The sequence below is a fragment of the Arsenicicoccus sp. UBA7492 genome (assembly GCF_002479615.1).
In the GTDB taxonomy this organism is placed as follows: Bacteria; Actinomycetota; Actinomycetes; order Actinomycetales; family Dermatophilaceae; genus Arsenicicoccus; species Arsenicicoccus bolidensis.
Genome location: NZ_DLOE01000059.1, coordinates 12,941 through 68,742, shown reverse-complemented (window position 1 = coordinate 68,742; position 55,802 = coordinate 12,941). Strand labels below are relative to the sequence as shown.

General features: G+C 71.7%; 51 protein-coding genes and 3 tRNA genes (1 of these 54 cut by a window edge). 32 read left to right on the top strand and 22 right to left on the bottom strand.

Annotation, left to right across the window (positions count from 1 at the left end):
* From B4E97_RS17745 to B4E97_RS17730, 4 genes are all read left to right on the top strand, one after another.
* Positions 1–825: the 3' portion of a hypothetical protein gene (locus B4E97_RS17745; protein WP_286961040.1), read on the top strand. The gene continues 231 nt to the left of window position 1, outside the view; only the last 825 of its 1,056 coding nucleotides appear in the window; the start codon falls outside the window, past its left edge; it ends in the stop codon at positions 823–825.
* Between the two features lie 205 nt (positions 826–1,030).
* On the top strand, positions 1,031–2,173 hold the full coding sequence (locus B4E97_RS17740; RefSeq protein ID WP_019285313.1) for a thiamine pyrophosphate-dependent dehydrogenase E1 component subunit alpha: 1,143 nt from the start codon (positions 1,031–1,033) through the stop codon (positions 2,171–2,173).
* A gap of 3 nt (positions 2,174–2,176) precedes the next feature.
* Positions 2,177–3,157: an alpha-ketoacid dehydrogenase subunit beta gene (locus tag B4E97_RS17735; RefSeq protein ID WP_019285312.1), complete on the top strand. Its 981-nt coding sequence runs from the start codon at positions 2,177–2,179 to the stop codon at positions 3,155–3,157.
* Positions 3,158–3,178: 21 nt separating this feature from the next.
* Positions 3,179–4,663 carry a dihydrolipoamide acetyltransferase family protein gene (locus B4E97_RS17730; protein ID WP_286957448.1) on the top strand — a complete coding sequence of 495 codons (1,485 nt, stop codon included), beginning with the start codon at positions 3,179–3,181 and terminating at the stop codon, positions 4,661–4,663.
* Between the two features lie 366 nt (positions 4,664–5,029).
* Here the strand turns inward: B4E97_RS17730 and purU are convergent, their stop codons facing one another.
* The 5 genes from purU to B4E97_RS17705 form a co-directional block, all read right to left on the bottom strand.
* On the bottom strand, positions 5,030–5,896 hold the full coding sequence (gene purU / locus B4E97_RS17725) for a formyltetrahydrofolate deformylase (protein ID WP_286961037.1): 867 nt from the start codon (positions 5,894–5,896) through the stop codon (positions 5,030–5,032).
* Positions 5,897–6,011: 115 nt separating this feature from the next.
* Positions 6,012–6,713 carry a class I SAM-dependent methyltransferase gene (locus B4E97_RS17720; RefSeq protein ID WP_286957452.1) on the bottom strand — a complete coding sequence of 234 codons (702 nt, stop codon included), beginning with the start codon at positions 6,711–6,713 and terminating at the stop codon, positions 6,012–6,014.
* A 110-nt stretch (positions 6,714–6,823) separates the two neighbouring features.
* On the bottom strand, positions 6,824–8,707 hold the full coding sequence (locus B4E97_RS17715; RefSeq protein WP_286961036.1) for an MDR family MFS transporter: 1,884 nt from the start codon (positions 8,705–8,707) through the stop codon (positions 6,824–6,826).
* On the bottom strand, positions 8,707–9,120 hold the full coding sequence (locus B4E97_RS17710; RefSeq protein WP_286961034.1) for a MarR family winged helix-turn-helix transcriptional regulator: 414 nt from the start codon (positions 9,118–9,120) through the stop codon (positions 8,707–8,709). The genes B4E97_RS17715 and B4E97_RS17710 overlap by 1 nt, the downstream gene beginning before the upstream one ends.
* Positions 9,121–9,349: 229 nt before the next feature.
* A complete protein-coding gene (locus B4E97_RS17705; protein ID WP_029210121.1) occupies positions 9,350–10,252 on the bottom strand; it encodes a maleylpyruvate isomerase N-terminal domain-containing protein in 903 nt (300 codons plus the stop codon).
* 60 nt (positions 10,253–10,312) lie between these two features.
* On the opposite strand from B4E97_RS17705, the gene B4E97_RS17700 reads away from it, so the two are divergent.
* From B4E97_RS17700 to ppk2, 4 genes are all read left to right on the top strand, one after another.
* Complete coding sequence (locus tag B4E97_RS17700; protein WP_286961033.1) at positions 10,313–12,340, top strand: cytochrome c oxidase assembly protein; 2,028 nt, start codon at positions 10,313–10,315, stop codon at positions 12,338–12,340.
* 61 nt (positions 12,341–12,401) lie between these two features.
* Complete coding sequence (locus B4E97_RS17695) at positions 12,402–14,267, top strand: NHL domain-containing thioredoxin family protein (protein ID WP_286961031.1); 1,866 nt, start codon at positions 12,402–12,404, stop codon at positions 14,265–14,267.
* A gap of 111 nt (positions 14,268–14,378) precedes the next feature.
* Positions 14,379–14,606 carry a DUF6458 family protein gene (locus B4E97_RS17690; RefSeq protein ID WP_029210118.1) on the top strand — a complete coding sequence of 76 codons (228 nt, stop codon included), beginning with the start codon at positions 14,379–14,381 and terminating at the stop codon, positions 14,604–14,606.
* 19 nt (positions 14,607–14,625) lie between these two features.
* Positions 14,626–15,558, top strand: a complete 933-nt coding sequence (ppk2, locus tag B4E97_RS17685) for a polyphosphate kinase 2 (RefSeq protein ID WP_286961030.1) — start codon at positions 14,626–14,628, stop codon at positions 15,556–15,558.
* A gap of 160 nt (positions 15,559–15,718) precedes the next feature.
* On the opposite strand, the gene B4E97_RS17680 is transcribed toward ppk2, so the two are convergent.
* From B4E97_RS17680 to B4E97_RS17665, 4 genes are all read right to left on the bottom strand, one after another.
* Entirely contained in the window at positions 15,719–16,474 is a 756-nt protein-coding gene (locus B4E97_RS17680; protein ID WP_286961029.1) for a DUF3618 domain-containing protein, read from the bottom strand.
* Positions 16,471–16,986, bottom strand: coding sequence for a phage holin family protein (locus B4E97_RS17675; RefSeq protein ID WP_286961028.1), 516 nt, complete (start codon positions 16,984–16,986; stop codon positions 16,471–16,473). The genes B4E97_RS17680 and B4E97_RS17675 overlap by 4 nt, the downstream gene beginning before the upstream one ends.
* A complete protein-coding gene (locus tag B4E97_RS17670) occupies positions 16,983–17,744 on the bottom strand; it encodes a hypothetical protein (protein WP_286961026.1) in 762 nt (253 codons plus the stop codon). Before B4E97_RS17670 ends, B4E97_RS17675 begins: the two co-directional genes overlap by 4 nt.
* 189 nt (positions 17,745–17,933) lie before the next feature.
* The gene (locus B4E97_RS17665; RefSeq protein WP_286961025.1) at positions 17,934–18,518 is read right to left on the bottom strand and encodes an HAD family hydrolase; all 585 of its coding nucleotides are present in this window, start codon (positions 18,516–18,518) and stop codon (positions 17,934–17,936) included.
* Positions 18,519–18,692: 174 nt separating this feature from the next.
* On the opposite strand from B4E97_RS17665, the gene B4E97_RS17660 reads away from it, so the two are divergent.
* The 4 genes from B4E97_RS17660 to B4E97_RS17645 are packed head-to-tail and all read left to right on the top strand — an operon-like array spanning position 18,693 to position 22,232.
* On the top strand, positions 18,693–19,844 hold the full coding sequence (locus tag B4E97_RS17660) for an ABC transporter ATP-binding protein (protein ID WP_286961024.1): 1,152 nt from the start codon (positions 18,693–18,695) through the stop codon (positions 19,842–19,844).
* Positions 19,841–20,488, top strand: coding sequence for an ABC transporter permease (locus B4E97_RS17655; protein WP_019285295.1), 648 nt, complete (start codon positions 19,841–19,843; stop codon positions 20,486–20,488). Before B4E97_RS17660 ends, B4E97_RS17655 begins: the two co-directional genes overlap by 4 nt.
* Positions 20,485–21,282, top strand: a complete 798-nt coding sequence (locus tag B4E97_RS17650; protein ID WP_019285294.1) for an ABC transporter permease — start codon at positions 20,485–20,487, stop codon at positions 21,280–21,282. Before B4E97_RS17655 ends, B4E97_RS17650 begins: the two co-directional genes overlap by 4 nt.
* Positions 21,283–21,302: 20 nt before the next feature.
* Positions 21,303–22,232 (top strand): ABC transporter substrate-binding protein, encoded by a 930-nt coding sequence (locus B4E97_RS17645; RefSeq protein WP_286961023.1) that lies wholly within the window; start codon positions 21,303–21,305, stop codon positions 22,230–22,232.
* A gap of 27 nt (positions 22,233–22,259) precedes the next feature.
* Here the strand turns inward: B4E97_RS17645 and B4E97_RS17640 are convergent, their stop codons facing one another.
* On the bottom strand, positions 22,260–22,793 hold the full coding sequence (locus B4E97_RS17640; RefSeq protein ID WP_286957499.1) for a DUF2231 domain-containing protein: 534 nt from the start codon (positions 22,791–22,793) through the stop codon (positions 22,260–22,262).
* 484 nt (positions 22,794–23,277) lie between these two features.
* On the opposite strand from B4E97_RS17640, the gene B4E97_RS17635 reads away from it, so the two are divergent.
* From B4E97_RS17635 to B4E97_RS17610, 6 genes are read left to right on the top strand one after another with little or no spacing between them, the layout of a single operon-like run.
* A complete protein-coding gene (locus B4E97_RS17635) occupies positions 23,278–24,963 on the top strand; it encodes a nitrite/sulfite reductase (RefSeq protein ID WP_286961021.1) in 1,686 nt (561 codons plus the stop codon).
* The gene (locus tag B4E97_RS17630) at positions 24,960–25,148 is read left to right on the top strand and encodes a hypothetical protein (protein ID WP_019285290.1); all 189 of its coding nucleotides are present in this window, start codon (positions 24,960–24,962) and stop codon (positions 25,146–25,148) included. Before B4E97_RS17635 ends, B4E97_RS17630 begins: the two co-directional genes overlap by 4 nt.
* Positions 25,145–25,852, top strand: coding sequence for a phosphoadenylyl-sulfate reductase (locus B4E97_RS17625; RefSeq protein WP_019285289.1), 708 nt, complete (start codon positions 25,145–25,147; stop codon positions 25,850–25,852). Before B4E97_RS17630 ends, B4E97_RS17625 begins: the two co-directional genes overlap by 4 nt.
* A complete protein-coding gene (gene cysC, locus B4E97_RS17620) occupies positions 25,849–26,382 on the top strand; it encodes an adenylyl-sulfate kinase (RefSeq protein ID WP_019285288.1) in 534 nt (177 codons plus the stop codon). The genes B4E97_RS17625 and cysC overlap by 4 nt, the downstream gene beginning before the upstream one ends.
* Positions 26,379–27,299, top strand: coding sequence for a sulfate adenylyltransferase subunit CysD (gene cysD / locus B4E97_RS17615; protein WP_239261616.1), 921 nt, complete (start codon positions 26,379–26,381; stop codon positions 27,297–27,299). Before cysC ends, cysD begins: the two co-directional genes overlap by 4 nt.
* Positions 27,299–28,633, top strand: coding sequence for a sulfate adenylyltransferase subunit 1 (locus B4E97_RS17610; protein ID WP_239261614.1), 1,335 nt, complete (start codon positions 27,299–27,301; stop codon positions 28,631–28,633). The genes cysD and B4E97_RS17610 overlap by 1 nt, the downstream gene beginning before the upstream one ends.
* A gap of 219 nt (positions 28,634–28,852) precedes the next feature.
* On the opposite strand, the gene B4E97_RS17605 is transcribed toward B4E97_RS17610, so the two are convergent.
* The 3 genes from B4E97_RS17605 to B4E97_RS17595 all read right to left on the bottom strand — a co-directional run bounded on the left by B4E97_RS17605 (position 28,853) and on the right by B4E97_RS17595 (position 33,612).
* A complete protein-coding gene (locus B4E97_RS17605; RefSeq protein ID WP_029210105.1) occupies positions 28,853–30,718 on the bottom strand; it encodes an acyl-CoA dehydrogenase in 1,866 nt (621 codons plus the stop codon).
* Positions 30,719–30,872: 154 nt separating this feature from the next.
* Positions 30,873–33,362 carry a putative bifunctional diguanylate cyclase/phosphodiesterase gene (locus tag B4E97_RS17600; RefSeq protein ID WP_286961018.1) on the bottom strand — a complete coding sequence of 830 codons (2,490 nt, stop codon included), beginning with the start codon at positions 33,360–33,362 and terminating at the stop codon, positions 30,873–30,875.
* Positions 33,363–33,538: 176 nt separating this feature from the next.
* Positions 33,539–33,612 (bottom strand) — tRNA-Gly (locus B4E97_RS17595).
* A 138-nt stretch (positions 33,613–33,750) separates the two neighbouring features.
* Between B4E97_RS17595 and dcd the strand changes: the two genes are divergently transcribed.
* A complete protein-coding gene (gene dcd, locus B4E97_RS17590) occupies positions 33,751–34,329 on the top strand; it encodes a dCTP deaminase (RefSeq protein WP_239261610.1) in 579 nt (192 codons plus the stop codon).
* A 46-nt stretch (positions 34,330–34,375) separates the two neighbouring features.
* Here dcd and B4E97_RS17585 read toward each other — a convergent pair whose 3' ends face one another.
* Positions 34,376–34,786: a universal stress protein gene (locus B4E97_RS17585; RefSeq protein WP_019285281.1), complete on the bottom strand. Its 411-nt coding sequence runs from the start codon at positions 34,784–34,786 to the stop codon at positions 34,376–34,378.
* Positions 34,787–35,026: 240 nt separating this feature from the next.
* Positions 35,027–38,350, bottom strand: coding sequence for a (Fe-S)-binding protein (locus B4E97_RS17580; RefSeq protein ID WP_286961017.1), 3,324 nt, complete (start codon positions 38,348–38,350; stop codon positions 35,027–35,029).
* 246 nt (positions 38,351–38,596) lie between these two features.
* On the opposite strand from B4E97_RS17580, the gene cysK reads away from it, so the two are divergent.
* Positions 38,597–39,532, top strand: a complete 936-nt coding sequence (gene cysK / locus B4E97_RS17575) for a cysteine synthase A (protein ID WP_286961015.1) — start codon at positions 38,597–38,599, stop codon at positions 39,530–39,532.
* 56 nt (positions 39,533–39,588) lie between these two features.
* The gene (epsC, locus tag B4E97_RS17570) at positions 39,589–40,248 is read left to right on the top strand and encodes a serine O-acetyltransferase EpsC (protein ID WP_286961013.1); all 660 of its coding nucleotides are present in this window, start codon (positions 39,589–39,591) and stop codon (positions 40,246–40,248) included.
* Between the two features lie 124 nt (positions 40,249–40,372).
* Here the strand turns inward: epsC and B4E97_RS17565 are convergent, their stop codons facing one another.
* Complete coding sequence (locus B4E97_RS17565; RefSeq protein WP_286961011.1) at positions 40,373–40,750, bottom strand: YtxH domain-containing protein; 378 nt, start codon at positions 40,748–40,750, stop codon at positions 40,373–40,375.
* Between the two features lie 55 nt (positions 40,751–40,805).
* Positions 40,806–41,186 carry a hypothetical protein gene (locus B4E97_RS17560; protein WP_286961010.1) on the bottom strand — a complete coding sequence of 127 codons (381 nt, stop codon included), beginning with the start codon at positions 41,184–41,186 and terminating at the stop codon, positions 40,806–40,808.
* Positions 41,187–41,322: 136 nt separating this feature from the next.
* On the opposite strand from B4E97_RS17560, the gene B4E97_RS17555 reads away from it, so the two are divergent.
* The 5 genes from B4E97_RS17555 to B4E97_RS17535 all read left to right on the top strand — a co-directional run bounded on the left by B4E97_RS17555 (position 41,323) and on the right by B4E97_RS17535 (position 45,357).
* Positions 41,323–41,415, top strand: a tRNA-Ser gene (locus tag B4E97_RS17555).
* A gap of 282 nt (positions 41,416–41,697) precedes the next feature.
* Positions 41,698–41,901: a cold-shock protein gene (locus B4E97_RS17550; protein ID WP_019285274.1), complete on the top strand. Its 204-nt coding sequence runs from the start codon at positions 41,698–41,700 to the stop codon at positions 41,899–41,901.
* 185 nt (positions 41,902–42,086) lie between these two features.
* Positions 42,087–43,802 carry an LCP family protein gene (locus tag B4E97_RS17545; RefSeq protein WP_286961008.1) on the top strand — a complete coding sequence of 572 codons (1,716 nt, stop codon included), beginning with the start codon at positions 42,087–42,089 and terminating at the stop codon, positions 43,800–43,802.
* 65 nt (positions 43,803–43,867) lie between these two features.
* A tRNA-Ser gene (locus B4E97_RS17540) sits at positions 43,868–43,958 on the top strand.
* Between the two features lie 175 nt (positions 43,959–44,133).
* Positions 44,134–45,357 (top strand): acyl-CoA dehydrogenase family protein, encoded by a 1,224-nt coding sequence (locus B4E97_RS17535; RefSeq protein WP_239261601.1) that lies wholly within the window; start codon positions 44,134–44,136, stop codon positions 45,355–45,357.
* On the opposite strand, the gene B4E97_RS17530 is transcribed toward B4E97_RS17535, so the two are convergent.
* From B4E97_RS17530 to B4E97_RS17515, 4 genes are all read right to left on the bottom strand, one after another.
* Complete coding sequence (locus tag B4E97_RS17530) at positions 45,354–45,869, bottom strand: GtrA family protein (RefSeq protein ID WP_286961007.1); 516 nt, start codon at positions 45,867–45,869, stop codon at positions 45,354–45,356. The two genes, B4E97_RS17535 and B4E97_RS17530, sit on opposite strands and share 4 nt — an antisense overlap.
* A gap of 59 nt (positions 45,870–45,928) precedes the next feature.
* Positions 45,929–47,998 carry an ArnT family glycosyltransferase gene (locus tag B4E97_RS17525; protein ID WP_286961006.1) on the bottom strand — a complete coding sequence of 690 codons (2,070 nt, stop codon included), beginning with the start codon at positions 47,996–47,998 and terminating at the stop codon, positions 45,929–45,931.
* Positions 47,999–48,098: 100 nt separating this feature from the next.
* Positions 48,099–49,523 carry a sensor histidine kinase gene (locus tag B4E97_RS17520; protein WP_286961005.1) on the bottom strand — a complete coding sequence of 475 codons (1,425 nt, stop codon included), beginning with the start codon at positions 49,521–49,523 and terminating at the stop codon, positions 48,099–48,101.
* Between the two features lie 7 nt (positions 49,524–49,530).
* A complete protein-coding gene (locus tag B4E97_RS17515) occupies positions 49,531–50,271 on the bottom strand; it encodes a response regulator transcription factor (protein WP_286961004.1) in 741 nt (246 codons plus the stop codon).
* Between the two features lie 171 nt (positions 50,272–50,442).
* Between B4E97_RS17515 and B4E97_RS17510 the strand changes: the two genes are divergently transcribed.
* A complete protein-coding gene (locus B4E97_RS17510; RefSeq protein WP_286961001.1) occupies positions 50,443–50,823 on the top strand; it encodes a hypothetical protein in 381 nt (126 codons plus the stop codon).
* A 145-nt stretch (positions 50,824–50,968) separates the two neighbouring features.
* Here B4E97_RS17510 and B4E97_RS17505 read toward each other — a convergent pair whose 3' ends face one another.
* Entirely contained in the window at positions 50,969–51,145 is a 177-nt protein-coding gene (locus B4E97_RS17505; RefSeq protein WP_286961000.1) for a hypothetical protein, read from the bottom strand.
* Between the two features lie 70 nt (positions 51,146–51,215).
* Here B4E97_RS17505 and B4E97_RS17500 point away from each other — a divergent pair, with 70 nt between their 5' ends.
* The 5 genes from B4E97_RS17500 (at position 51,216) to B4E97_RS17480 (ending at position 55,734) form a co-directional block, all read left to right on the top strand.
* Positions 51,216–51,866 carry a hypothetical protein gene (locus tag B4E97_RS17500; protein WP_286960999.1) on the top strand — a complete coding sequence of 217 codons (651 nt, stop codon included), beginning with the start codon at positions 51,216–51,218 and terminating at the stop codon, positions 51,864–51,866.
* A gap of 189 nt (positions 51,867–52,055) precedes the next feature.
* Positions 52,056–52,697 carry an ABC transporter permease gene (locus B4E97_RS17495; RefSeq protein ID WP_239261587.1) on the top strand — a complete coding sequence of 214 codons (642 nt, stop codon included), beginning with the start codon at positions 52,056–52,058 and terminating at the stop codon, positions 52,695–52,697.
* Positions 52,697–53,863, top strand: coding sequence for an ABC transporter ATP-binding protein (locus B4E97_RS17490; RefSeq protein ID WP_286960997.1), 1,167 nt, complete (start codon positions 52,697–52,699; stop codon positions 53,861–53,863). Before B4E97_RS17495 ends, B4E97_RS17490 begins: the two co-directional genes overlap by 1 nt.
* 164 nt (positions 53,864–54,027) lie before the next feature.
* Positions 54,028–54,735, top strand: a complete 708-nt coding sequence (locus B4E97_RS17485; protein WP_286961075.1) for an ABC transporter permease — start codon at positions 54,028–54,030, stop codon at positions 54,733–54,735.
* 45 nt (positions 54,736–54,780) lie between these two features.
* Complete coding sequence (locus tag B4E97_RS17480; protein WP_349681196.1) at positions 54,781–55,734, top strand: glycine betaine ABC transporter substrate-binding protein; 954 nt, start codon at positions 54,781–54,783, stop codon at positions 55,732–55,734.
* The last annotated feature ends 68 nt before the right edge of the window (positions 55,735–55,802 follow it).

The window sequence follows — 55,802 nt, the reverse complement described above, 5'->3', positions numbered from 1 at the left end:
CGCGCGCTGGTCGTGCAGCAGGCCCAACGACCCGAGGCGCCGGTGGCTCCCTCGGACCCGCTCGACGGCATCGTCCTGCTGTCCGCAGCGCCGCGCGGCCAGGTGCTCGAGCAGACCGTCATCGAGCCTGCGCAGGAGCGCCTCGAGGCCCTGGCGGCCCTGCTGCCGCTGCTCGAGGTGGCCGAGCCGCTGACCGGCGTCGACGCCGACGAGGTGCTGGCGTCCATGGCCGACCTGGGGCCGGTCCCGGTCCCCGAGGCCGGCCCGGTCGTCGACGACGGCGCGAGCAACGCGTCCCCGCTCATCGCCCAGGCGCCGACGACGCCCGACCGCACGCCGCCTCCCACGCAGCCGCCGGGCGACGTCCCCGCCGAGCCCGACCCGGTCGGGGAGGACCCGATCATGCGTCGTATGACGGAGCCGGTGCCCGAGCCGTCGACGGGTAGCCCGCCGACCCCCACGGAGCCCGCGCCCGGGACCACGGACCCGACGACGACGCCCGGCTCCACGCCCACCGATCCCAGCACCACCCCCACCGGCCCCGGCCAGAGCCCCACGGGTCCCGGCTCGCCGACCCCCACACCCGGCACCCCCACCACGCCCGGGTCGATCGTCGGGCCCCTGCCGACGCCGACGCCGACGCCCACGACTGCGGTGCCGACGTCGCCCGCCCCGACCGCGTCGCCGCAGCCCGGCCCCAGCCCGAGCCGCACCGGCGGGGTCGGAGGCGAGGACTCGCCCACGGCGACGACCGCTCCGGCGGCGCCCCCGGCTGCGTCCCCGGCGAGCGCCCCGCGCGGCACCCCTGCTCGCAGCGCGCCCTGACCCGACTGGCGACAGGGACGGGGCGGGCAGGTACGCTGCCCTCGCCAGGCCCAAGCGTCCGACGGGACGTGTTGACCGCCACGAGCGACCGGCCCGACGTCGTCACCTCGACGAGGCCGGACCTGGGCGGTGACCCCGCCCGTCGTGGCCCCGAGCCGGACCGAGCAGCGACCCTGCCCGGCCCGAGGATCGAAGGAGATCACCCATGAGCGACAACGTCGTCGCCCGCCCAGGCGGCAGTGACGCCTACGGCGGGCCGGAGATGGTGCAGCTGCTCACCCCCGAGGGGGAGCGAGTCGACCACCCGGAGTACTCCCGCTATCTCGACGGGCTGACCGACGAGGACCTGCGCGGCTTCTACCGCGACATGTTCCTCATCCGCCGCGTCGACACCGAGGGCACGGCGCTGCAGCGTCAGGGCGAGCTGGGCCTGTGGGTCTCGCTGCTCGGCCAGGAGGCCGCCCAGATCGGGGTCGGCCGGGCGATGCGCAAACAGGACTACGCCTTCCCCGGCTATCGCGAGCACGGCGTCGGCTGGTGCCGCGGCGTCAAGCCCCTGCAGGTGATGTCGCAGTTCCGGGGCGTCGACCAGGGCGGGTGGGACCCCAATGAGGTGGGGATGCAGCTCTACACGATCGTCATCGGCAACCAGGTGCTCATGGGCACGGGCTACGCCATGGGGATCACGCTGGACGGCGACGTGGGCACGGGCGACCCCGACCGCGACGCCGCGGTCGTCGCGTTCTTCGGCGACGGGGCCACCGCGCAGGGCGACGTCAACGAGTCCTTCGTCTTCGCCGGCGTCAACAACGCCCCCATCGTGTTCTTCTGCCAGAACAACCAGTGGGCCATCTCCGAGCCCAACGAGCGCCAGACCCGCGGCCCGCTCTACCACCGCGCCAACGGCTTCGGGTTCCCGGGCATCCGCGTCGACGGCAACGACGTGCTGGCGTCGTACGCGGTCTCCAAGGCGATGCTCGACCGCGCCCGCGACGGCCAGGGCCCGTCGTTCATCGAGGCCTTCACCTACCGCATGTCCGCACACACGACCTCGGACGACCCGACGAAGTACCGCGTGGACGCCGAGGTCGAGGTGTGGAAGCACCGCGACCCCATCCAGCGGCTGCGGGCCTATCTCATCCGCTCCGGCAAGGCCGACCAGGCGTTCTTCGACGACCTGCAGCGCGAGGCCGACGCCCTGGCCGAGGAGATCCGCACGGGGACGATCGGCATGACCGAGCCCGACCCGCACGGCATGTTCGACCACGTCTACGTGGAGGACGACCACGCCCTGATCGAGCAGCAGCGCGCGGAGTTCGCTGCCTACGCCGCGAGCTTCGAGGACTGAACGATGACCAAGCTGACCATTGCCAAGGCCATCAACGCCGGCCTCCGCGCCGCCATGGAGCGCGACCCCAAGGTCGTCCTGTGCGGAGAGGACGTCGGCAAGCTCGGCGGCGTCTTCCGCATCACCGAGCACCTGCAGAAGGACTTCGGCGAGCACCGGGTCATGGACTCGGCCCTGGCCGAGTCCGGCATCATCGGGACGAGCGTCGGTATGGCGCTGCGGGGTTACCGCCCCGTCGCGGAGATCCAGTTCGACGGCTTCGTCTACCCGGCGTTCGACCAGATCGTGTCCCAGGTCTCCAAGATGCACTACCGCTCGCGCGGCAAGCTCCGGCTGCCCATGGTGATCCGCATCCCGATGGGTGGCGGCATCGGGGCGGTCGAGCACCACAGCGAGTCCAACGAGGCCTACTTCGCCCACACCGCGGGGCTGCGCACGGTCTTCGTGTCCAACCCCGAGGACGCCTACTGGGGGATCCAGCAGGCCATCGAGTCCGACGACCCGGTGATCTTCTACGAGCCCAAGCGGCGTTACCACGAGAAGGGCGAGGTCGACCTCGAGGCGCCGTCCGCGCCGCGAGGCCTCTACGGCGCCAACGTGATCGTGCCCGGCACCGACGTCACGGTCGTCTGCTACGGCCCCATGGTCAAGACCTGCATCCAGGCTGCCGCGGCGGCCGCCGAGGAGGGCACCTCGCTCGAGGTCATCGACCTGCGCTCGGTCAGCCCGCTCGACATCGACACCGTCTGCGCGTCGGTCGAGCGGACCGGTCGGCTGGTCGTCGTCCACGAGGCCGCGTCCTTCCTCGGTCTCGGCTCCGAGATCGCGGCCCAGGTGCAGGAGCGCTGCTTCTACCAGCTCGAGGCGCCGGTGCAGCGCGTCACGGGCTACTACCTGCCCTACCCGCCCTCGAAGTACGAGGAGCACTTCCTGCCCGACCTCGACCGCGTGCTCGACGGCGTCGACCGCGTCCTGGCCCACTGAGCCCGAGAGGAGCGAATTCACATGGCGATCAAGAAGTTCAACCTCCCGGACCCCGGTGAGGGTCTGCTCGAGGCCGAGATCGTGACGTGGAAGGTCAAGGAGGGCGACGAGGTCAAGGTCAACGACATCGTCGTCGAGATCGAGACCGCCAAGTCCCTGGTCGAGCTGCCGATCCCGTGGGCCGGCACCGTCGCCCAGATCATGGCGCCCGAGGGCGAGACGGTCGACGTGGGCACCCCGATCATCGCCATCGACGACGGCACCGGTGGCGGGGACGCCCCGGCCGAGCCCGACGACGCGTCCGCCGCGGCCACCCAGGCCCAGGTCGACGAGGCCATGGGGACGGGCACGTCCGCCGCCCCCAAGGAGGAGCGCGTCGCGGTCCTCGTCGGCTACGGCCCCAAGGTGACCGACGCCAAGCGCCGCCCCCGCAAGCACCAGCGCGGCCCGCTGCCCACCCCGAGCGAGACCAAGAACCCCGAGTCCTGGGGTGGTTTCGCGCAGGTCGCGGCGGCCACCGAGATGACGCACCCGACCGTCGTGGACCCGCACGGCGTCGCGGTCGAGGTCGCCGACGGCGCGGGATCCCGTCCCGGCAAGGCCCTCGCCAAGCCCCCGGTCCGCAAGTACGCCAAGGACAAGGGCGTGGACCTCACGGCCGTCACGGGCACGGGTGACGGCGGCGTGGTCACGCGCGCCGACGTCGACGCCTACCTCGCGGGAGGCGCGCAGCCCCAGGAGGCGGCGGGCGCTCCGGCATACGGCTCGAGGGGTCTGGCCGGCGACGCCGAGCGCGAGGTGCGCATCCCGATCAAGGGCGTGCGCAAGGTGACCGCGCAGGCCATGGTCGGGTCGGCGTTCACGGCGCCGCACGTGACCGAGTTCATCACCGTCGACGTCACCGAGATGATGGCGCTGGTCGACCGGCTCAAGAAGGACAAGGAGTTCAAGGACGTCCGCGTCTCGCCGCTCCTCGTCGTCGCCAAGGCCCTGATCGTCGCCAGCCGCCGCAACCCCGGCGTCAACGCGACCTGGGACGAGGCCAACCAGGAGATCGTGCACAAGAACTACGTCAACCTCGGGATCGCGGCCGCCACGCCGCGCGGTCTGATGGTGCCCAACATCAAGGACGCCGACCGCCTGTCGATGCTCGAGCTGGCGCAGGCCATGGGCTCGCTCGTCGAGACCGCCCGGGCCGGGCGCACGCAGCCCGCCGAGATGTCCGGCGGCACGATCACGATCACCAACGTCGGCGTCTTCGGCGTCGACACGGGCACGCCGATCATCAACCCCGGCGAGTCCGCGATCCTGGCCTTCGGCGCGGTGCGTCGTCAGCCCTGGGTCGTCACCGCGGCCGACGGGTCCGAGGAGATCGTGCCGCGCTGGATCACGCAGCTCGCGCTGTCCTTCGACCACCGGCTGATCGACGGCGAGCTCGGCTCGAGGTTTCTGGCCGACGTCGCCAAGGTGCTCGAGGACCCGGCCCGCGGGCTCGTCTGGGGCTGAGCGGTCTCAGTCGTATGACGGCGGGGTCGGGCGCGACGCGTCCGGCCCCGCCATTGCGTGTGCTGGCGCCTCGGCGTCCGTTCCCTGTCTCGGTGACCGTCTCCTGTCTCGGCGACCGTCTCCTGTCTCGGCGTCCGTCCGTTCCCCGTCTCGGCGTCCGTCCGTTCCCCGTCTCGGCGACTGTCTCCCGTCTCGGCGACTGTCTCCTGTCTCGGCGACTGTCTCCTGTCTCGGCGACCGTCTCCTGTCTTGCGCTGCAGCAGGAGACGGGGGCTGCACGGCAAGACGGGGGCTGGAGGTCCAGACCGGGGACGGCGGGTGCGACGGTCGGGTGCGACGGCTGCGTGCGCGTGAGCGCCCAGGGCGTCAGCGCAGGACGATCGTGCGGTGGCCGTCGCGGATGATCCGGTGCTCGGCGTGCCACTCGACCGCGCGGGCGAGGACCTGCGTCTCCACGTCGCGACCGATGGCGACCATCCGCTCCGGCGCCGCCCAGTGGTCTACGCGCGCGACGTCCTGCTCGATGATCGGCCCCTCGTCGAGGTCCGCGGTGACGTAGTGCGCGGTCGCGCCGATCAGCTTGACGCCGCGGGCGTGGGCCTGGTGGTAGGGGCGGGCGCCCTTGAAGCTCGGCAGGAACGAGTGGTGGATGTTGATGGCCCGCCCGTCCAGCGCGCGACACAGGTCGTCCGACAGCACCTGCATGTAGCGAGCGAGCACCACCAGCTCGACGTCCAGCTCGTCGACGAGCTCCAGCAGGCGCCCCTCGGCCTCGGCCTTGGTCTCGCGCGTCACGGGGACGTGGTGGAAGGGGATGCCGTAGCCCTCGACGAGCGTGCGGAAGTCCTCGTGGTTGGAGACGACGGCAGGGATCTCGACGTTGAGGGCGCCGATGCGGGCGCGAAAGAGCAGGTCGTTGAGGCAGTGGCCGAAGCGGCTGACCATGAGCAGCGTGCGGGTGGGGCGGACGGCGTCCTGCAGGTCCCAGGTGAGCGCGAACCTTTCGGCCACCGGCGCGAAGTCCGCTCGCAGTCGGTCGATCTCGGGCACCGGCCCGCTGAACTGCACGCGCATGAAGAACGCGTCCGCCTCAGGGTCGCCGAACTGGCTCGACTCGAGGATCGTGCAGCCGTGCTCGACCAGGAACCCGCTCACCCCGTGCACGATCCCCACGACGTCGGGGCGCGCGGTGAGGGTGAGGACATAGGTGGGTTCGGTGGCCTGGCTGGGCACGGTGGCTCCCGTGGGTCGAGTGATGTCGTCGTATGCCGGACCGCTGCGGTCCGCGCACCACTGTGCCCCACGGGGTCGCCGCGAGGCGGGACCGTCCGCTACTGGGACGGGTGCGTCAGCGGTGCAGCAACGACCGCAGTCGCCCCAGGGGGCTGGGGGCCTTGGTGGCGTGCCGGTGGAGGCTCACGGCATACGACCCGCCGGTGAAGTCCCCGCCCTCCCAGGTGCCACGGCGTTCGGACAGCTCGAGTCCCGCTGCGGCGCAGGCTCGGTCGTAGTCCGAGAGGGGAGTGGGCTCGACGCCGGCGGGCAGGTGCTCGTGGTCGAGCCCGAACCCGGCGACCAGCACCCCGTCCGGCTTGAGGACGCCGGCGAGGTTGCGGACGACCTGGTCGAGGGTGCCTGGCGCGAGCAGGGGGATGACGTTGCCCGCGAGGAGGACGACGTCGAAGCCCGCGCCGATGATGCCCTGCGGGACGTCGAGGTCGGCGAGATCGCTGAGCCAGAAGGGGATCCGTGGGTTGCGGTCGGCGGCGACCCGCAGCATCGACAGGTCGGCGTCGACGCCCACGACCGGGTGGCCGAGCTCCGCCAGGCGCACGGCGACCCGGCCGGTGCCGCAACCGGCGTCGAGCACGCGGCCGCCCTCAGGCAGCAGCGAAACGACGAGTTCGGCCTCGCCGTGCGGGTTCCCGCCGGCGGCAGAGGTCAGGTCGAGGACCTGCTGGATGCGGCGCTCGTAGTCCGCGCCCCCGTCGTCGCCGACCAGCTCGGCCCACCGGGTGCGCGGAGAAGCGCTGTCGGGAGTCTCGCTCATGCTCGTCACGATAGCCCGGCCCCGAGGGGCCTACCTCAGGTGGTCACGTCCGCCTGGGTTGGCACGCCAAGCGGATGTGACCACCTCAGGCCGACCAGCGGATCAGCGGATCAGTGGGTGGCGGGGTCGGACGCGCGGTGGCGACCCTTGCGGTGCGGGTCCAGCTGGTGGTCCTCCAGGTGGTCCCAGGTGTCCTGCAGCTCGTCGAAGGTGTGTCCGCCGGTCTCGAACGCCGCGGCGTCCAGCAGGAACTTCTCGAGGCTGTCGTGCAGGCGCTTGTCCGACTCGGAGGCGTCGTCACCGAGCGGCAGCAGGCCCCGGTCGGACTTGGCCCGCTGGGCGGCCATCGCTGCCTGCGCCGACTGGTTGGACAGCACCACGTTCGGCAGGAAGGCCAGGACCAGGACACCGATCCCGCACACGATCGCCCCGAGGAGGAAGACGTGGTCCATCGACGTCGCGAAGCCCGCCTTGATGGGGTGGGACAGGGCAGGGTGCAGCTTGTCGATGATGGAGGAGTCCGCGCCGACGTTGCCGAGACCGCTGGCGCCCTGGCCGCTGGCCATGCCCTTGACGAGCCCCGCCGACTCCGGTGAGTAGGCGGACACGGCCGGGTCACGCAGGGCGGCGAGGAAGCTCGGGTCCTTGGCGGCGCTGGTGAAGGCGTCCTTGATGCTGTCGCCGAGCGAGTTGAACAGCACGGACAAGAAGATCGCGACGCCGAGCGTGCCACCGATCTGGCGGAAGAACGTGGCCGAGGAGGTCGCCATACCCATCTCGCGCGGCTCGACCGCGGCCTGCACGGCCAGGGTCAGGGGCTGCATCGTGTTGCCGAGCCCGAGGCCGAAGAAGAACATCAGCGTCATGACCCAGGTGAGGCTGCTGTCGGCGGTGATGCGGGACAGCGCGAAGAGGACGATCGTCATGAGCGTCACGCCGATCAGCGGGAAGATCTTGATGCGTCCGGTCTTGCTCATGAGCTGGCCGGACACGATCGAGGCCAGCATCATCCCGACGACCATGGGGAGCATCTGCAGACCCGACGTGGTGGGCGACGAGCCGTGCACGATCTGGAGGTAGAGCGGGATCGACATCATGCCGCCGAACATGCCGGCTCCGATGACGAAGCCGCCGGTGAGCGAGATGACGATGGTGCGGTTGCGGAAGATGCGCAGGGGGATCAGGGCGTCGTCACCGGCGCGCGCCTCGGACCAGATGAAGGCCGCGATGCCGGCCAGGCCGATGGCGAAGCAGGCCAGGGACGCGGCCGAGGTCCAGCCCCAGGTGCGGCCCTGCTCGGCGACGAGGAGCAGCGGCACCAGACCGACGATGATCGTGGTGGCCCCGGCCCAGTCGATGCGGGCCTTGCGCGGGGTGTGGTTGAGGTGCAGCGTCGCCATGACGGCGGCGAAGGCGATCAGGCCGATCGGGACGTTCATGAAGAAGATCCAGCGCCACCCGGCGAGGCCGAGGATGGAGTCGCGCTCGGCGAAGAACCCGCCGAGGACCGGGCCGATCACGCTCGAGGTGCCGAAGACGGCCAGGAAGTAGCCCTGGTACTTGGCGCGCTCGCGCGGCGGGACCACGTCGCCGATGATGGCGAGGGCCAGCGACATGAGACCACCGGCGCCGAGGCCCTGCACGGCGCGGGCGCCGGCCAGCTGGTACATCGTCTGGGGGATCGTGCAGAGCAGCGAGCCGGCGACGAAGATCGTGATGGCGGCGAGGTAGAAGCGCTTGCGGCCGTAGATGTCGGACAGCTTGCCGTAGATCGGGGTCGAGATCGTCGACGTGATCAGGTAGGCCGTCGTGACCCAGACCTGCTGGTCCAGGCCGTGGAGGTCGTCGGCGATGGTCTTGATCGCGGTGCCGACGACGTTCTGGTCGAGCGCGGCGAGGAACATCCCGGCCATCAGGCCCAGGATGATCGTGACGATCTGCTTGTGGGAGAGCTCCCCGGACACTGCCGGGGAGGCGGGGGTGGTGCTGGCCATCAGGCTCCTTGAGAGTGCAGGTGACGCTCGACGGCGTCGGCATATCGGTCGAGCAGGCCGCTGAGGGCCTGGATGTCGTGGGCGTCCCAGTCGTGCAGGATCTGGGCGAACCGGGCGGCGCGCTCCTCGCGCAGTCGTATGACGAGCTCCCGACCGGTGTCGGTGATCGCGATGACCTGGGCCCGGCGGTCCCGGTCGTCCGCCTGCTTGGTCACCAGGTCGAGCGCGGTGAGGGCACTGACCTGACGGCTGGTGGTCGAGACGTCGAGGTGGCAGGCGGCGGCGAGGTCGGAGACCCGTCGGGGCTGGTCGTGGGCGGCGAAGAGGACGGGCAGCGCGGCATGCTCGATCCCGGACATCGGGAGGGGGGAGATGTGCTTGAGGACGATGCACGCCTTGGCCGCCCGCGTCATGCTCGCACCGAGATCGGTGGAGGGGCCGAGGAGATGCTCAGGCGCAGGGTGTGGCGTATTCATTTGCTTGCAGCATACAACTAATTTGCTGAAGCCTCAACTTCCGCGACGCCGCTCCGCCGACACAGCTCGACCGACAGCGCTCGGCCGACACCCTCCACCATGATCGTGAGGGTCTGGTCCAAGAATGTTGGACCAGACCCTCACGATCTTCAGGGGTGGGCGTGCGTCAGGGGGTGAAGCGCAGGCTGGCCAGCACGCGCCGCGCCACGTCCTCGTCGCCCCCGGCCACGGTGTAGGTCACCTCGTCGACCGAGCGGCGGCCCGCGGCGAGGCGTCCGAACGCGCTGGTGGACAGCTTGGCCGTGGTGATCTGGGTGTTGGGGTCGATGGCCCGCATGGTCGTCGTGGTGTTGCCTGACGACTGCTGGTCCCCCTCGCCGCCGAAGAGCACGACGCCGTGCGGACGCGGGTCCTCCTCGGTGCCGTCCTCGACCCGCACCCCGATGCGCGCGGTCACGGGGCCGGTGAGCTCGAGGATGACCGTGTCGCCGATGGGCACCTCGGCACGACGGGCGATGGCCTGGGGCACGGTCCGCACCGCCGACGCCACGAACACCGCGGCCGCGGGGGAGTCCAGGTTGCCGGGCTCGTCCAGGGCTGCGCGGATGTCCTGCTCGTGCACCCAGATGTCCATGGTGCGCATGCGGAGCAGCTCGCCGATGGTCGTGGGACGGTCCTGCATGCCGGCGACGATGGAGTCGAGCTCGAGGCCCGGGCTGCCGACGGTCGCGACCCGCCGGCCGAGGACGTACTCCAGCTCGCGCACGACGTCCACGCCGGCGCGCGAGCGGCGCGCCTCGACGCCGGCCTCCATGAAGTGGCCGAGGTCGTTGCGGACGTGGTCGTAGCCGGGCACGTCCACGTGCGGCTCGGGCAGCCCCTCGAGGTGGGACTCGACGGCCACGACGTGCGAGACGTGGTCCTTGACCGTCCAGCCGGGGCAGTCGGTCGGGAGCGCGAGCTGCTCGTCGGTGAGCCCGCGTCCGAGGTCGGTGACGGCCTGTCCCGTGTGCGCGAAGGCGTTGACGAGGCCGGGCAGGTCCGTGGGTGGTGCCGGGTGGATGGGCATGGCCCCACCCTAACGACGGGCGGAGCCGACCGCGTCCCTGCGTCGCCTTAGGCTGGAGGGGTGAGCAGCACCCAGGTCGCGTCCCCGTCCACGCCCCACCGGGACGACTCTCGGGAGGCCCGCACGGTGATCGCGACGGTCCCTCTCGTCGGGGCGCTGGTCGCGCTGCTGGCCGGCGGGCTCGCGACGGGTGCCTTCACCGAGCTCGTGACGGGTCTCGGCGACGCCGGCCCCTCGGTCCGCTGGGGCCTGCCCCTGGTCCGCGCCGTCCACGACGTCGCGCTCGCCGCCACGGTCGGCCTGCTCCTCGTCGGCACGATGCTGGTGCCCGACGACCGCGAGGGGACCCGGCGCGTGACGGCGGCCCGCGCGGCCAGCCTGACCGGCATGATCTGGGTCGTCGCGGGGCTCGCCGGGGTGGTCCTCACGTTCGCCGACGCCGCCGGCATGTCCCCGACGGACCCGCAGTTCGGGGACCAGTTCGGGGCCTTCGCGATGAGCTTCGACGCCATCCGGGCCACCGTGGTCTCGGCTCTCATCGGCATGGTCGTCACCACCGGCGCCGCCGTGGGCCGCTCGCGCTACACCCTCGCCTGGATGCTCGTCCTCGGCCTCCTCGCGCTCTTCCCCCTCGGCCTCGCGGGTCACGCCGCAGGGTCGGTCGCGCACGACACGGCCGTGACGTCGCTGCAGTACCACCTGCTCGGCGCCGTCCTGTGGCTCGGTGGCCTGCTGGGGATCCTCGTCCTGCGGCCCCTCCTGCGCGGGCGGGACCTGGGCGTCACCGTCGAGCGCTACTCCCACGTGGCGACCTGGTCGTTGGGCTTCGTCGCGCTGTCCGGCCTGCTCAACGCCGCCGTGCGGGTCGGCTCGTGGCGGGGGCTCGCGTCGGCATACGGCCTGCTCATCGTGCTCAAGGTCCTCCTGCTCGTGGCCCTCGCCCTGGTCGGCCTGCGGCAACGGCGCGCGTATGTCGCTCGCCTGCGGGAGAACCCCGCCCTGGCCGCCGGGTTCGCCCGGTTCGCCGCCATCGAGCTCGCCGTCATGGGGCTCGCCGTCGGGCTCGGGGTCGCCCTGTCGCGGTCGGCCCCGCCCGTCCCCGAGGTCCAGGCGGGCATCACGGCGGCCGAGTCGCTCACGGGCTACCCGGCGCCGGCCGTGCCGCAGGGCTGGTCCTGGCTGGCGACGTGGCGCGTCGACTGGCTGTGGCTGTCGCTGTCGCTCATCGCCGTCGGGCTCTACCTGCACGGGGTGCGCGTGCTGCACCGGCGCGGCGACCGCTGGCCCGTCACCCGCACCCTGGCCTGGCTCGCCGGGCACGCGATCTTCCTGCTCGCGACGCAGGGCGGGCCCGGGGTGCTCGGCAAGGTGTCCTTCTCGTGGCACATGTCGATGCACATGGCGCTGATGATGGGCGTCCCGATGCTCCTGGTCCTCGGCGCGCCCTCGACGCTGGCGCTGCGCGTCCTGAGGCCGCGGCACGACGGGTCGTTCGGGCTGCGCGAGCTGCTGAGCGCGGCCCTCGGCTCCCGCTGGGTGGGGTTCATGGCCAACCCCCTGGTGGCGGCGATCAACTTCTACGCGAGCCTGATCGTCTTCTACTTCACGCCACTGTTCGAGCTCGCGCTGCGCACCCACACCGGGCACGTGCTCATGGTCGTCCACTTCGTGCTGGCAGGCTACGGTTTCGCGTGGGTGCTGATCGGCGTCGACCCGGGCCCGCGCAAGTGGCCGGCGCCGGGCCGCCTGGTCCTGCTGCTGGGGACACTGGGGTTCCACGCGTGGTTCGGGATCGCGCTGATGTCCGGGACGACGCTGCTCGCGCCCACCTTCTACGAGGCGCTGCAGCTCGGCTGGGGCTGGAACCTCCTGCAGGACCAGCAGGACGGCGGCGCCATCGCCTGGGGGATCGGTGAGTTCCCCACCATGATCCTGGCGCTGCTGGTGGTGGCGGACTGGGTGCGCTCGGACTCGCGCGAGTCTCGGCGCTACGACCGCGAGGCGGAGCGCGACGAGGACGCCGAGCTGCGGGCCTACAACGAGCGGCTGGGCCGGATCGCCGGCCAGGACCAGACCCGCCGGGGGTAGAGGCATCAGCCTGGCGGACGAAGGCCGGTCGATGCCTTCACCGGGGGTAGGTTTGTGTGTCATGGCTGATCGTCGTGCCCGCGTCCGTGCCCCCGAGCTCGTCGGCCGGGGGTGGCTCAACACCGGAGGGCACGAGGTCACCCTGGCCGAGCTGAGGGGCAAGGTCGTCGTCCTCGACTTCTGGACCTTCTGCTGCGTCAACTGCCTGCACGTCCTGGACGAGCTGCGGCCCCTGGAGCAGGAGTTCGCCGACAGCCTCGTGCTGATCGGCGTCCACTCGCCCAAGTTCGTCCACGAGGCCGACCCCGACGCGCTCGCCGCCGCCGTCGAGCGCTACGCCGTGCACCACCCCGTCCTCGACGACCCGGACCTGGTCACCTGGCAGGCCTACACCGCGCGCGCTTGGCCGACCCTCGTCGTCATCGACCCCGAGGGCTATGTCGTCGCGTCCATGTCGGGCGAGGGCCACGCCCACGGCCTCGAGGTCCTCGTCCGCGAGCTGCTCGCCGAGCACGACGCCAAGGGGACCCTGCGCCGCGGGGACGGCCCCTACGTCGCCCCGCCGCCGCCCACCTCGCCGCTGCGCTTCCCGGGCAAGGCGGTCCGGCTCGACGACGGCTCGGTGCTCGTGTCCGACACCGCGCACCACGAGATCGTCCGGCTGGCACCCGATCTCGTGACCGAGCAGACGCGGTATGCCGCCCAGCCGCCCCTCGCGGAGCCGCAGGGCGTGCTGCTGCTGCCGCCCGAGGTGGCTGCCCGCACCGGCGTGGACGTCGCGGTCGCCGACAGCGTCAACCACCAGGTGCGGGGTCTGCACCTGGCGTCGGGGGAGTGGACCACCCTCGCCGGCACCGGCTCCCAGCTGCGCGAGCGCACCGGCGGGGGACCGGCGCTCGCGCAGGACCTGTCGACCCCGTGGGACCTGGCCTGGTGGCAGGATCGGCTCGTCGTGGCCATGGCCGGCACCCACCAGCTCTGGGCGCTCGACCTGCGAGCCGACCCGGCGGACAACGAGATCCAGGTGCTGGCCGGCACCTCGGCCGAGGGGATCCGGGACGGGGATGGGGGCGACTGCTGGTTCGCGCAGCCGTCGGGGCTCGCCGTCTCCGCCGACGGGGAGGTCCTGTGGGTGGCCGACTCCGAGACCTCCGCGCTGCGCCGCGTCACCGTGGCGCCGACCGGCGGCCAGGGTGCCGTCGCAGCAGCGGATCTCGCCCCGGCCGTCCAGGTCGAGACCGTCGTGGGGCAGGGCCTGTTCGACTTCGGTCACGTCGACGGGCCGGCCGCGCAGGCCCTGATGCAGCACCCGCTCGGGGTGAGCGTCCTGCCGGACGGCTCGGTCGCGATCGCCGACACCTACAACGGCGCGGTGCGCCGCTACGACCCCGCGAGCGGCGAGGTGTCGACGCTGCTCGGCGACCTGGCCGAGCCGAGCGACGTCCTCGTGGACGACGACGAGACCCTGCTGGTCGTCGAGTCGGCGGCGCACCGGATCGAGCGGATCGGCATACCGCCGGTGGCTCGCCGGGTCGACGGTCTCGCGCACACCACCCAGCGGCCCCGCACCGAGATCGCCCCGGGCGAGGTCGACCTGGTGGTGGACTTCGTGCCCCCGACGGGGCAGAAGCTCGACCTGCGCTGGGGCGACCCGACGCAGCTGATGGTGTCGAGCTCACCCGAGGCGCTGCTGCGCGAGGGCTCGGGCACGGCCCAGGGGCTGACCCGGCGGTTGCACCTCGACCCCCGGGTGGGCGACGGCATCCTGCACGTCTCGGTCCGGGCCGCGGCCTGCGACGGCGACCCGGTCACCGGCGAGGTGCCCGAGCACGCGGCCTGCCATCTGTATCAGCAGGACTGGGGGATCCCGGTCGTCCTCGTGGACGGGGCGACGACCGAGCTCAGGCTCGATCTGCGCGGCACGTGACCGCTAAAAGGGTGAACGTGTTGACGATGAGTGACGAATGACAACCCAAAGGGTACGTAATGGGCTCATCGCCCCGTCACCCGGACGGGGCCGGACGTTACGGAGCACCCCATGGGCATCGGCCTCGGCATCTTTCTCCTCGTGGTCGGCGCGGTCCTGAAGTTCGCGGTCCAGGACGCGATCCCGAGCATCGACCTCGGCATGATCGGCCTCATCCTGATGGGCGCCGGCGCGCTGTCGCTCGTGCTGTCGCTGATCATCAACCAGCAGCGCCGCCACACCCGTCACGACGCGATCATCGAGCACCACGACACGACCCTGCCGCGCGACCGCTACTGATCGCCGGGATAATGGGCAGATGACGCAGAAGTCCACCGGAAACAACCCCGAGGCCCACGCCACCAAGCCGCCCAAGCTCCCCTCCAAGGCCTACGAGGACGAGCTGGAGCGACTGCAGTCCGAGCTCGTCACCATGCAGCAGTGGGTGAAGCAGACCGGCAACCGGGTCGTGATCGTCTTCGAGGGGAGGGACGCGGCCGGCAAGGGCTCGGCGATCAAGCGCATCACGCAGTACCTCAACCCCCGCACCGTGCGGGTCGCGGCCCTGCCCGCGCCGACCGAGCGCCAGCGGACCCAGTGGTACTTCCAGCGCTACGTCGAGCACCTGCCCGCCGCCGGCGAGATCGTGATCTTCGACCGCAGCTGGTACAACCGGGCCGGCGTCGAGCGGGTCATGGGCTTCTGCACCGAGGTGGAGTACCAACGCTTCCTGCAGCAGTGCCCGGTCTTCGAGCAGATGCTCCTCGACGACGGGATCATCCTGCGCAAGTACTGGTTCAGCGTGTCCGACGTCGAGCAGGAGAAGCGCTTCCGCTCCCGCCTCGGTGACCCCATGCGGCGCTGGAAGCTGTCGCCCATGGACCTCGAGTCGATCACGCGCTGGGAGGACTACTCCCGGGCCAAGGACCAGATGTTCGCCCACACCGACCTGCCCAGCTCGCCCTGGCACGTGGTCGAGTCCGAGGACAAGAAGCGCTCGCGGCTCAACGTGATCAAGCACCTGCTCGACTCGATCCCCTACCTCCACATCGACCCGCCGGAGGTCACGATCCCGGTGCGGCCCAAGGCCAAGGGCTACGAGCGGCCGCCGCGCGACCTGCAGCGATACGTGCCGGACCACGCGGCCTCGCTGGTCGACGACGACAAGGGCAGCAAGCGCAGCAAGGACGACAAGTCCAGCAAGGACGCCAAGAAGGGCAGGCACAGCAAGGCCAGCAAGGGCAAGAACTAGCCCGTATGCCGGGACCCGCGCCTCCGTCATACGAGGTGCAGGCATGACCGAGGGGTGGGCCAGGCCGTCAGGCCCGGACCCACCCCTCGGTGCTGCTCAGTATTGCTAGCTGCTGCTGGGTGCTGCTCAGCGTTGCTAGGTGGTGCTCAGCGTGCTGCGATCAGCTGTTCTTCTGCTTCTGCTGGACGTTGTCCTTGGAGTCCTGGGCCTGAGCCTTGACCTCCTGGGCCGCGTCCTGGCCCTCGCCCTTGACCTTGTCGACGCTCTCCTGGGCGCTCTCCTTGAGCGACTCGGCGGCCTCCTGCAGGGGGGCCTTGAGGTTGTCGGCGGCGTCCTGGGCGACGGACTTGGCGCCCTCGACGAGGGGCTGGCCCTTGTCCTGCGCCGCCTCCTTGGCGCGGACGGCGAGCTCGCGCTCACGCTCCGAGACCGGGAGGAGGGAGCCGACGAGCCAGCCCGCGCCGAGCGCGATCAGGCCGGCGGCCATCGGGTTGCCGCGGGTCTTGCGGCGCGCCACGGCCGGGGCCTGCTCGAGGTTGTCGCGCGCGGTGCCGGCAGCGTCGCGGACGCGGTCACCCGCGTCGGAGGCGGCCCCCGACACGCGGTCGCCGGTCTCACTCAGGCGCTGGCCGACGCCGGGGCCCGACTGGTGGGTGTCGTCGGCGTAGTAGCGACGGCGACCGTCGGCGCCGTAGTACTCGTCGTCGTTCGAACCCATGATCCGCTCCTTGATGCCGCGGCCGGCGCCGACGACGCGGTCCTGGACCTTCTCGGCCTGACGCTTGGCGACGTTGCTCGGGTCGACGGCCTCACCGAGGGCGTTGACGTTCTGGCTGAGGTTGCCCCGGGTGCGCTCGATCTCGCGGCGCAGCTGCTCGGGGTCGTTGCTGCTGGTGGGGGTGTTGTCGTAGCTCATGCGCGGTTCTCGTTTCCCTTGAGCGCATCGGGGACCTGCTTGGCGGTCTCGATCGTGCGCGGTGCTCCGTTGACGTTCTTGAGGTCCTTGCGGCCCATGGAGGCCAGGACGGCGGCGATCACGGCCCAGATGGCGGCGACGATCAGCGCGGAGAGGACGTGGTTGTCCATCGCCGTGCCGAGGCCCCACCACAGGGCGATGGACAGGAACAGCAGGACGAAGTGGCCTGCCACCCCGGCCCCGCCGAGGAGTCCCACGCCCTTGCCGGCGGACTTGGCCGACTGCTGCACCTCGAGCTTGGCGAGGGCGGCCTCCTGGCGCAGGAGCGTCGTCATGTCGTTGGCGATGTCACCGAGCAGGGCTCCGACGGCGGAGAGCTCACCCTTCTCGTACGTCTGGTGCGAGCCCTCGAGGGGCTCCGCGGGCCGGACGTCGCCCGGGGCGAGCGGCTCCCGCGGGGACGGGTCCGCGCCTGCGGCGGTGGCGCCGTGCGAGTTGTCGAACTGGGTCATCGGCGCAGGTCACCCGCTCCGGGGCGCTCGTCGCCACGGCCCTCGACGTAGGTGGTCGTCTCGGGGGCGTAGGTGGTCGTGGTGACCTCCTGGTCGTAGACCTCGGTGCCGTAGCCGTCGCGGGCGTAGTCCTGGGCGCCGACGCGGGTGCCCTCGGGGTAGGTGGTCTCGACGTAGCCCGCGCGCGGGGCGGTGGTCTCGACGTAGCCGTAGGAGCGGCGCTGCGTGTCGTAGCGCGCGTCGTAGGCCTCGTTGCGCTGCGCGTCGGCCTGCAGGCCACGCGTCAGACGGCCGCCGATCAGGCCGAGCAGGGCGGCGCCGGCCAGGAAGGTGCCGGGGTTGCGGCGGGCGTAGCGGCGGACCTCGTCGAGGACGTCCGCGGGCTCGCGGTTCTCGAGCCAGCCGGCGACCTGGTCGACGGTGCCGGCGGCCTGGGAGACGAGACCGGACGCGGTCGCGGTGTCCGCGCCGTGGGCCATCTGGTCCAGCTCGCCGGAGATGGTGCGCAGGGAGCCGGCCAGGCGCTGCTGCTGGCCGGAGATCTGGGTGGTGGCCTCGGAGCGCACCTGGTGGAAGAGGTCCTGGGCCTGGCCCTTGGCCTCGCCCGCCAGCTGCTGGGCCTCGACCTTGGCGGTGTCGGCGACCTGCTGGCCGCCCTGCTGGGCGGTGCCGGCGACGTTCTTGGCCTCGTCGGCGGCGACGTCCTTGGTGGACGGCTCGGAGCCGGTGGTGCGGGAATCGAACGTGGGGTTCGACATGGCAGCCCCTCTCGTGGGGTGTGATGACCTGCTGGTGGCGAACGCCCGGGGCTTGAGCGCTGGCGGGCCCGCGGATCGCGGGACCTCGATGTCGCCTGCATACCCACTGACTCGGACTAGATCCCCCGCTGCTAGCGCCGCGTCGATCGATGTCCTGTGCGGGTGGTCTCGCTGGGCCGATCGATCCGGTCAGTCCAGGGCCAGCGCGGTCGGGAGGGAGTCCAGCGCCGGGATGGTGGGGACGTCCTCGAGCTCGCGGCGGTCGACCCGGTCGATCCACACGGCCCGCAGGCCGGCCTGCAGGGCGCCCTGCACGAGAGGGGCGTCGCCGACCACGACGGTCTCGTCGAGGCGGGTGCCGAGGGCTGCGCAGGCCGCGCGGCAGAGGCCGGATGCCGCGGCTGATCCGGTTGCTGGTCCGGCGACCGGTCCGGCCAGGTCGTCCGGCCCGAGGACCAGGACCCGGTGGTCGCCCCGCTCGTCGAGGGCGAGCCGCTCGAGCCCTCTGCGCAGGACGGGGTCCTCGCGCCGCACCAGCACCGCGACCCGGATCCCCGCCGCCAGGAGGTGGTCGAGGGCCGGCCGGGCGTCGGCATACGGCTGGATCGTCCCGTCCCGTGCGGCCCCGAGCCGCTCGACGGCACCCTCGCCAGGGAGGGGGCGCTCGTAGCGAGGGTGCCCGACGGAAAGACCCTCGATCGACACCGCGCGGGCGGTCGCGCCGGGGACGTCGAGGAGGGCCTCGACGGCCAGGACCACTCCTCGCGTGCGCACACCAGGACTGTATGCCGTCCGCGCCGCCGGGCACATGGTCGCCGCGAGGGCCGCGAGGGCCGCGCGGACCCGCCAGGCCGACGACGCGCTCACCGCGCGCTAGGACGCACCGCGGCCCGGCTGGTGGGTACGGTTGCCCAACGCGCGTCCCCTCACGTCAGGAAGCCTCTCGGCATGATCCGTTTCGACAGCGTGACCAAGACCTTCCCGGGCGGCACCACGGCCGTCGGTGGGCTGACCCTCGAGGCACCGACCGGCCGCATCACGGTGTTCGTCGGGCCCTCGGGCTGCGGCAAGACGACGAGCCTGCGGATGATCAACCGAATGATCGAGCCGACCAGCGGCACCATCACGATCGACGGCGTGGACACCGGGTCGATGAACCCCGACGAGCTGCGGCGCGGCATCGGCTATGTCATCCAGCACGCCGGCCTGTTCCCGCACCGCACGATCCTCGACAACGTCATGACGGTGCCGCGGCTGCTCGGCAGCGACAAGGCCGCCACCCGGACGCGAGCGATGGAGCTGCTCGAGGTCGTGGGGCTCGACCCGGACCTGGCCCGGCGCTACCCGGCGCAGCTGTCCGGCGGCCAGCAGCAGCGCGTGGGGGTGGCCCGCGCCCTGGCGGCCGACCCTCCGGTCATGCTGATGGACGAGCCGTTCAGCGCCGTCGACCCCGTGGTGCGCGAGCAGCTGCAGGACGAGTTCCTGCGCCTGCAGGACGAGCTCGGCAAGACCATCGTCTTCGTCACCCACGACATCGACGAGGCCGTCAAGCTCGGTGACCAGATCGCGGTGCTCCGGGTCGGGGGCACCCTGGCCCAGCTGGACACCCCCGAGCGGCTGCTGCGCGACCCGCACGACGACTTCGTGGCCGATTTCGTGGGGCGCGACCGCGGCTACCGCGGCCTGGCCTTCCAGAAGGCCCCGCGCCTGCCCCTGCTCGACGAGCCCACCGTCCGCGTCGGCGACTCCGCCGGGCGGCTCCGCGAGGTCGCGGCCGGCGAGCCGTGGGTGCTGGCCCTCGACGAGGACGGCCGGCCGCAGGGCTGGGTCCGGGTCGAGGCCGTGCGGGGCACGCTCGACCGCACCCTGCTGCACCGCGGCGGGACCGTCGGGCGCGAGGGTGGCACGCTGCGCGCCGCCCTCGACGCGGCCCTGTCCTCGCCGACGGGCAAGGGCGTCATCGCCGACGCCGACGGTCGTTTCGTCGGCACCGTGCTCGCCCAGGACGTCCTGGCGCAGATCCAGCGGCAGCAGCCGGACGCGTCGCGGCCGGACGCAGATCCCGTCACGGCGTCGCCCGTCGAGGAGGGCCTGGGATGACCTGGGCGCGGGACAACCTGACCGACATCCTGCAGCTCGCCCTGCAGCACGTCTGGCTGTCCGGCGTGCCGCTGATCATCGGGCTGCTCGTCGCGCTGCCGCTCGGCTGGCTCGCGACCCGCTACGGATGGGTGCGACAGCCCCTGGTCATCGGCTCGGGCCTGCTCTACACCATCCCCTCCCTGGCGCTGTTCATCCTCATGCCGCTGATCCTCGGCACCCAGATCATCAGCCCGGTCAACGTCGTCGTGGCGATGACCCTCTACACCGTCGCCCTGCTCGTGCGCACGGTCGTCGACGGCCTGTCCTCGGTGCCCGACGACGTCCGTCAGGCCGCGACGGCCATGGGCATCGGGCGCGTGCGCCGGCTGCTCACCGTCGAGCTGCCGCTGGCCGTGCCAGTCATCGCGAGCGGCCTGCGCGTCGCCGCCGTCAGCAACGTGTCCATCGTCAGCGTGGCCGCCCTCATCGGGATGCCCCAGCTCGGCACCCTGTTCACCGACGGCTTCTCCACCGGCTTCATGGACCCGATCGTCGTCGGGATCGTCGCGTGCGTCCTGCTGGCCTTCCTCTTCGACCTGGTCATCAACCTGGTCGCCCGGGCCCTCACGCCCTGGCGCCGCGGGGCGGAGGCACGCGCATGATCTCCTCGCTCCTCGGCTGGCTGTCCGACCCCACCCACTGGTCCGGGCCCGAAGGCATCCCCACCCGCATCGTCGAGCACCTCGCCTACACCGCGCTGACCGTCCTGCTCGCGGCCCTGATCGCCATACCCCTCGGTCTGTGGATCGGGCACACCGGCAAGGGCAAGGTCGCCGTCGTCAACCTGCTCAACGGCGCCCGCTCGATCCCCACCCTCGGCCTGCTCTTCCTCGCGATCATCCTGCTGGGCCCACGCCTGCAGGGCGACGCCGCCTTCCTCGTCCCCGTGGTCCTCGTCCTGGTCGTGCTGGCCATCCCGCCGATCCTCGCCAGCACCTACAGCGGCGTCGAGCAGGTCGACCCCGCGGCCCGCGACGCCGCCAAGGGCATGGGTATGACGGGCGCGCAGGTCCTGCGCCAGGTCGAGGTCCCGTGCGCGATGCCGCTCATCATGTCCGGGCTCCGCTCGGCGACCATGCAGGTCATCGCCACCGCGACGATCGCCGCCACCGTGTCCATCGGCGGCCTCGGGCGCTACCTCATCGACGGGCAGGCGGCCCGCGACTACGCCCAGATGGCCGGCGGCGGCATCCTCGTCGCGCTGCTCGCCCTCGCCGTCGACCTGGTCCTGACCCTCGTCCAGCGACTCGTCGTCTCGCGGGGGCTCACCGGCGCGACGACCTCACGGCGCGACCGGGCGGGCCGGGGCGGCATACGGCCGTCGGACCCGTCCGAGGGCACCACCTCGGACGCCACCCCAACCACCACCGACCGCACGACCGCGCCCGCGGCGTGACCCACCTGGAGGAGACCACCATGACGCGCACCACCCTCACCCTGGCCACGGGCGTCGTCCTCGCCCTCGGGCTGTCCGCCTGCGGGGGCGGCGGCGGCGACCCCCTCGCCACGAGCTCCTCGTCGACCGCCGCCGCCGGCGGCTCGGGCGGCGGCGTCACCGTCGGCTCGGCCGACTTCCCCGAGTCCAAGCTGCTCGCCGAGCTGTATGCCGGGGCCCTCAAGGCCAAGGGCGTCCAGGTCGACACGCGCCTCGGCATCGGCTCGCGCGAGACCTACATCCCCGCCCTCAAGGACGGCTCGATCGACGTCATCCCGGAGTACTCCGGCGCCATCGACCGCTACTTCAACAAGGACGCCAAGGCCAACGACTCCGCCGGCATCATCACCGAGCTCAAGGCCGGGCTGCCCTCGCACCTGGAGGTCCTCGAGCCCGCCAAGGCCGAGGACAAGGATGCCGTGGTGATGACCAGGGCCAAGGCCCAGGAGCTGGGGGTCACGTCGATCGCCGACCTCAAGGGCAAGTCCGAGCAGCTGACGATCGGCGGGCCCGCCGAGTGGCAGTCGCGCTCCTACGGCATCCCGGGGCTGGAGAAGACCTATGGTCTGAAGTTCAAGCAGTTCCGCAAGCTCGACGCCGGCGGGCCGCTCGCCGTCCAGGGCCTCAAGAACGGCCAGGTGGACATGGCCAACATCTTCACCACCGACCCGGCCATCCAGGTCAACGACTTCCAGGTCCTGCAGGACCCGCAGAACTTCTTCGCCGCGCAGAACGTCCTGCCCCTCGCGGTCAAGGGCAAGCTCGACGCCAAGGGCAAGGACGCGCTCAACGCGGTCTCGGCCAAGCTCGACACCCAGGGGCTGACGGACATGCTCAAGAAGGTCTCGGTCGACCACAAGAAGCCCGAGGACGTCGCGAACGAGTGGCTCAAGGCCAACTCCCTCGCCTGACGCCTGACGCTCGGCCCCGCCTGGGGTTCAGCCGACGATGCTGCTCCAGACCGCCTTGGTGCCGGCGTGACCGGTGACGACGGTCTGGGAGGTCAGGGCGGCGGCGGCCAGCACGAGCAGTCCCGCCAGGGCTCCGGCGAGCAGGCGCTGCCCGGCCGACCTCTCCGGCGTGCGGGCCTGCCCGTCGGGCCCGTCGGCGTGAGCGGTTCCGTGGGTGCCGCCGTCGAGCCGGCTCAGCACGGCCACCGCGACCAGCACGAGCACCATGAACGCGACGCAGGCCGGCTGCAGCAGCTCACCGGCCTGCGTGTGCCGCTGCAGCAGCTCGTTGGGCGGGCTGCCGCCGGTGACCCTGGCCTCGAGGCGGTGCCCGGACTGGCCCGCGACCCAGCCGCAGGCCCCGGTAACCACGGCGCCGACGACGAGGGGGAGACGCAGGCCGGCCCGCCGACGCCGGGCGATGGCGTAGACGACGGCGAGCAGCGCCGTCAACGGAGCCACCACCACGACGACGTGCACGACGAGGGCGTGGACGGGGAGGCCGTCGATCGTGTCGAGCATGGTGCTTCTCCTGGTTGCGGGTTGCGGGCTGGGGGCTGGGGGCTGCGGGCTGCGGGTTGCGGGCTGCGGGTTGCGGGATGGGGGGTGCGGGATTGCGACACGGTAGCCGAGGCGCCTGTCGCGCGGCGGAGGACCCGCTGGGCGCCTCCCCCTCTCGCATAATGAGAAATTATCGGTGAGGGACGGTCTCGTTATGCATCGCGGTTCCCGCTGTGGCATGGTCGTGTCATGGCCAGCACCGAGTTCCACGCCGTGACGCGACGTCACGTCGACCTGTGCCGGCTGGGTGCGACGAGCTGTCGCGGTCGCTGAGCGCATCTCTCCACGCCCCACGAGACGCCCCACGACCGACCCACGGCGGCCCGACGCGGGCGACCGCCACTACACACGCACGACGACCCTCACCCCGGTCGTCCCCGCACCGCCGGACCCCCGGCCCGCCCAGCGACGACCCGCCTCGGCATACCGCCGGAGAGGACCCCAGATGACGACCACCACCACGCGTGCCGCTCGGCCCCGCGCCGGCGGGGACAACGAGGGCCAGTGGGCCCTCGGGCACCGCGAGCCCCTCAACCACAACGAGGAGTTCAAGGCCGCCGAGGATCCGCTGGCTGTGCGCGAGCGCATCGAGCAGACCTATGCCCGTGAGGGTTTCGCGTCCATCCCGTCGGACGACCTGCGCGGTCGCTTCCGCTGGTGGGGGCTCTACACCCAGCGTCGTCCCGGCATCGACGGCGGCCGCACTGCCACGCTCGAGCCGCACGAGCTCGACGACGAGTACTTCATGATGCGCATCCGCGTCGACGGCCAGGCGCTCACGCTGCCGCAGCTGCGGGCCATCGCCGACGTGTCCGAGCGCTACGGGCGCGGCACCGCGGACGTCACCGACCGGCAGAACATCCAGCTGCACTGGGTCCGCATCGAGGACGTCCCCGCGATCTGGAACGCCCTCGAGGAGGTCGGGATGTCGACGACCGAGGCGTGCGGCGACGTGCCCCGCGCCATCCTCGGCTCGCCCGTCGCCGGCATCGCCGCGGCGGAGCTCGTCGACCCGACGCCCGCGATCCTCGAGATCAAGCGCCGCTACATCGGCAACCCCGAGCTGTCCAACCTGCCGCGCAAGTTCAAGACCGCGATCTCCTGGCAGTGGGACACCGTGCCGGAGATCAACGACGTGTCCTTCGTCGGCGTGGTGCACCCCGAGCACGGCCCGGGCTTCGACCTGCTCGTCGGCGGCGGCCTGTCCACCAGCGCCCACTTCGCCCAGCGCCTCGGCGCCTGGGTCCCCTTGGACGAGATCCCCGAGGTGTGGGAGGGCGTCTGCGCGATCTTCCGCGACTACGGCTACCGCCGCCTGCGCAACCGCGCCCGCCTGAAGTACCTCATGGCCGACTGGGGCGCCGAGCGCTTCCGCGAGGTCCTCGAGGGGGAGTACCTCCACCGCGCGCTCGTCGACGGCCCCGCTGCCGAGGCGCCCCGCGAGCCGATCGACCACGTGGGCATCCACGAGCAGAAGGACGGCCGCGTCTACGTCGGCGTCACCCCGACCGTCGGCCGCGTCCGCGGCACCACCCTGCGCGGTCTCGCCGACGCCGTCGAGCGGCACGGCGGCGGGCGCATCGCCTTCACCCCGCTGCAGAAGGTCGTCGTCCTCGACGTCGACCCCGCGCAGGCCGAGGCCCTGGTCACCGACCTGGACGCGCTGGGTCTGCCCGCCCGCCCGAGCGCCTGGCGCCGCGGCACCATGGCCTGCACCGGCATCGAGTTCTGCAAGCTCGCCATCGTCGACACCAAGGACCGCGCCACCTCGCTGGTGGAGGACCTCGAGGTGCGGCTGGCCGACATCGAGCCCGAGCTCGGCCAGCCGGTCGGGATCAGCCTCAACGGCTGCCCCAACTCGTGCGCCCGGATCCAGACCTCCGACATCGGCCTCAAGGGCCAGATCGTGCGCGACGGCGACGGCAACCGGGTCCCCGGCTACCAGGTCCACCTCGGTGGCCAGCTCGGTGCCGAGGCCGGCTTCGGCCGCAAGATCCGGGGCCACAAGGTCACCGAGGCCGACCTCGGCGACTACGTCGAGCGCGTCGTGCGGCGGTACGTCGCCGACCGCCAGGACGACGAGACCTTCGCCCAGTGGACGATCCGCGTGGACGACGAGGCCCTGTCGTGAGTGCGGGCTCGCACGTCCCCGGGGCGGACGGCGCCCAGCGGGCGGCCGTCATGCACTGCCCCTACTGCGCCGAGGAGGACCTGCGCCCCGTCGAGGAGCCCCGCGGCGCCTGGCGGTGCCTGGACTGCACGCGCGTCTTCGTCGTCCGGTTCGTCGGTCTGTCGCACGAAGGAGTCGTCTCATGAGCGTGACCACCCTGCGCTCCGAGCAGGAGCTGCGCGAGCTGGTCGAGCGCGACGCCGCCCACCTCGAGACCCTCTCCGCCCACGACGTGGTCGCCTGGGCCGCGGGTGAGTTCGGGGAGAGCTGGGCCGTCGCCGGGTCGATGCAGGACGGCGTCCTGGGGCACCTGGTCGACCAGGTGGCGCCGGGCACCCGGCTGTACTTCCTGGACACCGGCTACCACTTCCCCGAGACCCTGGCGACCCGCGACGAGACCGTGCGCCGCACGCGGCTGGACGTCATCACGCTGACGCCCGCCCAGACCGTCCCCGAGCAGGACGCGGAGCATGGCGTCGCCCTGCACGACCGCGACCCCGACCTGTGCTGCGCCCTGCGCAAGACCCATCCCCTCGACGACGCCCTCGGCGAGCTCGAGGCCTGGGCCACCGGCGTGCGCCGCGTCCAGTCGCCGACCCGCCGCGACACCCCGGTGATCGGCTTCGACGAGCGCCGGCTCATCGTCAAGGTCGCGCCGCTGGCGTCCTGGTCCGACCAGGACGTCGCGGAGTACGCCGAGCGCCACGACGTCGTCCGCAACCCGCTGCTCGACCAGGGCTACCCCTCGATCGGGTGCGCCCCCTGCACCCGACGGGTCGCCCCCGGCGAGGATGCCCGCGCCGGCCGCTGGAGCGGCACCGCCAAGATCGAGTGCGGGATCCAGCTGTGAGTGGCGCGACGGTCTGGCTGACCGGCCTCTCGGGCGCCGGGAAGTCCACGATCGCCGAGGCGCTCGCGAGCGACCTGCGCGCCGACGGCCGACGCGTCGAGGTGCTGGACGGCGACGAGATCCGCACCAACCTGTCTGCGGGACTAGGCTTCTCGCGCGAGGACCGGGACACGCACGTGCAGCGTGTGGCCTATGTCGCGCGGCTGCTCGCCCGCAACGGTGTCGTCGCGCTCGTGCCGGTGATCGCGCCGTATGCCGACACGCGCGCCGCGGTCCGCGCCGACCACGAGGCGGCGGGTGTGACCTATCTCGAGGCCCACGTCGCGACCCCCGTGGACGAGTGCGCGCGCCGCGACGTCAAGGGGCTCTACGCCGCCGCCGCCCGTGGCGAGGTCACCACCCTCACGGGTGTCAGCGACCCCTACGAGCCGCCGGTGGCTCCCGACATACGGCTGGACACGACCGACCAGGAGCTGACGGAGAGCGTCTCCGCCCTCCGGACCCTGCTCACCGACAAGGGGCTGCGATGACGACCACCCTGACCACGACGCCGCGGACGCTGACGACGCTGGACTCCCTCGAGGCCGAGGGCATCCAGATCATCCGCGAGGTGGTGGCCGAGTTCGACCGGCCCGCCCTGCTGTTCAGCGGCGGCAAGGACTCCGCGGTGCTCCTGCACCTGGCGCTCAAGGCGCTCGCGCCGGCTCCGCTGCCGATCACGCTGCTGCACGTCGACACGGGGCACAACTTCCCCGAGGTCATCGAGTTCCGCGACCGCATCGTCGCCGAGCACGGGCTGCAGCTGGTCGTGGCGCACGTCGAGGAGTGGATCGCCGACGGCCGCCTGACCGAGCGCCCCGACGGCACCCGCAACCCGCTGCAGACCATCCCGCTGCTCGACTCCATCAACGCCGAGAAGTTCGACGCCGTCCTCGGCGGGGCGCGCCGCGACGAGGACCGCGCCCGCGCCAAGGAACGCGTCTTCTCGATCCGCGACGCCTTCGGCGGCTGGGACCCGCGCACGCAGCGCCCCGAGCTGTGGCAGATCTACAACGGGCGCCACGCGCCGGGCGAGCACACCCGCGTCTTCCCGCTGTCCAACTGGACCGAGCTCGACGTGTGGCACTACATCGAGCGCGAGGGCGTCGAGCTCCCGTCGATCTACTACGCGCACGACCGCGACGTCTACGCCCGCGACGGGATGTGGATGACGAGCGGCCCGTGGGGCGGGCCCCGCGAGGGCGAGACGGTCGAGCGCCGCACCGTGCGCTACCGCACCGTCGGGGACGGATCGTGCACGGGCGCCGTGGAGTCCACGGCCGTCTCGATCGCCGACGTGATCGCCGAGGTGTCGATCAGCCGGCTCACCGAGCGTGGCGCGACCCGCGCCGACGACCGCCTCTCCGAGGCCGCCATGGAGGACCGCAAGCGAGAGGGCTACTTCTGATGGGCACGAGCACGTATGACGCGACCGGGGTCATCGACGAGATCTCGGCCACGCGTCGCCAGCTGCGGCTGGTCGTCGCGGGGTCGGTCGACGACGGCAAGTCCACCCTGGTCGGCCGGCTGCTCCACGACACCAAGTCGATCCTCGCCGACACCTACGACGCCATCGAGGCCGCGAGCCGCCGTCGCGGCTCGGAGCAGGTCGACCTGGCGCTGCTGACCGACGGTCTGCGCTCCGAGCGCGAGCAGGGCATCACCATCGACGTGGCCTACCGCTACTTCACGACGCCGCGGCGCAGCTTCGTGCTGGCCGACACCCCGGGTCACACGCAGTACACCCGCAACACCGTCACCGGCGCCTCCACCGCGGACGCCGCGCTGGTGCTGGTCGACGTCCGCAACGGCGTCCTGCCGCAGACCCGGCGACACCTCGCCGTCATGGCCCTCCTCGGGGTGCCGCACGTCGTGGTGGCGCTCAACAAGATGGACGCGATCGCCTGGGACCAGGGGAGGTTCGAGGAGGTGGCCCGCGAGGTCGCCGACATCGCCACCCGCCTCGGTCTCGGCGACGTCCGCATCGTGCCGATCTCGGCGCTCACGGGCGAGGGGGTCGTGAGCACCGAGCCGGTCGGCTCCGAGGGGGTCGCCCGCTGGTATGCCGGGCCGCCGCTGCTCACCCTGCTGGAGGACCTCGACGACGCGGCGGCCGAGATCGACCGCCCCCTGCGCCTGCCCGTGCAGCTGGTGATCCGTCCGCGGACCGCCGAGCACCCGGACTACCGCGGGCTTGGCGGGCGGATCGCGTCCGGCCGGGTCGCCGTCGGTGACGAGATCACCGTGACGCCAGGCGGACTCACGAGCGTCGTGACGGGCATCGACACCCCGGCCGGCTCCGTGCAGGTCGCCGGCGCCGGAGAGTCGGTGACCGTGCGGCTGCGCGACGAGCTGGACGTGGGGCGCGGCTCCGTGCTGTCCACGGTCGCGTCGAGGCCCCGTGCGGTGCAAGAGATCTCGGGCACGGTGTGCTGGCTCGACGAGCGCCCGGCGTCCGCCGGGCAGCGGGTCTTGGTCAAGGCCGGCACCCGCACCACCCGCGGCATCCTGACGACCGTCGGCGACCACTGGGACGTCGACTCGCTCACGTGGGTCGCGCCGGGAGCCCCGGTGCAGCTCAACGACATCGCGCGGGTCGAGCTGCGGCTGGCCGAGCCCGTCGCGGTCGACGACTACCTCGACGACCGGGCCACCGGTGCCTTCCTGGTGATCGACCCGGCGTCGGGCGCGACCCTGGCGGCCGGTCTCGTGGGCGCCGCCCTGCAGCCCCACCGCGGCTAGGCACATCGACCCGCCTTCGTCACACCTACCTCAGGTAGTCACACTCGCCTGGCGTGCCAACCCCGGCGAGTGTGACTACCTGAGGTAGGTCCGAGTGTTGGGGCGCTCTGCCGACTCTGAGGCGGCGCGCGATCCAGGCCCTGTATGCCGAGCCGCCCGCCGCCTCGCGAGGACTCGCGAGGCGGCGGGCGGTCTTTCACGCCATACGGGAGCGTCGGCTCAGAAGGCCGCCTCGGGCACGTCCATGATCGACAGGTCCGTCATCTGCGCGATGACCATCTGCGAGCGCAGCTGCGGCAGCACGGTCTTGGCGAAGAACGAGGCCGCCGCCACCTTGCCGGTGTAGAAATCCTGGTCCTTGCCGGACGCGCCGGCGTCGAGCGCCGCCTGGGCGACCTCGGCCTGACGCAGGAGCAGCCAGCCGACGACCAGGTCGCCCGCCGCGAGCAGCAGGCGCGAGGTGTTGAGGCCGACCTTGTAGACGTTGCGGACGTCGCCGTCCTTGCGCGGGTCGGAGTCCATCAGCTCGCCGGCCATGTAGCCGAGGATGCCCTGGACGGACTCGAGCGCCTTGCCGAGCTGCACGCGCTCCTCGGCCAGCGCCTCGGGGCCGTTCTCGGCGAACGCCTGGATCTCCTCGGCGACCTTGGCCAGGGCGGTGCCCTTGTCACGGATGATCTTGCGGAAGAAGAAGTCCTGGCCCTGGATCGCGGTGGTGCCCTCGTAGAGGGTGTCGATCTTGGCGTCGCGGACGTACTGCTCGATCGGGTAGTCCTGCAGGAAGCCCGAGCCGCCGATGGTCTGCAGGGACTCGGTGCCCAGCAGCACCCAGGCGCGCTCGGATCCGACGCCCTTGACGATGGGCAGGAGCAGGTCGTTGACCTTCATGGCCAGGCGTGCGGCGTCGTCGCCCTCGGGGAGCTCCGCGCCGGGGTCGCCGCCCTGGGCCATCGCGAGGGTGTCCTGCTGCGTGGCGGTGTAGATCACGAGGGCGCGCAGGCCCTCGGAGTAGGCCTTCTGCAGCATGAGCGAGCGGCGCACGTCGGGGTGGCGGGTGATGGTGACGCGCGGGGCGTCCTTGGCCGGGTTGGTCATGTCGGAGCCCTGCACGCGCTCCTTGGCGTACTCCAGCGCGTTGAGGTAGCCGGTCGACAGGGTCGCGATGGCCTTGGTACCGACGAACATGCGGGCGTTCTCGATGACCTTGAACATCTGGGCGATGCCGTCGTGCACGTCGCCGAGCAGGGTGCCGACGGCCGGGGTGCCGTTCTGGCCGAAGGTGACCTCGCAGGTCGTGGACACCTTGAGGCCCATCTTGTGCTCGACGTTCGTGACGTAGGCGCCGTTGCGCTCGCCCAGCTCACCGGTCTCGAGGTCGACCTGGAACTTGGGGACGATAAAAAGCGACAGGCCCTTGGTGCCGGGGCCGGCGCCCTCGGGCCGGGCGAGGACGAAGTGGACGACGTTGTCGACCATGTCGGACTCGGCGGAGGTGATGAAGCGCTTGACCCCGTCGATGCTCCAGGTGCCGTCGCCGTTGTCGGTGGCCTTGGTGCGGCCGGCGCCGACGTCGGACCCGGCGTCGGGCTCGGTCAGCACCATCGTGCAGTGCCAGCCCTTGTCGACGATGTGCTTGGCGAGCTTCTTCTGCTCGTCATTGCCCAGGTAGTAGAGGAGGTTCGCGAACGAGTAGCCCGCGGCGAACATGTGGACGGCGGGGTTGGAGCCGCAGACGAGCTCGGCGAGCGACCAGCGCAGCGACGGCGGGACGACCATGCCGCCGAGCTCGGCGGGGACGTCGAGGTTGCCCCACTCGGCGTCGATGTAGGCCTTGTACGACTGCTTGAACGACTCGGGCATGGTCACCGAGTAGGTCGACGGGTCGTAGACGGGCGGGTTGCGGTCGGAGTCGATGAGGCTGTCGGCCAGCTCGTTCTCGGCGAGGCGGGCGACCTCGTGCAGGATCTCCTTGGCGGTGTCGGTGTCGACGTCCTCGTAGAGCCCCTGCCCCAGGACCTCCTGGCGCCCGAAGACCTCGAAGAGGTTGAACTCGATGTCTCGGACGTTGCTCTTGTAGTGCCCCATCAGGGGGTCCCCTTCCGTGACGTCCTGCCTGTCAGGTGGTGCGGTGGTGCGGCAGGTATGACGTGCCCGCGCGGCTCACGGGTCGTCCCATGATGCTACTGGCGAGTAGGCGCTCGCAAGGAACTCGCGGAACACGTGATGACGGCCACGCCCGTCACAGGTCCAGCACCACGCCGCCGGCGAGCTGCTCGGCGAGCGGCAGGATCTGTCCGGCAGGCAGCGATCGGGCGTAGAGGTAGCCCTGGGCGGCGGTGATGCCGAGCATCCGGGCGCGGGCCTCCTGGGCGCGGGTCTCGATGCCCTCGGCGGTGATGGTCAGCCCGAGCTCCCGCCCGAGCCGCGAGACGGCGGCGACCACGGCCTCGTCGCCGCCGGACTCGCCGAGCCCCTGGACGAAGGTCCGGTCGATCTTGAGGATGTCGAGGGGGAGCGAGCGCAGGTTGGCCAGGCCGGAGTAGCCCGTGCCGAAGTCGTCGATGGCGACCCGGATGCCGAGGGTGCGGAGCTCCTCCAGCGTGGCCACCGTCTCCTCGGTCTGCTCGAGCACGACGGTCTCGGTGATCTCCAGGATCAGCAGCTCGGGCGGGAGCCCGGACTCGTCGAGGACGCGGTGCACGGTGCCGGCGAAGCCCGGGGCGACGAGCTGGTGGACGCTGATGTTGACCGCCACCGTGAGGGGGTTCCCGAGGCGGAACCACTGCAGGGCCTGGTCGACCGCCTGCTCCAGGACCCAGGTGCCGATGGAGATGATCGACCCGAACTCCTCGGCGAGCCGGATGACCTCCTCGATGCCGATGAAGTCGCCCTCGGGGTCGGTCCAGCGCAGCAGCGCCTCCACGCCCGTCACCTGCTCGGCCCGGAGGTTGACGATCGGCTGGTAGAGCACCGTCCACCGGTCCGGCCCCGGCGGTCGGGCCAGGCGGCGGCGCAGGTCCCGGGTCCGGGCAAACTGCGCGAGCATCGTCGGCTCGAAGGACCGGACGGTGCCCGGTCCCTCGCGGGTGGCCTGGCGCAGGGCGAGCTCGGCGTTGCGCACCAGCTCGAGGCCCGTGTGCCCGCCGATGCACAGGCCGCCGCTGGTGCGCAGCGTGATGTCGGGGATCAGGTCCGGGCGGTTGACGGCGTCGACGATGCGCTGCGCCTCGGCCAGGGCCTGCGCGCCGTCCGTGCCCTGCCGCAGCAGGACGGCGAACCGCTGGTCGCTGAACCGGGCGAGGGAGTCGCCGGTGCGGATCGTCGCGCGCATGGTGCGGGCGACGGTGCGGAGCAGCTCCTCGCGGGCGTCGTCGCCCACTGTGTTGTCGGCGAGGCCGGCGGTCGCGAGGTCGACGAGCAGCAGGGAGATCTCGCCGGCGGCGGACTCGTAGAGCCGGTGCCGGACGGCCCGGTCGAGGCTGGTCCGGTTGGGTAGGCCGGTGACGACGTCGTGGTAGGTCACGTGCTGCAGCCGCGACTGCAGGCCGACCCGCTCGGAGACGTCCCGGACGGCCACGAGGTAGCCCCGGGCGAGGGGAGTGATGACGGACTCCACGTGCACGACCGCGGCGCTGGTGGTGGTGAGGGCCGACTCGAGCCGCAGCGTGGACTGCATCCGCGCGTTGGGGGCGTAGGTCAGGTGGGCCAGCACCTCCGGCGACACGTCGGGGAGCACGTCGCTGATGTGCTGCCCCGCGAGGTCGCTCTCGCGCAGGCCGAGGATGGTGCTGAGCGCCTGGGAGGCGAAGATGACCCGGCCGGTGCGGTCGAGCTCGATGATGATGTCACGCGTCTCGCTGACGAGCAGCCGCATGTGGCGCTCCTGCTCCTGCACCGAGCTCGCCAGCTGGCGGGAGTGGTGCCCCTCGTGCAGGTGCAGGGCGACGAGCAGGAAGAGGATGAAGCAGAGGGCGCGCACCGTCCCGGCGTCGATCCCGAGCGAGCCCACCGAGAGCATGAGGGCCGCCCCCACGAGCAGGCTGAGGCCGCTGACGACGAAGAGGTCGCGGTGCGGGTCGTGCAGCGTGCGGGCGAGGGGCACGGCGGGGCGCCGGGAGACCAGCATCGCCGACCACGTCAGCAGCCCGCACTGCAGGATCCACAGGCTCTGGGACACGGCCCAGGCGTCCCCGCCCGGCAGGAGATAGGTCAGCAGGTCGCCGACGGTGGAGGCCAGCACCGACACCCCGACCACGGTCTGGATCCCGCGCGCCCGCCCGCGATGCGCCGGCACGACCAGCAGCCAGCTGATGATGGCGGCCGCGATCCCACCGACGAGGCCGATGACGACCAGGGCGGGCTGCAGCCCCGGTCCGAGGGCGAACCCGCTGAGCCAGCGCTGGGGGTCGAAGTGCCAGACGGCGGTCCACAGGCACGTGGTGAGCAGCGTGGCGTGGATCATCGTGGTGGTGAGCCTGCGGGCCGAGTCCCCGGCGAAGCACTCCACGGCGTGCAGGATCAGGCAGGTGGCCACGGCATACATCACCGAGGGCGTGAGCCCGAGGCCCGGACCGACCGCGACGTAGAGGAGGTTGGCGACCCCGTTGAGCGCCATCGCCGCGGCGAAGAGCAACCACCCGGCGCGGTCCAGGCCACGACTGCGCAGGCCGGCGACGGCGGCGGCCGCCGAGGCGACCAGCGCGGAGATCCAGAGCAGGGGAGCTCCCATGCCAGGCCAGACGAGGGAGGCCACCGCCGGGAGGAGGACCAGGGGTACGCCGAGTGCTGCGGCGACCCCAGTCCGTGAATGCATAGGGCCATATTGGAGCATCTGCCACGCGGAATCCACGCGAACCCACAGATCAGGGGCAGTTGCGAAGGGGCAACCGGCACGAGCCGGACAAATGGAGCGGGTGACGAGAATCGAACTCGCACTGGCAGCTTGGGAAGCTGCTGTTCTGCCATTGAACTACACCCGCGACCAGCACCTGCGTGCTGACGTGGGAGCCAGCATACCCAAACTCTCAAGCGTTCCCGCCACCGAACCGCCCGACCACCGTCACCGCTCTCGGGTCGTCGTCGGCCGCGGCGGGGCCTGGAGCGGTAGCGTGACCGTCGTGCTGCTCTCCGACCGCGACATCCGGGCCCAGATCGACCAGGGCCGCGTGGTCCTGGACCCCTACGACCCGGAGATGGTGCAGCCGTCGAGCGTGGACGTGCGCCTCGACCGCTACTTCCGGTTGTTCGACAACCACAAGTACCCCGTGATCGACCCCGCGCAGGACCAGCCGGAGCTCACCCGGCTCGTCGAGGTCGAGTCCGGCGAGGGCTTCGTCCTGCACCCGGGGGAGTTCGTCCTCGGGTCGACCCTCGAGGCGGTCACGCTGCCGGACGACCTGGCCGCGCGCGTGGAGGGCAAGTCCTCGCTCGGCCGCCTCGGGCTCCTTACCCACGCCACCGCCGGCTTCGTGGACCCCGGGTTCTCCGGTCACGTGACGCTGGAGCTGTCCAACGTGGCGACCCTTCCGATCGTCCTCTGGCCGGGCATGAAGGTCGGCCAGCTCTGCTTCATGCGGCTCACCTCGGCCTCCGAGCACCCCTACGGCAGCGCGGTCTACGGCTCGCACTACCAGGGGCAGCGGGGCCCGACGGCCAGCCGCTCGTTCCACAACTTCCACCGCTCCGACCTGACCTGAGGCTGACCTGAGGCTCCCTGCCCCGAGAGTCTCGGACCGACCCGGGTCAGGCGAACGCCGGCGCCTCGTGATCGGCCCGGACGGCCAGCACCGCGCACGACGCGTCGAGCAGTACCTGCTTGGTGGTGTCGCTGACGATGCGCTTCTGCACGTGAGAGCGGTCGGTGACGCCGATGACGACGAGCGTGACGTCGACCTCCTCCACCGCGGTGAGGATCTCGTCGGCGCCGCTCAGCCCGTGCGGCCCCTCGTGCCACCGCCAGGTCACCCCTGCCCCGTCGAGCTGCTCCTCGACCTCCCGCACGGCGTCGTCGTCGAGCTCGGCGGGGGTGTCGTGCCAGTCCCGCGCCGCGTTCACGACCAGGACGTCGCAGCCCGTCGCGCGGGCCTCGGCGACGCAGTGGCGCAGGGCGGCACGACCCGGCTCGGTCGGCGCGTAGGCAAGGCAGATGGTCATGGGTCCTCCGTCGGCAGGTGGGGAGACGGCCTCGGGACACGATAGGTGGCGCTCAGGATCCTCGCCGCCCGTGCCCAAGGGGACAGTTGTGAGCTGGGGGCTCAGTTCGTGTCGTCTGGGGGCCTGCCGCGGGGGTGTGGGCGGCGTGTTGTGAGCTGGGGGCTCAGTTCATGTCGTCTGGGCGGAGGGCGCATGCGAGAGGGGCGCGGCCGCGGCCACGCCCCTCTCGTCCTGGGTCACTCAGTCCTCGTCCCAGGGGTCCTTGACCTGATCGCCAGGCGGTATGGCGCTCGCCGGCTTCGGGGGCTCGGGCTTCGATTCCGGCTCCGGTACGGGCTCCGGTTCAGGCACGGGCTCCGGCTTTGACTCCGGTTCGGGCTCGGGCTGGGTCTGGGCGACGGGTGCCGGGGTGGCGGTGTCGTCGTCCTCGTCCCAGGGGTCCTTGACGCCCTCGGTGGCAGGAGCCGGGGCCGGTGTGGGCTTCGACTCAGGCTCCGGCTCCAGCTCCGGCTTCGTCTCGGCGGCCGGCGCCGGGGTGGTGTCGTCCTCGTCCCAGGGATCGGCGACGTCGTCGGTGGCAGGGGCGGTTGCCGGTGTGGGCTCCGGCTCGGGCTTCGTCTGAGTCTCCGAGTCGGGCTTCGTCTGGGCGACGGGTGCCGGGGTGGTGGTGTCGTCGTCCTCGTCCCAGGGGTCCTTGACGTCCTCGGTGGCCGGTGTGGGCTTCGACTCCGGCTGGGGCGCGGGCTCGGCCTCGGGCTTCGTCTCGGCGGCCGGCGCCGGGGTGGCGGTGTCGTCGTCCCAGGGGTCGGCGACGTCGTCGGTGGCAGGGGCCGGCGTCGGCTCGGGCTTCGACTCGGGCTCAGAGGTGGGCTCGGGCTGGGTCTGGGCGACGGGTGCCGGGGTGGCGGTGTCGTCGTCCCAGGGGTCGGCGACGTCGTCGGTGGCAGGGACCGGTGTCGGTTCGGGCGTCGGCTTCGACTCCGGCTGCGGCGCCGGCTTCGACTCCGGCTGGGACTGGGCGGCCGGCGCCGGGGTGGTGTCGTCGTCGTCCCAGGGGTCGGCGTCGTTGGCGGCGTGGACGGCCTGCTCGTCGTTCTCCTCCGGGACGCGCACCTCCTCCTGCTCCTCCGCCTTGGCCTCCTCGGCAGGGGTGGTGCTGGTCTGCCGGTCGTCGGCGTCGGGCTTGATGCCCTCGGGTGCGCCGGCTGCGGCGACCCCGGCCGTGCCGGACGCCGCCGCAGCTGCGGCATCATCGGCTGCACCCGTCGACGCGGCCTCGGCAGCCGGCTCGACCGGCGCCTCGACCTCGTCGGCGCGCCGGACGGCGGCCAGGAGCATCTGGGCGACGTCGACTACCTCGACCGACTCGACCGCGGAGTCGTCGGCCTCCTTGGCGGTGACGCCGTCGGACAGCATGACGCGGCAGAAGGGGCAGCCCACCGCGATCCGGTCGGCGCCCGTGGCGAGCGCCTCCTCGGTGCGGTTCATGTTGATGCGGGTGCCGAGCTTCTCCTCCATCCACATGCGTGCGCCGCCGGCGCCGCAGCAGAAGGACGTCTCGCCGTGGCGGGGCATCTCGCGCAGCTCGACGCCGGGCAGCGACCCGATGAGCTCGCGCGGCGGGGCATACACGTTGTTGTGCCGTCCGAGGTAGCAGGGGTCGTGGTAGGTGACGACGGGTGCGCTCGAGGCGGGGTTCTTGTTGGTGGACTTCGCGGGCACCTCGGCCGGGCGCGAGACGGGGACGAGGCGCTTCTCGCGCACCAGGCGGTTGAGCAGCTGCGTGTGGTGCAGCACCTCGTAGTCGCCACCCACCTGCGGGTACTCGTTCTTGAGGGTGTTGAAGCAGTGCGCGCAGGTCACGACGATCTTGGTGGCGCCGGCCTCGTTGAGCTGCTCGACGTTCTGCTGGGCGAGCATCTGGAAGAGGACCTCGTTGCCGGCGCGGCGCGCGGAGTCGCCGGTGCAGGTCTCGCCGTCACCAAGGACGGCGAACGAGACGCCGGCGGTGTCGAGCAGCTCGGCGACGGCGCGCGAGGTCTTCTTGGCGCGGTCCTCGAAGGCGCCGGCGCAGCCGACCCAGAAGAGGTAGTCGACCTCGGACAGGTCCTCGACGTCCTTGCCGACCTGCTTGACCGGGAACGGCAGGTCCTTGGCCCAGTCGAGGCGGGCGCGCTGCGCCATGCCCCACGGGTTGCCCTTGGACTCCATGTTCTTGAAGAGCCCGCCGAGCTCGGCCGGGAACGCCGACTCGATCAGCACCTGGTTGCGGCGCATGTCGACGATGGCGTCGACGTGCTCGATGTCGACGGGGCACTGCTCGACGCACGCGCCGCAGGTCGTGCAGGACCACAGCACGTCCTCGTCGATGACGGCGTCGGGACCGAGTGCGTCGTATGCCGTGAGGGGGTGCTCCTCGTCATACCCGGTCTGGCCGACGAGAGGCATGTGCGCGAGCGCCTTGGTGTGCTCCGGCAGGCCCGCGCGGGCCTCCTCGGACGCGGTCATCCACGGCGCCTTGGCGTGCGCGTGGTCGCGCAGCGTCATGACGAGCAGCTTGGGGGAGAGGGGCTTGTCGGTGTTCCACGCGGGGCACTGCGACTGGCAGCGGCCGCACTCGGTGCAGGTGGTGACGTCGAGCAGCTGCTTCCACGTGAGGTCCTCGGCCTTGGCGACGCCCATCGAGGAGTCCTCGTCCAGGTCCTCCATGGCGTCCATCGAGAACGGCTTGCCGTCGATGGACATCGGCTGCAGCGCGCCGAGGCTGGTGCGCCCGTCGGCGTTGCGCTTGAACCAGATGTTGAAGAAAGCGAGGAAGCGGTGCCAGGCCACGCCCATGGTGGGCTGGAGGGCGATCGTGATCATCCACGCGAAGGACACGAGGATCTTGATCATCGCGACGAGGTAGATCGACTCGCGCAGCCACGGCTCGGACAGGTTGCCCCAGAGGCCGGACATCCAGCCGGTCAGCGGGAAGTGCAGGCCGATGCTCTCCTCGGGCGAGGTCAGCTTGAGCAGCGCCGCCTCCTGGGAGCGCAGCGACAGGATGCAGATCGTGACGGCGAGGATCGTGAACTCGACGTAGTAGGCCTGCCACCAGGTGGAGCCGAAGAACCGCGAGCGGCGTCCGTCGGAGCCCGCGGCGCTGCGGGGGTGCTGCCGCTGCCGGACGACGATCAGGAAGAGGATGCCGAGCAGGCCGCCCCAGGCGAGGAGCTCGACGAGCCACTCGAAGGGGGGGAAGTGGCCGATCAGCGGCAGTCGGAAGTCGGCCCACACGAGCTGGAAGAAGGCGTTGACCAGCGTCGAGAAGAGGACGAAGAAGGACAGTGCCGTGAACCAGTGGGCGATCGAGACCCAGGGCAGGCGCGCCATCCGGGTGTGACCGAGGAACTCCCGGACGAGCGTCATGGTGCGCCTGGCCGGCTGGTCGGTCCGCGTGGGGTCGGGCTGACCTGAGCGGAACACCCGGGTGAAGCGGAAGACCTGCCGGAAGAGCAGGAGCCATCCGATGCTCGGGATCACGAAGCACAGCACGAGGGCCGTGATCTGCAGTGCTGACATGCGGTGATCCTACGGTCGGGTAGTGACATAAGGGCATGTCTGACGAGTGATGTGTGACGGGGATCGCTAGCCCGGACGGGTCCGGTCGGTGGGACAAGGCTGCGCTGCCGGCGTTCTCATAACACAATGTTGGACAAGCGATAACGTGGGAATCACCTGCGCCCCTCGGACGTTGCCTCGGACGAGACCTCGGCAGGCCCACACAGCCATCAGCCGTCAGACATCGACAGAGCGGAGCACGCACCCATGCCCATCCACAACGACGTCACTGCGATCGTCGGCCGCACGCCCCTCGTGCGCATCAACCGGATCATCGACACCAAGGACAGCGGCACCACCGTCGCGGCCAAGCTCGAGTTCTACAACCCCGCCAGCTCGGTCAAGGACCGCATCGGAGTCGCCATCGTCGACGCCGCCGAGCAGGCCGGCGAGCTCAAGCCGGGCGGCACGATCGTCGAGGCGACCTCCGGCAACACCGGGATCGCGCTGGCCATGGTCGGCGCTGCCCGCGGCTACAAGGTCGTGCTGACCATGCCCGAGACGATGAGCTCCGAGCGCAAGGCCCTGCTCAAGGCGTACGGCGCCGAGCTGGTACTCACCCCCGGCTCCGAGGGCATGAAGGGCGCTGTCAACAAGGCCGAGGAGAGCGCCAAGGAGCGGGACGGGGTGCTGGCCCGCCAGTTCGCCAACGCCGCCAACCCCGAGATCCACCGCCGCACGACCGCCGAGGAGATCTGGGCCGACACCGACGGCAACGTCGACATCGTCGTGGCCGGCATCGGCACCGGTGGCACCATCACGGGCGTCGGCCAGGTGCTCAAGGAGCGCAAGCCGGGCGTGCAGATGATCGCCGTGGAGCCCGCCGAGTCCGCCATCCTCAACGGTGGTCAGGCCGGCCCGCACAAGATCCAGGGCATCGGCGCCAACTTCGTCCCCGACGTCCTCGACACGGAGATCTACGACGAGGTCATCGACGTCAACATCGACCAGTCGGTCGAGTGGGCCCGCAAGGCCGCCACGCAGGAGGGGCTGCTCGTCGGTCTGTCCTCTGGCGCCGCGCTCTACGCCGCGTCGCAGGTCGCCGCCCGTCCCGAGAACGCCGGCAAGACCATCGTGGTGATCATCCCGTCCTTCGGGGAGCGCTACCTGTCCACCGTGCTGTTCGAGGGCATCACCTCCTGAGCGGCCGTATGCCGAACCGCCCGCAGTCCCACCGCGACACGAGATGAGCTGATGACATGACGACCTTCTCCACCGCTGAGGCCTATCGCGCCAAGGCCGGCGTCAACCTCGCCCCGCTCGTGACGCAGCGCCAGGGCCGGGTCGGCTTCGTCGCGGGGGTCCTCGAGGACCTCGACGCGGCGATCGAGCGGGACCCGGCGGCGACGGGGCGCCTGCAGATGGCCCTCGTCTCGCCGGGCCTGCACGCCATCTGGTCCCACCGCGTGACGCACCAGCTGTGGCAGCGGCCCTCGCTGCGGCTCCCGGCGCGGCTGCTGTCCAACGTGGCTCGCGCCGTGACGGGCGTCGAGATCCACCCGGGCGCCTCGATCGGCCGGCGCTTCTTCATCGACCACGGGATGGGTGTCGTCATCGGCGAGACCGCCGAGATCGGTGACGACTGCATGCTCTACAACAGCGTCAACCTGGGCGGCCGCTCGCTCGCCAAGGGCAAGCGGCACCCCACCCTCGGCAACGGCGTCACGATCGGGTCCGGCGCGCGCGTGCTCGGCGCGATCACCCTCGGCGACGGCGCGCAGGTCGGCGCCAACGCCGTGGTGGTCAAGGACGTCCCGGCCAACGCCGTCGCCGTCGGGATCCCGGCGCAGGTCCGCATCCCGGGGCCGGACCAGAGCCCCACGGACGCGATGTACGACGACCCCGCCGTCTGGATCTAGGTCCGCTCGGGCCGCTGCACGGCTGCGACCGCCCGACGGCTGCTGCCCGACGGCCGCTGCACGACGAGGCGCCGCACCCCTTCTGGGATGCGGCGCCTCGTCGTGTGCGGTGCGAGCAGCTGGGTCAGCGGCCCGACTCGTACTTGACGGTCTGGGGCTCCACGTCGCTCGAGCTCTCGACGCCGATCTGGTTGCCGGAGTGGTCGCCGGAGACCTTGGCCTTGGCGGCGGCCGCAGCACCCTGGGCCTTGACCTGGGCGGCACCGGCGGCGTCCTGCGCCTTGGCCTGGGCGGCCGCGGCGGCCTCCTGGGCCCTGGCCTGCACGACGGGGGCCTTCTCCTTGACGGCCTCCGTGGCCAGGGAGACCTTCTCCTGGACGCGGGGGTCGTTCCAGACCGAGTCCGCCTGGGACTTGATCTGCTGGTAGCGGCCCTGACCAGCGCGAGCGCCGAGGACGTAGCCGAGGCCGGCGCCGGCGATGAACATCAGTCGCTTCTGCATGTGTATCTCCTAGGTGATGGGGGTGACCGCAGCAGCGGTCGTCGACGACAGGATCTCAGGCGAGACGGCCGTCCGTGCCGAGGCCCGTGCTGGACGGGGTGTTGGGCATGCCGACCGGGTCGGCCGTGTAGTCCGTGCGGACGCCCGTGGCCGGGGTGACCCCGGTGGTGTAGGTGGAGGAGGACGTCGAGGTGGACGTCGCCGGGGCGGTGCCGCCGGAGACGGCGCTCACGGCCTTGTCCACCAGCCCGTGCGCCTGGGGCGGGGTCTGGGCCTTGACCGCCTGCGCCGCGTCCGCGATCTTGCTCTGGACGGACGGGTTCTGCAGGGCCGAGGTCGAGCGGTGCTTGAGGGCGTCGTACTGCCCACGACCGCCGCGCGCACCGAGGACATATCCGGCACCGACGCCGGCCAGGAAGCTGAGCTTGTTGAGCATGATGGATCCTTCCGGTTGGAGTGTTCGCTTGTCGTCCCCATGCCCCGCGCGCCCCCGCGTTATGACCTTTGGCCGAATTTTTTGCCGCCCCCCGTCCCGGTAGGCTGGGAGGGTCCCGCACGAGGTCGGCGGGGCGGGAGGGCTCGCATAGTGGCCTAGTGCGGCGGTCTTGAAAACCGCTAAGTCGGTAGCCCCGGCTTCGTGGGTTCGAATCCCACGCCCTCCGCCAGAGGTGCCGAGACGTCGTGGCAGACGGATCGTTGCAGACACCGGTTGTTCACCTCCGGGGGATCACAGCGGAGGGCCTCGATGGTAGGTTTGGGAGTGGTTGCTGAAGCAGTTCCTCGCAAGACGTAGATGTAACCCTCCGCCTCCTGATCTCGACAGGTCGGGCGCGCGGGGGTTGTTCACGAAGGACGGGCATGTCCCGTGACGTGGGGGGTAAGGCAATCTGGACGGCGAGCATCCTGCTCCCCGGTCATAGCCAGACATAACGAAAGTAGTAATACCCATGGCACAGGGCACCGTTAAGTGGTTCAACGCTGAGAAGGGCTTCGGCTTCATCGCTCAGGATGGTGGCGGTCCGGACGTGTTCGTCCACTACTCCGCGATCCAGAGCAACGGCTACCGCAGCCTCGATGAGGCGCAGCGCGTCGAGTTCGAGGTCACCCAGGGCCCCAAGGGCCCGCAGGCGGACGCTGTTCGCCCCATCTGATCCCCGACGATCTCCTCCGGCGCTGACCGGCTCCCTCGGAGCCGGACCCGGAGACCAGGACCCCCGACAGGCAACCTGTCGGGGGTTCTCGGCGTCAACAGGAAGGCTTGCCCAGGCTGCGTCGATACACTCGGCTGAAGTCTGGTCGGCCAACGCCTGCCGTCGCCAACCTGAAAGGTCGCCCCGTGAAGGATCCTGACGAGTCCGCACGCCCGGGCTCGGCGGCCTCCATGCCGGCTGGATCGGCACCGGACGGCTCCAGCACCCCGGAGTCCTCGCTGCCTTCCGATCTCACCCGACGAGAGCTGCGCGCCCTGCGGCGCCGGCGTCCGATCCTCAAGGGGATCGTCATCGCGCTCGTCGTCGTCCTGGCGGTGGTCGTCGGCGGCGGGCTGTACGCGGCATACCGATTGAACGGCAACCTCTCGTCGCTGGACATCACCGACAACCTCCTCAAGCCCGCGCCGGGCGCCACCACCGACCCGACCACGGGCCACACCGCGATGAACCTCCTGGTCATGGGGGTCGACACCCGTGAGGGTGCCAACAGCGCGTATGGCGACCCCACCGAGGACCCGGGGCTGCGCTCGGACACGACGATGCTCGTGCACCTGGCCGCCGACCGGCGCTCGGCCGTCGTGGTGTCCATCCCCCGCGACGCCATGATCCCTGCCCCGCCCCGCCAGGGTGAGTCGTCCGCGTCGGCCTCCTCCGCCGCGACGCCGAGGGCGGCCACCTCGTCGACCACGCCCGCCACCGCGGCCACGTCGACGCAGACCGGCGCCGGCCCCGGATGCGTCATCGACGCGCCGGTGAGCCGGTGGACCAAGCGGATGTTCAACTCCAACATCGAGGACGGCGGCGTCAGCTGCGTCGTGGCGACGGTCATGCAGAACACCGGCGTCTCGATCGACCACGTCATGACGGTGGACTTCACCGGCTTCAAGAACATCGTGGACGCGATGGGCACCGTCGAGATCTGCACGACCTCCCCGGTCAAGGACAAGTACAGCGGGCTCGACCTCGCGGCCGGACGGCACCGGCTCGACGGAGAGCAGGCGCTCGCCTTCGTGCGCACGCGCCACGGTGTCGGTGACGGGTCCGACACCGGTCGGGTGCGCCTGCAGCAGGACTTCCTCGCGGCCGTGGTGCGCCAGGCGACCTCGACCGGCGTGCTGCTCAACCCGCCCAAGCTCTACAACGTCCTCGACGCGGCCACGAAGTCGCTCAAGACCGACGCCGACCTCGCCAACGTCTCCTCGCTGTCCGGCCTCGCCTCCCAGCTGCGCGAGCTGCGGCCCGCCGGCATCCGGTTCATCACCGCTCCGGTCGAGCCCTACCCCGCCAACCGGGACCGGGTGCAGCTGAGCCCGGCCGCCACCGACCTGTGGGAGATCCTGCGCGAGGACAAGCCGTGGCCAGGCACGACCGGCGCCTCGAGCTCCGCCTCCGCCTCCCCGAGCGCGACCCCGACCGTGGCGCCGAGCTCGGTCACGGTGAGCGTCGAGAACTCCTCGGGCACGAGCGGTCTCGGCGGTCAGGTCGCCCAGGCGCTGCGCGTGCAGGGCTTCACCGTCGGCGCCGTCACGGCGGCCGCCTCGCCGAGCAACGGCGTGGTCGTCCACCACTCCGCGGCCCAGCTCGCGCAGGCCCAGGAGGTGGCGCTCGCCTTCCCCGGCGCGTCGCTCAGGGCCGACGGTCCCGCCGGGGCCCCGGTGCGGGTGTCCGTCGGGCGTGGCGCCCCCAAGGTCGTGGCGGTGCCCAACCGCTCGGGCACGACGCCGCTGCCGGCGCAGCCGATCACGGCGGCCCCGGTGCCGGGCAGCACCACGTCGAGCACACCGACCCTGCAGGCCAAGGTCGCGAGCGACGACGTCTGCAGCGACACCAGCAAGGGCTGACCGGCGCGCGGGCCGGACGTTTTGCTCCGGCCCGCGCCCGACCGGTAGCCTGGGCAAGTTGCACTGGAGGTGTCGCATAGTGGCCTAGTGCGCCCGCCTGCTAAGCGGGTTGAGGTTGAAAACCTCTCGCGGGTTCAAATCCCGCCACCTCCGCCACACCCTTCACGAGGGATCGAGAGCCCCCGACCACAGCGGTCGGGGGCTCTCGCGTCTCCCCGCGACCAGCCCTCCCGGCCGTATGCCGACCCGGCCGCCGTCTCGGCATACGGGCGCCCTGTCCGAAGTGAGACCCCGGTCACGGCCGGGGTGAGGCACGCCTTAACGTGATGGCATGGACTTCTCTTTGTCTCCGGTGCAGGAGCAGTGGCGCGACCGGATGGCCGACTTCCTCCAGGAGGAGGTCTATCCCGCCGAGGCCGTCGCCCGGCGCGAGGTCGCCGAGCTGGATGCCGAGCACCGGTGGACCCGCCCCGCCGTCATGGCGCGGCTGGCGGACCATGCCCGCGCCGCCGGGCTGTGGAACCTCGGCCTGCCCGCGCCCTACGGCTCGGGGCTGAGCCACCTCGATCTCGCCCCCGTCGTCGAGCTGTCGGGACGGTCGCCGCACCTGGCGCCGGAGGCGATCAACGCCAACAGCCCCGACGTGGGCAACATGGAGCTGCTGCTGCGCCACGGCACGCCGGAGCAGCAGGAGCGCTGGCTCGCACCGCTGGCGGCCGGCGAGATCCGCTCGTCCTTCGCGATGACCGAGCCGGACGTCGCCTCGTCAGACGCGGGCAACATCTCCACCTCCATCGAGGTCGACGAGCAGACCCAGGAGGTCGTGATAAACGGCCGCAAGTGGTGGTCGAGCGGGGCCATGGCTCCCGACTGCCGCGTGATGCTCGTGATGGGCAAGTCCAACCCGCGCGGCCAGCGGCACCTGCAGCACTCGGTCGTGATCGTGCCGAGGGACACCCCGGGCGTGCAGGTCGTGCGGGCGATGTCGGTGCTGGGCTACGACGACCCCTACACCGGGGGGCACGGCGAGGTCGTCTTCGAGGACGTGCGGGTGCCGCTGGCCAACGTCGTGGGCTCGCTGCACCGCGGCTACGCGCTGGCGCAGGCCCGCATGGCGCCCACCCGACTGACGCACTGCCTCAAGCTCGTCGGGGTGGCCGAGCGCGCCTTCGACCTGATGGCCGAGCGCGTGCCGCGACGGGTGGCCTTCGGGCGGCCGCTGGCGCAGCACGGGCTCGTGCAGGAGTGGGTCGCGCAGTCTCGCGTGGCGATCGACCAGGCCCGGTGGCTGGCCTACCGCGCGGCGTGGTCGCTGGACCACCAGGACGACCAGGACTCCGCCGCGGCGATCTCCGCGCTCAAGGTCGTGGCGCCCTCGATGGCCAGCACCGTGGTCGACCGGGCGATCCAGGCGCACGGCGCGCTGGGTCTGTCGCAGGACTCGCCGCTGGGGGAGCTCAACGCCTACGCCCGCCAGATGCACATCGCGGACGGGCCGGACGAGGTCCACCTCATGGCCGTGGCCCGCCACGAGCTGCGGAGGTTCTCGGGCTAGTCCAGCGGCTCGAGCTCCGGGTGGCGCTCGACCGTCGACGCCTCGACGTCGGAGGCCTCGCGGTCCGGCGCGGCCATCCAGCGGCGCAGGGCGACGAACCGGACCAGCGTCGAGACGACGTTGGCGACCGCGACGACGGAAGTCTGCACGCCGGCCGAGGCCCCCGGCGCCGCGGTCTGCAGCCCGAGCAGCGCGAGGCTCGTGAGACCCCAGGTGACCGCGAACACCGCCAGCCCCTGCAGCTGGTGCCGCAGCGCGTCCTGCCGGCCCCGCACCTCGAAGGTCCAGGCCCGGTTGGCGGCGGTGTTGAGGACCGTGGCGACGAGCAGCGCCACCAGGTTGGCCGACAACGCTCCGAGCGCTCCGGTCAGCGCCGCGAACATCCCGAGGTGGAGCACCGTGCTCGCCACCCCGATCGTCGCGAACCTGCCCAGCTGCGTGGCGAGCCCAGCGGCCGGACGCCCCTGCGCCGGCTCGCGGTCAGGTGCCTCGGGTGAGGTGGTGGGTGCCATCGTCTGATCCTTTCCGTGGGGGGTCGGTCGGAGCAGGTATGCCGGAGCCCGGCGCCTCGTCAGGACGCCGCGAGCGGCTGGGTGAGGTCGTAGAACGTCGTGCCGTCGATGCTCACCGTCCGGTAGCTCGCGGCCGCCCAGGCCAGGATCTGGCTGGTGGTGGACGTCTCGGTCGAGGAGCCGCCCATGGCGCCCATCCCGCCGGAGGCGAGCAGGTAGTGGATCTGCCCGGAGGCGACGTAGGCCTGGAGCTGCGCCAGGGTCGGCGACGGGTCGGTGCCGTTGAAGCCGCCGAGCGCCATCACCGGCTGCTCGGTGGCGAGCTGGAGGCCGGCTGCGTTCTGGGACCCGACGGCGGCCGCGACCCAGGTGTAGCGGTCGGCGTCGGCGGACAGCGCGCTCACGACCTCGGTCGAGGGGGTGCTGGCGCCGAGCAGGCCGCCCATGCCGCCGGCCATGCCTCCAGCCATGCCACCACGTCCGGTGGTCGGGCCGTTGGTGGTGCCGGTGGGGCCGTTCGCGGTGCCGGTGGCGCCGTTGGCGGTGCCCTGCGGGGGCGTGCCACCCATCCCGCCCGGGCCGCCGCCGGGACCGCCCGTGCCGGACCCGGTCGACGGGCCGGCGGTGACGATCGATCCGGTGTGCGCGGTGGTCACCGTCTGCGCGCTGCAGGCCGCGGGCCCGGCGAGGACCGCGACGAGGGCGGCCCCGGCCACGACCTTGACCGCCGAGGCGTGGATCCGGTCGAGCACCAGCATCAGCAGGGCGGCGGCCAGGCCGAGGACGACCACGACCCAGCGCAGCCAGGGCAGGAAGTCGGCCGAGCGGGCGAGCAGGACGAAGGACCAGGCCGACGCGATGGCGGTGGCGGCCGCGAGGGTCGTCATACCGAACCGGTCGCGACGCTCCCAGGCGAGGGTGGCGCCGATGGCGACCACCGCGGCCACGGCCGGGGCCAGGGCGACGGTGTAGTAGGCGTGGAAGATGCCCGCCATGAGGCTGAAGGTGAGGGCCGTGATCACGAGCCAGCCGCCCCACACGACCAGCTGGGCGCGGCGGCCGTCGGTGCGGGGGAGGCGCCCCCGCATCACGAGACCGGTGACGAGCAGCAGCAGCGCGGACGGCAGCAGCCAGGAGATCTGCCCGCCGATCTCGGCGTCGAACAGGCGCGTCAGACCGGTCTGGCCCCACCCGTTGCCACCACCCACGGACCCGGTCTCGTCGCCGGTGAGGCGCCCGAACCCGTTGTAGCCGAAGGTCAGCTCGAGGAAGGAGTTGGTCTGCGACCCGCCGATGTAGGGACGGGCGGAGGCGGGCACGAGCTCGACGATCGCGACCCACCAGCCGGCGGAGAGGACCATCGCCAGCCCGGCCGCGAGCAGGTGCTGGATGCGGCGGCCGAGCGTCGTGTCGGCGGCCAGGAGGTAGGCGAGCGCGAACGCCGGCAGGACCAGGAACACCTGGAGGGTCTTGGTGAGGAAGCCGAACCCGAGGAGGACGCCGGTGGCGACGAGCCAGCGGGCGCGGCTCTCGTCGACGGCCTTGACGGTGGCCCAGGCGCCGAGGGTCATGAGCAGCACCAGCAGCGCGTCCGGGTTGTTGAACCGGAACATCAGCGTCGCGACGGGCGTGAGCGCCAGCGTGGCACCGGCGATCAGGCCCGCGGCGGCACCGAAGTGGCGCTTGATCGTGGCGTAGAGGACGCCCACCGAGGCCACGCCCATGAGGACCTCGGGCAGCAGGATCGCGAACGAGCTGAGCCCGAAGATCCGCACGGACAGGGCCATCACCCACAACGAGGCCGGCGGCTTGTCCACCGTGATGGCGCTCGCGGCGTCCGAGCTGCCGTAGAAGAAGGCCTTCCACGACTCCGAGCCCGCCTGCACGGCGGCGGAGTAGAAGGCGTTGGCCCAGCCGGAGCTCGTCAGGTCGTAGAGGTAGAACGCCGCGGTCGCGCACAGCAGGATGACTAGCGACGGGCGGGCCCAGCTCGGGTCCTCGGCCGGTCCGCGCCACAGGCGGGCCGCCCGCCCCTGGGTGTATGGCGTTGCCGCCGTAGGTTGTTCGCGAGGGGCGGTGCGCGGTGCGGCGAGTCCGCGGGCGCTGCGCCGAAGGGTCGAGATCGTCATGACCCCAACGTTCGGCCTCGCGGTTGTGGGGACCCTATGAGCCCCCTTTGCCGCCCCTACGGGCCCTCGCCGGGTGCTGGACGACGGAGGGGGGCGAGGGCTATCGGAGGGGGAGCGTGACCGTGAACTCCGTGCGCCCGGGCACGGAGTCGACGCGCACGTCGCCGTGGTGCGCCTTGACGACGGCGTCGACGATCGACAGGCCCAGGCCGGTCGAGCCGGCGGCGCGGTTGCGGGCGGTGTCGCCTCGCGTGAACCGCTGGAAGAGGTTGGGCTGCAGGGATTCTGGTATGCCGGGGCCGTCGTCCAGCACCCTCAGGACCGCGCGGTCGCCCTCGACGGCCAGGGAGGTGCGCACGACGGTGCCCTCGGGCGTGTAGCTGCGGGCGTTGGCGAGCAGGTTGACCAGCACCTGCTGCAGCCGGCCGCGGTCGCCGGTCGTCTCGATGACCGACTCGGGCAGGTCCAGCTCCCAGCGGCGCCCGGGCGCGGTGACCTGGGCGTCGCTGACGCACTCGAGCACGAGCATCGACAGGTCGACGGGGGCGTGGTCGAGGGGGCGACCGGCGTCGAGGCGGGCCAGCAGGAGCAGGTCCTCGACGAGGGTGGTCATGCGCTTGGCCTCCGACTCGATGCGGTCGAGGGCGTGCCGCACGCCTCCGGGCACGGGTTCGCGCTCCTTGCGGCTGAGCTCGGCATACCCCCTGATCGAGGCGAGCGGTGTGCGCAGCTCGTGCGAGGCGTCGGCCACGAACTGCCGGACGCGGGTCTCGGACTGGTGGCGTGCGGTGAGGGAGCTGTCGACGTTGTCGAGGAGGGTGTTGAGGGCGTGGCCGACCTGGCCGACCTCGGTGCGCGGGCTGGTGAGCTCGCCCGGGACCCGCTCGATGGGGGCCACCTCGCCGCGTGCCAGGTCGAGCTGGGAGACGCGGGTGGCGGTGTCGGCGACGCGGCGCAGGGGACGCAGGCTGCGGCGGACCAGCCAGATCCCGACCAGCGCCATGAGCGCGAGGCCGGTCAGGGAGGCCAGGGTGATCGTCCGCAGCAGCTCCTGGACCGAGGCCTTGACGCGGTGCAGGGGGATGCCGGTGACGATGGTCGTGCCGGAGCGGTAGGACGCGACGAGGCGGTAGCCACCGAGGCCGTCGACGTCGACGCTGCGGGGCTGGCTGCCGACGCCCGACTGCGAGATCGTGCCGACCTGCGCGGTCGTGAGACGGGAGTAATCGCCGTCGGAGATGACGTAGTCGCTGACCGCGCTGCCGTCCTGCAGGCACAGGCGCAGCATCCCCTCGCCGGTGCCCGGCGGACGGCTGGTGCAGGCCCGGACCACGTCGTCGCCGCCGAAGCGCCCCCCGCGGTCGACCATCTGGGACTGCTCGAGCAGCTGCTGGTCGACCTGCTGGGTGAGGCGCTGGTCCATGACCAGCACGGTCGCGCCGCCCATCGCCACCGTGACGGCGAGGAACAGCGCGACCATCGAGGTCACGAGCTTGGTGGTCAGCGACCAGTCGCGGACGCGCATGAGGTGGTCAGGCGCCGTTGGCGGGCTTGAGGACGTAGCCGACGCCCCGCATCGTGTGGATCATCGGGTCGCGGCCGTGGTCGACCTTCTTGCGGAGGTAGGAGATGTAGAGCTCGACGACGTTGGCCTGGCCGCCGAAGTCGTAGTTCCAGACGCGGTCGAGGATCTGGGCCTTGGACAGCACGCGCTTGGGGTTGCGCATGAGATAGCGCAGCAGCTCGAACTCCGTCGCCGTCAGCGTGATCTCGTCGTCGCCGCGGCGCACCTCATGGGCGTCCTCGTCCATGACCAGGTCGCCGACGACGAGCACCGACGCGGACTCCTCCTCGGCGATCGCGGTGCGGCGCATGAGGGCTCGCAGCCGCGCGACGACCTCCTCGAGGCTGAACGGCTTGGTGACGTAGTCGTCGCCGCCCGCCGTCAGGCCGGCCACGCGGTCCTCGACGGCGTCCTTGGCGGTGAGGAACAGGACGGGGATGTTGGGGTCGTCCTGACGCATCTTGCGCAGGACCTCCATGCCGTCGAAGTCGGGCAGCATCATGTCCAGCGCGACGGCGTCGGGCTTGAACTCCCGTGCGGCGCGGACCGCCTCGAGCCCGGTGCCGGCGGTGCGCACCTCCCAGCCCTCGTAGCGCAGGGCCATGGACAGCAGCTCGGCGATGTTGGCCTCGTCGTCGACGACGAGGACCCGGACGGGGGAGCCGTCGAGGCGGCGCAGCGCCGGGGTGGAGGTGGTGTGCGTGCTCATGCTCCTCATGACACCCGGCTTTCCTGTGGTGGTGACAGGTCGTTCCTGTGGCGATCCTGTGGGACCACTATGGCGGACTCTTGGCCCCTCGACATGGAGGCCACAGCCCCGCCACAGCGTGGCTCCGGATCGTCGGTGGAAGCCAGAGACCCCGCCGGCAAGGAGACCGACATGCTGCCTCATCTCAAGAACGACGCCACGAACACGATCAACGCTGCACCGACGCCCTCGGCAGAAGCGTCCGACGGAGCCTCGGTGGCACCGGCCGTGCTCCCCGCCCGGTGGTCGGGCAAGAAGACGGCCGTGGCCGCAGCGCTCGCTGTCGGCATGGCCTCGATCGGGGGAGGTGCCATCGCCGCCGCCGCGCCGACCATCAACAGCCAGAGCGAGGGCGGGACAGGCCGGATGGGAGGTCCGGGCGGGCCGGGCGGCGGCTTCCGTGACGGACGAGGCGGTATGCCGGGCCAGGCGCCCGGTCAGGCGGGGCAGATCGCGCCCGGTCAGGTGGGGCAGCCGGGGCAGCTCGCCCCGGGCACGGTGGGGACGAACTGATGTTCCTCGCCCGCCTCGTCAGCCGCCCGGCCTCACGCCGCCTCCACGCAACCCAGTGCAGCTCACGCCGCTCGCGCCTCGACCTGTCGCCGCTGCCGGTGTGCGGCTCCGGGGTGCCTCCGCTCGACGTGCAGCTCCGCCGCGCCTACCGGCGGTAGGAGGGGTCGCCGAGCTCGGCATACCGCCGGTGCAGCCGCGACCGCACCTCGGCCGGCGTCATCGACCGCCGCTGCCGCTCGCCCCGCGCCGCCAGCACACCGGTCGCCGCGACGCCCGCCAGGCCGGCCGCGCCGAGGAGCTTCCACCACGAGATGCGTCTCACGCCACGAGGAGAGCCACCACGCCACCCGAGCCGCGGCGCCTCAGCCCGGCGCGGGTGCCAGACTCGGCGCATGGCGATCACGCTCGACCAGGCCGTGGACCACGCGCGCACCGGGGACATCTGGGTCTTTCGCGGGGCCAAGGGCGCCGACCGGGCGATCCAGGTCCTCACCAACGCCCCCGTCAACCACGTCGGTATGGCGGTGGTGCTCGAGGACCTGCCACCACTGATGTGGCACGCCGAGCTCGGCAAGGGCCTGGTGGACCTGTGGACCGGGCAGCACCAGCGCGGGCTGCAGCTGCACGACCTGCGGGACGCGGTGACGCGCTGGCACGACGACTACGGGCAGCGCGGGTTCCTGCGTCAGCTCACCCCCGAGGTGGGGCGCGAGCAGGAGGACGCGCTGCTGCGGACCATCGCGCGCTGGGACGGCACGAGCTTCCCGCGGACGGCGGCGCTCGCGGGCCGGTGGTTGCGGGGGCGGCGTGGCCACCTGCCGTGGCGCCACGAGCAGCGTCCGATCTCCGCGCGGCCCGAGCTGGCCTACTGCGCCGAGGTGGTCGCGGTGACCTACGAGGAGATGGGGCTCCTCGAGCCGGGACGTCCGCTCAGCTGGTACGACCCGGGCCGGTTCTGGTCGGGCGACCAGCTCCCGCTGGCCCCCGGATGGCGGCTGGGCGACGAGATCGCCGTGACGACAGGCCGATCCGCGAGTTCGTGACCCGACCGTGATGTGCCCACCCCACAGCCCCCGGACCGGCGGTTGAGAGGTGGCCGAGCCGGAGACGAGGACCCGCGCGGGCCCGACGGGTCCCCGGCGCGTGGTCTAGTGATCCCTTGAGCGACGGCGCCGAGGGGTCCGTCGACGCCGATGCGACCAGGAGGCCGTCCTCGTGAAGAAGTCCCAGCCGTGATCGAGTTCGTGCAGGACCGCTGGGCCGACATCGCCTACCGCTCCTACCAGCACGCCAGCCTCGTGACCCAGGCCGTCGTGATCGCGACCCTGGTCGCCATCGCCCTGGGCGTCCTCGTCACCCGCGTGCGCGCCCTGCGCGGCGTGGCCAACGCCCTCACCTCGATCGGCCTGACGATCCCGTCGTTCGCGCTGCTCGGCCTCGCCCTGCCGATCCTCGGCATCGGGGTGCTGCCCTCGGTGGCCGTGGTCGTCTTCTATGCCGTCCTGCCCATCCTGCGCAACGTCGTCGTGGGGCTCGACGGCGTGCCTGGTCAGCTGGTCGAGTCCGCCCGCGGCATGGGCATGAACCCCGTCGACACCTTCGTCCGCGTGCGGCTCCCGCTCGCCTGGCCCGTCATCCTCACCGGGGTGCGGGTGTCGACGCAGATGTCGATGGGCGTGGCCGCCATCGCGGCCTACGCCCTCGGTCCCGGCCTCGGCGGCTACATCTTCACCGGGTTGTCCCAGATCGGCGGCGCCAACGCCGTGTCCTACGCCCTCGTCGGCACCGTCGGCATCGTGCTGCTCGCCCTGCTGCTCGACGCCCTCCTGGTCCTCGTCGGCCGCCTCACCATCCCGAAGGGAATCCGGTCCTGATGCCTGCCACCCCCTCCTCCGACCGTCAGGTCAGCGGCGCCACCATCGAGCTCGACGTCGTCACGAAGTCCTACCCGGGCCAGAGCCGGCCCGCCGTGGACGGCCTCAGCCTGCACATCCCTGCCGGCGAGATCGTGATGTTCGTCGGCCCCTCCGGCTGCGGCAAGACGACATCCCTCAAGATGCTCAACCGGCTGATCGACCCCACGTCGGGGCGCATCGTCGTCGACGGCGAGGACATCACCACCAAGGACCCGGACCAGCTGCGCCGCAAGATCGGCTATGTCATCCAGGGCGGCAGCCTCTTCCCCCACCTCACGGTGGCCCAGAACATCGGCCTGGTCCCCGGCCTGCTGAAGTGGGACAAGACCCGCACGCGGGAGCGGGTGGACGAGCTGCTCGACCTCGTGGGGCTGGCACCCGCGACATACCGGCACCGCTATCCCAAGGAGCTGTCCGGCGGCCAGCAGCAGCGGGTGGGCGTCGCCCGCGGGCTCGCGGCCGACCCGCCCGTGATCCTCATGGACGAGCCGTTCGGCGCGGTGGACCCGATCACCCGCCAGCGGCTGCAGGACGAGCTCCTGTCGATCCAGGAGGAGCTGCACAAGACGATCGTCTGCGTCACCCACGACATCGACGAGGCGATCAAGCTCGGCGACCGGATCCTGATCCTGCGCGAGGGCGCCCAGATCGCGCAGTACGACACCCCCGAGGTGATCCTCGCGGCCCCGGCCAACGAGTTCGTGGAGGACTTCGTCGGCTCCGGCTCGACGCTCAAGCAGCTCAGCCTCGCGCGCGTCGGCGACCTCGAGCTCCAGCAGGTGGCCACGGCGCGGGTCGGCGACCGGGTGGCCGAGGTGCGGCGCCAGCACGCCGAGTCCCGCAACCCCTGGCTGCTGGTGCTCGACGAGCGTCAGCGGCCCCTCGGCTGGACGCGGTTGGACCGCCTCGACGGGGACGCCGTGCGCCGGCCCGACAAGTCCCGCCTGACGACGATCGACCGCCGGGCGACGCTCAACGACGCCCTCGACAGCATGCTGGCCGCGACCGAGGGCATGGCGGTGGTCACCGGCCGTCGCGACGAGTACCAGGGCGCCGTGACCTTCGACGCGGTCACCACCCACATCAGGTCCGTCGCCGCGGGTCGCGAGGAGGAGCCGGTATGACGTCCCCCGCCGCACCCGGGGTCGCCGCCTCCGGGGCTGACCCCACCGACCCGGACGGCCGGTCCGACGCGGACGGCCGGTCCGACGCGGCCGGCTCGTCCGACGCGGCCACCCCGGCGCGGTCGCGGCCCCGGCCAGGGCGTCTGACCCGCCGCGACCGGGTGATGCTGCTCGTCCTGCCGGTGCTGGTGCTCGCGGGCGTCGCCGGGTGGGAGCTGTGGCGTCGCAGCGCACGCCTCGACACCATCGAGGCACGGGTCCTGACCTGGTCCAACGTCCAGACGCTGGCCACCCAGCATGTCGTCCTGACGGCGGTCTCGGCGCTGATCGTGGTGGGGCTGGCCGTGCCGATCGGCATACTGCTCACCCGTCCCGGCCTGCGCAGGTTCAGCGCGCCCGTGGTCGCGTTCGCCAACGCCGGGCAGGCCGCTCCGGTGATCGGGCTGATCGTGCTGCTGGCGATGTGGCTGGGCTTCGGGTTCTGGACCGCGGTGCTGGCGCTGTCGATCTATGCCTTCCTGCCCGTGCTGCAGAACACCATCACCGGGCTGCGCGGCGTGGACCCCACGCTCGTCGAGGCCGCCCGCGGCGTGGGGATGAGTCAGCTGGCCACCCTCGTGCGCGTCGAGCTGCCCCTCGCCGTCCCCGTCATCATGAACGGCGTCCGCACCGCGCTCGTGCTCCTCGTCGGGACGGCCAGCTTCGCGACCTTCATCGACGCCGGGGGCCTCGGGTCGCTGATCACCACGGGCATCAACCTGTTCCGCTACCCGATCCTCGTGAGCGGTGCCGTGCTCGTCGCGCTGCTCGCCCTCCTGGTCGACTGGGTCGGCCGGGTCCTCGAGACGCTCACGACCCCGAAGGGGCTCTGACCCATGGCTGGACGACGGATTACCAGGAGGACCGCGCTGGCGGGTGTGCTGACCGCAGCGGCCCTCGGCTTGTCCGGCTGCGGTCTCGGCACGGCGGGCGGCTACGCGCCGTCGGGGCAGCTGCAGGGCGAGCTGGACGCGGTGCCGTCCCTGCGCGGGGCGTCGGTCGCCGTCGGCTCCAAGAACTTCACCGAGCAGCTGGTGCTCGGCAAGATGGCGGTGATCCTGCTCTCCTCCGCCGGCGCCGAGGTCAAGGACTACACCAACATCCCCGGCTCGGCGAGCGCCCGGCAGGCCCAGCTCGAGGGTCAGGTGGACGCCGAGTGGGAGTACACCGGCACCGCGTGGATCTCCTACCTCGGCCACACCGACCCGATCCCCGACCCCGCCGCGCAGTACGAAGCGGTCCGCGCCGAGGACGCCAAGACCCACGCCCTGACCTGGCTGCCGCCCGCACCGATGAACAACACCTACAGCTTCGCCACGACCACGGAGAAGGCTCGCGCGCTCCGCCTGTCGTCGCTCGCGGACATCAAGAAGGTGCCGGTCGCGCAGCGGACCTTCTGCGTGGAGTCGGAGTTCGCGAGCCGCAACGACGGCTTCCGGCCGATGCTCAAGGCCTACGGGCTGGAGTACGGCACGGACGTCCCCGCGGGCAACGTCAAGGTGCTGGAGACGGGCGCGATCTACTCCGCCACCGACAGCGGGCTGTGCACGTTCGGCGAGATCTTCACGACCGACGGGCGCATCAAGGCGCTCGACCTCGCCGTGATGAAGGACGACAAGAAGTTCTTCCCCAACTACAACGTGTCGATGGTGGTGCGGCACGAGACCCTGGCCAAGCACCCCCAGATCGCCCAGCTCTTCGCCCCCGTCACCAAGAAGCTCACGGACGACGTGATGATCGACCTCAACGCCAAGGTCGACGTCGAGGGGCGCGAGCCGGCCGAGGTCGCGCACGAGTGGCTGGTGCAGCAGGGCTTCCTCCGCGCGGAGTGAGCCCTGTCGGCGTGGCGCGTGACCTCGCCGGTTCGTGACGGGCCGACCGTATGCCGAAGCCCGGCGCG

What these genes read in the sequence shown, in the direction of transcription:
- B4E97_RS17740 (WP_019285313.1), top strand. Translation starts at nt 1,031, where the DNA reads ATGAGCGACAACGTCGTCGCCCGCCCAGGCGGCAGTGACGCCTACGGC.
- B4E97_RS17735 (WP_019285312.1), top strand. Translation starts at nt 2,177, where the DNA reads ATGACCAAGCTGACCATTGCCAAGGCCATCAACGCCGGCCTCCGCGCC.
- B4E97_RS17730 (WP_286957448.1), top strand. Translation starts at nt 3,179, where the DNA reads ATGGCGATCAAGAAGTTCAACCTCCCGGACCCCGGTGAGGGTCTGCTC.
- B4E97_RS17720 (WP_286957452.1), bottom strand. Translation starts at nt 6,713, where the DNA reads ATGAGCGAGACTCCCGACAGCGCTTCTCCGCGCACCCGGTGGGCCGAG.
- B4E97_RS17715 (WP_286961036.1), bottom strand. Translation starts at nt 8,707, where the DNA reads ATGGCCAGCACCACCCCCGCCTCCCCGGCAGTGTCCGGGGAGCTCTCC.
- B4E97_RS17710 (WP_286961034.1), bottom strand. Translation starts at nt 9,120, where the DNA reads ATGACGCGGGCGGCCAAGGCGTGCATCGTCCTCAAGCACATCTCCCCC.
- B4E97_RS17705 (WP_029210121.1), bottom strand. Translation starts at nt 10,252, where the DNA reads ATGCCCATCCACCCGGCACCACCCACGGACCTGCCCGGCCTCGTCAAC.
- B4E97_RS17695 (WP_286961031.1), top strand. Translation starts at nt 12,402, where the DNA reads ATGGCTGATCGTCGTGCCCGCGTCCGTGCCCCCGAGCTCGTCGGCCGG.
- B4E97_RS17690 (WP_029210118.1), top strand. Translation starts at nt 14,379, where the DNA reads ATGGGCATCGGCCTCGGCATCTTTCTCCTCGTGGTCGGCGCGGTCCTG.
- ppk2 (WP_286961030.1), top strand. Translation starts at nt 14,626, where the DNA reads ATGACGCAGAAGTCCACCGGAAACAACCCCGAGGCCCACGCCACCAAG.
- B4E97_RS17680 (WP_286961029.1), bottom strand. Translation starts at nt 16,474, where the DNA reads ATGAGCTACGACAACACCCCCACCAGCAGCAACGACCCCGAGCAGCTG.
- B4E97_RS17675 (WP_286961028.1), bottom strand. Translation starts at nt 16,986, where the DNA reads ATGACCCAGTTCGACAACTCGCACGGCGCCACCGCCGCAGGCGCGGAC.
- B4E97_RS17670 (WP_286961026.1), bottom strand. Translation starts at nt 17,744, where the DNA reads ATGTCGAACCCCACGTTCGATTCCCGCACCACCGGCTCCGAGCCGTCC.
- B4E97_RS17660 (WP_286961024.1), top strand. Translation starts at nt 18,693, where the DNA reads ATGATCCGTTTCGACAGCGTGACCAAGACCTTCCCGGGCGGCACCACG.
- B4E97_RS17655 (WP_019285295.1), top strand. Translation starts at nt 19,841, where the DNA reads ATGACCTGGGCGCGGGACAACCTGACCGACATCCTGCAGCTCGCCCTG.
- B4E97_RS17650 (WP_019285294.1), top strand. Translation starts at nt 20,485, where the DNA reads ATGATCTCCTCGCTCCTCGGCTGGCTGTCCGACCCCACCCACTGGTCC.
- B4E97_RS17645 (WP_286961023.1), top strand. Translation starts at nt 21,303, where the DNA reads ATGACGCGCACCACCCTCACCCTGGCCACGGGCGTCGTCCTCGCCCTC.
- B4E97_RS17640 (WP_286957499.1), bottom strand. Translation starts at nt 22,793, where the DNA reads ATGCTCGACACGATCGACGGCCTCCCCGTCCACGCCCTCGTCGTGCAC.
- B4E97_RS17635 (WP_286961021.1), top strand. Translation starts at nt 23,278, where the DNA reads ATGACGACCACCACCACGCGTGCCGCTCGGCCCCGCGCCGGCGGGGAC.
- B4E97_RS17625 (WP_019285289.1), top strand. Translation starts at nt 25,145, where the DNA reads ATGAGCGTGACCACCCTGCGCTCCGAGCAGGAGCTGCGCGAGCTGGTC.
- cysD (WP_239261616.1), top strand. Translation starts at nt 26,379, where the DNA reads ATGACGACCACCCTGACCACGACGCCGCGGACGCTGACGACGCTGGAC.
- B4E97_RS17610 (WP_239261614.1), top strand. Translation starts at nt 27,299, where the DNA reads ATGGGCACGAGCACGTATGACGCGACCGGGGTCATCGACGAGATCTCG.
- B4E97_RS17605 (WP_029210105.1), bottom strand. Translation starts at nt 30,718, where the DNA reads ATGGGGCACTACAAGAGCAACGTCCGAGACATCGAGTTCAACCTCTTC.
- B4E97_RS17600 (WP_286961018.1), bottom strand. Translation starts at nt 33,362, where the DNA reads ATGGGAGCTCCCCTGCTCTGGATCTCCGCGCTGGTCGCCTCGGCGGCC.
- B4E97_RS17585 (WP_019285281.1), bottom strand. Translation starts at nt 34,786, where the DNA reads ATGACCATCTGCCTTGCCTACGCGCCGACCGAGCCGGGTCGTGCCGCC.
- B4E97_RS17580 (WP_286961017.1), bottom strand. Translation starts at nt 38,350, where the DNA reads ATGTCAGCACTGCAGATCACGGCCCTCGTGCTGTGCTTCGTGATCCCG.
- cysK (WP_286961015.1), top strand. Translation starts at nt 38,597, where the DNA reads ATGCCCATCCACAACGACGTCACTGCGATCGTCGGCCGCACGCCCCTC.
- epsC (WP_286961013.1), top strand. Translation starts at nt 39,589, where the DNA reads ATGACGACCTTCTCCACCGCTGAGGCCTATCGCGCCAAGGCCGGCGTC.
- B4E97_RS17565 (WP_286961011.1), bottom strand. Translation starts at nt 40,750, where the DNA reads ATGCAGAAGCGACTGATGTTCATCGCCGGCGCCGGCCTCGGCTACGTC.
- B4E97_RS17560 (WP_286961010.1), bottom strand. Translation starts at nt 41,186, where the DNA reads ATGCTCAACAAGCTCAGCTTCCTGGCCGGCGTCGGTGCCGGATATGTC.
- B4E97_RS17550 (WP_019285274.1), top strand. Translation starts at nt 41,698, where the DNA reads ATGGCACAGGGCACCGTTAAGTGGTTCAACGCTGAGAAGGGCTTCGGC.
- B4E97_RS17535 (WP_239261601.1), top strand. Translation starts at nt 44,134, where the DNA reads ATGGACTTCTCTTTGTCTCCGGTGCAGGAGCAGTGGCGCGACCGGATG.
- B4E97_RS17530 (WP_286961007.1), bottom strand. Translation starts at nt 45,869, where the DNA reads ATGGCACCCACCACCTCACCCGAGGCACCTGACCGCGAGCCGGCGCAG.
- B4E97_RS17525 (WP_286961006.1), bottom strand. Translation starts at nt 47,998, where the DNA reads ATGACGATCTCGACCCTTCGGCGCAGCGCCCGCGGACTCGCCGCACCG.
- B4E97_RS17520 (WP_286961005.1), bottom strand. Translation starts at nt 49,523, where the DNA reads ATGCGCGTCCGCGACTGGTCGCTGACCACCAAGCTCGTGACCTCGATG.
- B4E97_RS17515 (WP_286961004.1), bottom strand. Translation starts at nt 50,271, where the DNA reads ATGAGCACGCACACCACCTCCACCCCGGCGCTGCGCCGCCTCGACGGC.
- B4E97_RS17510 (WP_286961001.1), top strand. Translation starts at nt 50,443, where the DNA reads ATGCTGCCTCATCTCAAGAACGACGCCACGAACACGATCAACGCTGCA.
- B4E97_RS17500 (WP_286960999.1), top strand. Translation starts at nt 51,216, where the DNA reads ATGGCGATCACGCTCGACCAGGCCGTGGACCACGCGCGCACCGGGGAC.
- B4E97_RS17490 (WP_286960997.1), top strand. Translation starts at nt 52,697, where the DNA reads ATGCCTGCCACCCCCTCCTCCGACCGTCAGGTCAGCGGCGCCACCATC.
- B4E97_RS17485 (WP_286961075.1), top strand. Translation starts at nt 54,028, where the DNA reads ATGCTGCTCGTCCTGCCGGTGCTGGTGCTCGCGGGCGTCGCCGGGTGG.